The following is a 57,671-nucleotide window of genomic DNA, read 5'->3' as shown; positions in this document are numbered from 1 at the left end:
AGGTACAACTCCATAATGGTTATGTTTGTATTGAATCTTTTGTTGACAATACTAACTAGCTTTAGAGCTAATAACGAATGGCCGCCCAGATCAAAAAAATTCTCGGCAATGCCGATCGCACGGCCCTCCAAACTCAACAACTCTTGCCAGATAGATTCTATCTCTTCCTGAAACTCATTTTTAGGAAGTAGAGCGCTGCTCGCTTCTTTAAATCTCACATCAGGCAGCGGAAGCGCCTGGCGATCAACCTTACCATTTCGATTTAACGGAAATCTCTCAAGTCTCATAAAGATGCCAGGAATCATATAGGCCGGCAAATAAGCTCTCGCATAGTTTCGCAGCTCCGCAGCGGCAATCTCTTTATCGCTCACATAATAGGCAATCATAAGCTGCCCCCCGTTATTCTGCTTGAGCGGATGGACAAGAATCTCTTTGATCCGGTTGTAACGGCGAAATACGGCCTCGATTTCACCCAGCTCTATCCGCGCACCGTTGAGCTTGATTTGTTGATCTGTTCTTCCCCCATAAATAATCGTGCCGTCTTCGAGGAATTTGCCCATGTCTCCTGTGCGGTACAGACGTTCAGCAGCAGGATGTCTGGTGTAAGGATTGGGTACAAAACTGCGGTTGGTCAGCTCTTCATTTCCGATGTATCCTAGGCCCACTCCTATTCCACCAATGCATATTTCTCCGTAAACCCCAACGGGAACCGGCAGAAGATATTTATCCAGAATGTAAATTCGGAGATTGGAAATCGGTTTGCCGATCGGAACACTTGAATGGCCTCGGCTCTCCGCACAGTCCCAGCAGGTTACATCAATGGCCGCCTCAGCGGGCCCGTACAAGTTGAACAAATGCGCAGCGGATTTTGAGAAAAAAGAATCACGTAATGTGGTACTCAGCTCTTCTCCACTGCAAATGACATTTTTAAGTGAAATGCAGCTTTCTATTGGAAAGGAGTCCATAAACTGCTGCAGTAACGCCGGAACAAAATGAATCGTCGTAATATGCCTCTCGACAATCACATTCCCAATATATTCAGGATCATGCGGTTTATCCGGTCGGGCTAATACCAATTCCGCTCCATGCAGTAATGGCCACAGCAGCTCCCATACTGCCACATCAAAAGTGAGCGGTGTCTTCTGCAGCACTTTATCGGTCTCATCCAAACCAAACTGCTGCTGCATCCAAAGAAGCCGGTTGTATAATCCCTCATAGCTGTTCATCGCGCCCTTCGGGGTTCCGGTTGAACCGGAAGTATAGATAACATAGGCTAAATCGCTGGGTTCGACCGGCTCATTGTGCACAATTTCACACCTTAAGTCAGCTGAATAAGAGCTAATCCCGACGAGGACCACCTTATGCATCGGTTTAAACAGAGCCGCATATTGTTCCTGGGTGATGATCAGTGCACACGATGACTCACAAATCATATGGGCCAGACGTTTGGAGGGTAGCTGTGGATCAAGCGGCATAAATGCCCCGCCGCATTTAATTACCGCCAGAATTGAGGTGACTAGCTCAACAGATCTCTCCAAGCCCAACCCAACAAGGCTGCCACGCCCGATCCCCAATTGCATCAGCCTCGAAGCAAGCATATCTGAGGCCAGATCAAGCTCCTCATAACTCATGTTGTCTTCTTCGCTCAAAAATACAGCCCGCAGATGACTATGCTTCGCAGCTTGTTTTTTGATCTGGCTTATGAACCTTCGGCTGTCCAGACAGCCGAAATCCGTACAAGTATCATTCCATTCGTAGATCACTTTATTGATTTCTTCCGCGGTCATAAACATGTGGCTGCTAACCATAGCCTCCGGTCGCTGCAGCAGCTGCTGGAGAATGTTAATGTAGTGGTAATGGAATTGCCTCAATGAGGCCGCGTACCATTTATCATTGTTGTATTCGTAAAATAATTGCACTCCGCTTCCGGTATCATTAAGCCCAATCGTCAGGTCAAAGGCCGAAGAGCTTTTATCTGCCTTTAACGCTTCAACAGTTAGGTTGGATAACTCCAAATCCGTTTTGCCGCTCTGCACATAAGTAAACATCGTTTGAAACAGCGGATTTTCCCCTGGCCTGCGATCTGGATGCATAATACTGACCAGCTTGTCGAAAGAGACTTGTTGATAGGCAATGCCCTCATTAATTGTTTCTTTCTCTTTATTCAATACTTCAAAGAAGCTGTCTTCAGTCTGCACATTGGTGGTGAGTGGCAAAGTATTGGCAAAAAAACCGATAAGATTCCTTACTTCAATGCGGTTACGGTTAGCCATGGTTGAGCCGATAATCAGGTTAGACTGACCGGTATATCTAAACATCAGGACCCGGTAGGCTGCGAGCATAACGTTATAGACCGTGAATTCGGGGTGACGTTTTATAAAATCCAGCATTTCATTATAGGCATCCTGCGGCAACTCTCCCCCATAATTGCACTCCGAATCGGTTGGCCCAGCAGCTTCAGGCATTGCCGCAAGGTTTAAATCAAGCCGTGTATCTGCCGAAGCTAACTTGTTGCTCCAATAATCCATTAGTGTTGGATTGCCGGCATTTGCAATATATTTTTGTTCCCAGACAGCATAAGCAGAATACTGTACCGGCAATTCAGGCAAGCGTGCCACCCTGCCTTCTTCCAAAGCGTTGTAGATCTCCCTGAATTCATTTGTAAAAATATCCAGAGACAACGCATCTGAAATGCTGTGATGGAAACGAAATATCAGTAAATGCTCGGTTGGGCTCATCTGCACCAGTACCGTCTCAAATAAAGAGCCTCCATTTAATTCGAACGGTTTATTAATCTCCATTGCCAACCAATCCAACGCCTGTTTCTCCATCTCTGACTCAAGACAATCCAACCGCTCAATCCTGACCGCTGCGGGCTGTGGAACCGTCTTTTGGTAAGGCTCCCCGTCTTTTTCGTAAAATACAGTGTCTAAAATTCGATGCCTTTCCTTCAATATACCCAGACATTCAGTCAAGTGTTTATAATTCAGACAACCCTTCAAGCGGTATTGTTTCGTCATATTGTAAGCGGAGCTGGCAGGGTTCAATTGATGCAAAAACCATAATCTGCGCTGAGCGCCGCTCAGCGGAATATCGGTTAAATCGGAATCAGCACGGATAGGAGGGAGACTTCTATGCATTCGCTCGGCCTGCAGCAGCGCTTCCCAATTTGATAAACCTCGAGTCATACTTCATCCTCCCGATTCTTGGAATTAAAAATCATGCATCAGGAAATTGCCTTATCATTGAGCAACACTTTAAGACAGTTAATAATCGTCAAGGGAGACTCAAAGGTCTCTGGAGTGAGACAGTTGTCTGGAATCTGAACCCGGAAGACCTCCTCCAAATCGTACAGAAGATATAAAGCCCGGAACGAATTAACTCCCCATTCGGTTAAAGTTCTGTTCAAATCAGCAGCCTGCAGCGTCTCTTTCTGCTCTACTAAGGGTAAGGCTCCATTTTTGCGGATTAGTTCCATCACTGTCGCTTGGATATATTCCTCATCTCTGTTCATAACGGTCAAATCCCCTCGTTTCCCGTATTATTTTTCGATTAAGAAATTGCCGACCGCCAGCGCATCCATAGCGGAGGTATAGAAGGTTTTGATGGCGTCGTATGGAGTCTCACACACCGGTTCTCCTCGTGTGTTAAGCGATGTGTTCATTATCAGCGGAATTCCAGACAACTTATAATGCTCGGCAATAAGCTGATGCCAGACCGGATTCACCTCGCTTCGAACCGTTTGCGGTCTGGTAGATCCATCTACATGCACGATGGCAGGAACAGCCTGCCTTCTCTCTTCTTTGACTGTGTAGGCTTTCAGCATATACGGCGAATACTGCGCCTCCTCCACCAACCAATCCGCATGTTCATCCATAATACTTGGCGCCAGCGGTCTCCAGGATTCTCTGAATTTGATTTTTTGATTGACTTTTACATATGAATCATAACTTGCAGGACTGGCTGTTATGGAACGATTGCCCAATGCCCTTGGCCCCATCTCGGCTGCGCCTTGGAACCAGCCAATGACTTTACCTCTATCAATCAGTTCTGCCGTCTGCCGGCAAATATCGGATGAATAGTTATACTTCAAACCAAGCTTGTTTAATACCTCCGATATATGGTTGTCATCATAGGAAATTCCCCAGTAAGGAGTCTTCAGTCTGCCCTTTACAGGGAGAACGGAACGTTCTTTAGAGGCAATCATGGCAGCTCCGATACAGCCCCCAGCATCATTGGTTGCCGGTAATACGAAGATTTCATCGAAAATTCCGAGGCGTTCCAGCCTTCCATTCGTCGTACAATTGAGAGCAACACCTCCGCCTATCACCAAATTTTTACTGTTGCCTTGCCGGATGGTCTGCTGGCAAAGATGCACAATAGTGTCTTCCAGCGCCTGCTGCGCCGATGCGGCAATATCTTTGTGCTTCTTGCTGTATTCGACCGTATAATTGAGCCCGCCATACAGTGTATTATTGCTATAGATACGCTTTGGAGGATCACCGAATTTACGATACATTTCCTTCATCCATATTCGGGTCAGCTTGTTATACTTATCCTCCAAACCAAGCGAACTATCAGGTTCTCCGATAGGAATCTCGTACCCGTCTTCCGTCAACCGTACAGAAAAGTCATAGACTGACTCTCCATAAGAGGCTAATCCCATCAGCTTTCCTTCTCCCGATGCTCCAAGCTGTAAATAATCACTGACGATGGAATAAAAAAATCCAAGCGATTGTGAAATCCCGTATTCTTGCTTAACCTCAATATGCTCATTCTTCCCATAGGCTACTGTGGTTGAAATATCGTCACCTTGTCCGTCCATGACCAAAATCACCGCATCATCGAACCCGGATAAATAGTAGGCACTTGCCGCATGGCATAAATGGTGGCTGACCGAAATGATAGTGGGCATTTTTTTGCCTGATAATACCGGGTGCTTCTTGAATTTCTCCAATATCCCCAATTCTTCCGCTTTTTGCGGGTCCCATGATAAAGCAATCAGATCGATATCTTCAAAAGCAACGCCCGCTTGTGACAGACAATTGAGGAGCGACAAAACCGGGGGCTCTCCGTAAGCATGTTTTTTTCGGCAAAAACGCTCCTCCTCAGCATAGGCCACCAAAACGCCATCATGAACCAAACATGCCGCTGAATCATGTCCTAGCCCACCGCTTAAACCAAGAATTAACACGTATACTCCCCCTCTAAGTTTTGTTGATATTGATTGAGAAGCTGATTTACAATTCGACCTGTTTTGGAATTCTTGATTTCCGCGATGTTCTCTGGTGTGCTTTCACCCAAGACTTGTCCCCCCTCAAGGCCTCCCTCCGGCCCCATGTCAATAATCCAGTCCGCCATGACTAAGACATCGGTATTATGTTCTATCACAACGACAGAATTACCCGAGTCGACCAACTGCCCAAGCATATCAATCAGCTTAATCACATCATGCGGATGCAGGCCTGTTGTTGGTTCATCAAGCAAGTACAAGGTGTGGTGTCTACTGCTTTTGGAGAGCTCTCTGGCCAACTTTACCCGTTGTGCCTCCCCGCCGGACAAAGTGGTTGCCGGCTGGCCCAGAATTAAATAATCCAGTCCAATACGGCACATCACATCCAGCTTGTTATATACGGATGGTTCATCCGCGAACAGTTCCATCCCTTCTTTTACAGAGCAAGCCAATACATCTGAAATGCTATGGTTTTTATACTTTACATCCAGAATCTCCGGCTTAAATCGTTTGGTCCGGCATACAGGACATGGGGTCTCAACCGACGGTAGGAATTGCAAATTCACTTGCACAAGCCCTGCTCCCTGACAGCGTTCGCATCGGCCGCCGGGGACGTTGCAAGAAAAGTGTTTGGCCTGGAGATTACGCATTTTCGCTTCAGGCAGTGCAGCAAAAATATTCCTTATCGCCGTGTACACATCTGTGTAAGTTGCCGCGTTTGATCTTGCAGTCTGACCGATAGGGGATTGATCAAAGCTAATGACCTTATGCACATTCTCCCAGCCCTTAACATCTGCATAGGCATCAGTCTCGGTGCTTTGGGTAAAATGAAGCTGTGCGGATCGAGCCAGGACGTCGAACATAAGAGTCGATTTCCCCGACCCTGATACCCCGGTCAGCACAACGAGCTTGCCCAACGGGATATTCACACTTACATCCTTAAGGTTATGGCGATTGGCATTTGTAATCTCAATGCATTTCCCGTTCCCTCTGCGGCGCTGTTCAGGAAGAACCACCGTATCTTTACCAGCGAAATACTGCCCGGTCCATGATCTGCTGCACTGAATCAGCTGCTGCACGGAGCCAGCCGCAACCACTTCTCCCCCTTGCTTGCCCGCACCCGGTCCGATATCAATAAGGTAATCGGCCGCCCGCATAACATCCGGGTCATGCTCGATAACTAGAACCGTATTTCCAAGATCACGCAACTGCCGGAGCACCCGGAGCAGACCTTCGGTATCTATCGGGTGAAGGCCAATTGTCGGTTCATCGAGAATATATAAAACTCCTGTTAAGCTAGCTCCGATTAATGAGACGAGCTTAAGCCTCTGCATTTCTCCCAGAGATAAAGAAACGGTGGAGCGGTCCAAGCTTAAGTAGCCGACACCCACTTCAATCAAGCGAGCCAGCTTTTTTTCCATTTCGGAAACGATGTTCATAAGCGGATCCTGACTTCCCCCTAGCTGTTGAGCGGACACTTTACGCAACCAGCCAAGCAAATGGAAGAGCGGCATTGCAGATGCTTCGGTGATACTTTTCCCGGCTAGCGTAACCGCTCGACTGTCTGCGTTCAGCTTCGTACCGTGACAATCCGAACACTCTTGCAGATGAAAGAATTTTTCAATCTTCTCTCGATAGTCCGATTCGTGTCCACGTTCCTTGTATCTGCGTTCCAGGTTGGTCAGAATCCCCTCGAATCTTCCCTCTGCAGCATAAGTTGGAGGGGTCTTCCCAGGAAAATGCCTGATAAATCGCTGGCTGTATACACCGAAATACAGCAGATCCCGTTCGACCGTGCCCAAATCTCTCAAGGGTTTATCAGGATCAAACACAAATCCGTAATAGTTACCGGCTGCAACCAAATTATCGGCCATTAACTGTGCTCCATGAGGATTGCTCCCCTTAAGTGCACACTGCTTCAAGCTGAGGCTGTCATTGAAAATTTCTTGTAAATTCGGTTTTCGTTCAACCCCCAAGCCCATACAAACCGGACATGCGCCTTCAGGTTTATTGAAAGAGAAATGGGACATGGTCAATGCTCTAAGCTCATGGCTGCACTCTGGGCACACGGCTTTGCCCTCATCGGAATAGGACATAGGAAGATCATGAATCTCTGTTTCGATCGACTCATAGTTTTCCTGCCAGATGTCAGCACTACTTGAACCCTTGACTTGGCTTCCGCAATTAGGACAAGCTCTTTCTCCGCTTTTGGTAAACAATATACGAAGCAAGGTGTACAAATCCGTTGTAGTTCCAACGGTTGACCGGGGATTTCGGTTAGTGTGACGCTGGTCAATACAGATGGAAGGCGACAACCCTTCAATAGAATCAACCTTAGGTTTGTGGATAAAATCACTTATCATACCGAGCGAATCCATGTATTGCCTCTGACATTCCTGCTGCAAGGTATTCATGGCAAGCGTTGATTTGCCGGAACCAGACAATCCAGTTAACACCACTAGTTTGTTTCGGGGGATAGACAGAGATATATTTTTCAGATTGTTTTCTCTCGCACCTTGAATTTTAATCCAGTCATTCAATGTGATCGGCTCCTTCATGAGACATCGTCATATGCTGCCGTATGAATGTTATCCATTCGGTCTTCGCTTCAGAAATGTTCATCAGCTCACTGAAGCATGATTCATGGTTAAAAGCTACTAACAGATTTCCTTGCATCTTTGATGCTGGTTTTCGTTTTTTGCCGCTCCATATTTCTCCTTCAAAAAAACAATAGCTATCTTCATCAGTTATACAAACCCCGCCTTGAGACTGGTGGCTTTGATTTAACCAGACATACACCAACACTGTAAGGGAAGCCGGATCGGCGGTACCGTGACGTATTACTTGGTCTGCAGTCATCAGTCGGTCGTGTTCCCGAAATATGGATTTCTTCTTCAATAAATCCACATACTCAAAAAAATGCTGTTTCGTATTATAATCGCTCAGAAACTGACGAATAAGCGGACTATTCATAGATGCCAGAACATAAGCCTGCGGTTTTGTTACTAATAGTGTCTGATAAGCATATTTGGCGTACGTATATACAGAATCCGGCAGATTGCAGCTGTATCTCAGCATCGTTTGACGCAGCAACCGATGAAGTTGCAGCGGGTCAGCGCATTCTTTTAAACTGGGCATTGGGCATTCATCCATATAGCTAATTCCCGTTGTTAGCGGACGTGAGAATTTAAACACAATGCCATCCTTGAACCAGTTATTTAATCGCTCCACCGTCCGGCCTGATAAATTCGAACTTCCGGCAGCAGACCAATACTCCCTCTCATTGAACAGCTTGCTGATTTCGGTCTGATAATAGTAAGTACCTGCATTTAATTTAACAATCCGGTCTGTGAAAAACAGGTATGCCTCTCCAGTGATGGAGACGAGCAAACAATCGTAATTAACTAAACGGAGCTGGACGATATCCGAAGCCGCCAAGCCGCATAATCGGAGCACCGCAAAATAAAATGACATAAGCGGCGTACAATTAGCGGTTAATGGAAAGTGATCTTCAGCCAAGGTCAACAGTTCATCATAACTAAACGTTGGAGCAGTAAATTTGCTTGACCAGCTGCTGTTACGATCAGGCCGCTCAATCTGGAAATTGATATTTTCACTTGCAAAATGATATAAGGACTTCAGCGTCCCTAGAGCGGTTGGCTGAAACAGCAATGCTGCCAGATCAGCTACGCGCAAAGACAGCATATTGGATAGAATGGCCGCACATTCCAATTCAGAGTGCACTTCCCGGGAACGTATATTTCGTGGAATTGCCCGAGCGTATAAATTCGCCGGCAGAGGATCGTTGCTGTTTCTAACAATCTCCAATTCCGCTTCATTGGTCCACCAGAAGAGATCAGTCATGGAATAAGTATCGTAATGAATTAGATCGGCTTCGGCCGAACCAAACGGTAGCCAGCTTTTCTCGATCGTTACAACCTTCCATTCTTTTTTGTCTTCAACATAGCGCATAGTATAAATATGCTCATCCTTTAGCTGGTCAAACTGTTCATAAGTAAAGGTCAAAGTACAAGCAGCAACAATTTCAGCAAGACTTATTCTGACATTTCGTACGTTAAATTCTATGCAAGTCGGAACTGTTTTTTGTAAATACCCATGGAACCATGCCCGCTGTGATTCAGCTTCCATTTCATCTTCGAAATACTGGGTCTCCAGCCAAAGTTCAATATCTCCTGTTGTTAAAGCACGATGAAGACAGTCGAGCAATGTAACGGAAATGGCGGATGTATCCAATGTCTTTTCCACACTCTTCACCTCACCTTGCTGACATTTCGGATTGCAGCATATTCTCCAGATACAGTTCGAATTTTTCAGGCTGGGCCTCCGTTATAAATTCCTGCGCGGCAGCTTTAGAGGCTGCAGAAATGGATTCGTAGAGTGTCCTGTCCGTCAGCAGCCGTTGCAAAGTCTCCACCCATATGGCAGTATCCTGTTCGGGAATAACCGGCATTGTATGTCCTGTTGCTTCATCCTTGTAAGTTTCCGTAATCGGCGTCACCGGAAGATTATAGTCAACCTTGCATTTCGATTGCATGAGGCCGCCTTGGTCGCTTGCAATAACAGGAATACCTCTTAGCATCGCTTCAACTACTGTCTGCCCAAAAGCTTCAGCGCAGATGGAAGGATGAAGCCACACTCGTACCTGTTCAAAAATCAAATTCATCTCGCGCTCCGGTTCAAGCAGTGTCACATTAGGCAGAGCACGTAAAGCGGATTGTTCCTCCTGCTTCAAATCGCCCCATGTAATTACCGCAGCAAAAGGATAGTCCGGAAAAGCTTGAGCCAGCTTCAGAAAAATGGATAAACCCTTTATCTCTGTAGGGTTGCATATCGCGATGTATCCTCTGTTGAAATTATGAAAGGTTGGAAAAATACCATCCCCATAAATTGGGAAACGTAGCGAAACAGCATTGGTATAACCACCCCATTCGGTGATATTATGAGCTACGAAATCACTGTCACCAATAAAGCCGGAGACCTGGGCAAGTTCCTGTCGGAGCAGCGGATTTTCGATCCAGCTATGCGGCCCAAAAGGGAGAGTGATCACATCATGACAAATCACAACCAATTTTGTTGCGCTTCCAGCCACGAGCTTTATTCCCGCAGCAACCATGGTGTGGTAAGCCATATTCACAAGAACCACGTCCGGATTGCCTTTTTTCATCAAATCCCCTGCTGTTCTGTATAACAGCATAACACTCGTGGTGAAATGGCATTCTACACCATTTACTGTCCCCTGAAGACTATGCGCGGAACGAATAATATTGTTTACCCCATGCTCCTGCAGCTGTTCCTCCACCTGTAACAGAGAATCTTCCTGGTCTACCAGATGGACTACTCTACATTGATGTCCCCTGGCAGCCAGGGACTCGAATACTGCACGGTTAGCCTTGACGGCCCCTTGATAATAGGCAAAATAAGCACCTTCAGAAAGAAACAAAAGATTCATCGTCAGCTGCTCACCCTTTCCGACTGTCCCTCAATATATGCCGTCAATTTTCCGGTATCATTTAATAGTTCCAGTGCCAGGTCATCATCTTCAATGACGATTCCAAGCTGTTGTTCAATCTTAACGATAATCTGCAAAGCAATCAGTGAATCCATATGGAACGCTTCAAGTAAATCCGCTTGCGCATCCAGTTCCTCCATTGTAACCTCCTTGCTCAAGACCTCTGAAAAAATAGCGGCCAGCTTACCCAGAATCTCCTTGTTCTGCATGCGTATATCTCCTCTCAGAAAACCTTTGGTTGCCGCTCTGCCGTATCTTGTACCAGCTGCTGCAGCATGTTTAAGCTCTTGGTCCGGGCGGAAGGATCAGGAAACGAAAGGACTTCAACGGCAAATTGATCACAATACCCGCATACCGCACAATCCAGTGACCGGCAATCGACTTCTTTGAAAAAATCAATAAAACCTTGCAGCTTAGAATTGTCAATATAAACATCCAATAAGGTCAGGGCACGGATGCTCTGGCGGCTCTGCTGCGTTTGCCGGGAAAAAAACGCCTTTTCTCGTGTAACCGCACCGGCCGTTCTGCGATGGTTGGTGTGAACGATGTTCAAAATATCAGCCAAGTTCCCCGGATACTGCCTATCATGATAGGCTTTTGCCGCCTGCAGCAGCCAGGCAGTAGATTTTGACCGGTCCGTCAGCTTAAAACGGTGTATGCCTATCTTCTCATATTCCGCCAAATCCTCCGGCCTGATCCAGCGCGCCTTCATGATATTCCCTGGATCATTAAATTTCTCGTAAGTGCATTTGACGGAGCAATAATCCATAAAGCTTTGGTTATCCGTTCCACGGTTGGATGAGCCATGGCTCATTACATTGTCATGATAGACCTGCATTGGACATTCATAGAGACAGGTCTGATTGACAATGACCTGGATTTCACATTCAACGCTGTTCTGTATACGTTCAAGCAGCCTGAAATCTCTGGCTATGTTTTCTCTTACTGTGATCTCTTTGACGCCCATTGAATCAAAGTATTTTGCCCGTTCCACACTTTCGACCACCGCAAAGGAGGACAAGCTCACTTTGATCTCAGGATGTCTTCTCCTGCAAATGTCCACAAGCAGCTGATTGGCTAAGGTGATCCAGTCCACACCTATTTCAGCGGCCCAATCCATTTGATCTACAATTTGTCGGTAGCCTTCATCCTCATATTCCCTGTTGCCGAGACAGGAACTGTTCATCAAATAGTTAAACTCTTTGTTGTACATATGGGCCCGCTTAACCGCTTGTTCAATATCGCTCCGCGTACTTATCGGCATTGCCGCAGCCGATCTTCCGCTTCCACAGCCCTCCTGAGAAGAACCACCGAAGAAGCAGCTGATATATTCGTATCCGCCCAGCTCGTCAATAAGCTGGATATCGCCGTTATATGGAACAGATATCTTCATAAATTACACCTGCCAGCTATTTTTTTGTGCCAGTGCGATCAATGCAGCACAGCAATTCTCAGTTCCGCTTAAAGTCCTCAGCTTGGACTTATAATGCCCGCGAAGCTCAGCCAAATTATCGTTCAACGCTGTCTCAACAATCTTACGGATACGGCTTGGTCTGAATGCTTGAACGGGTAGCTTATAAGTGAGACCAAGATTTTGGAGCTGCGTACAATTATAGTCCCGTTCAAAATGTTGACCGGGAACGGTTATGCTCGGAAGTCCATGAAGCATTGTCGTAAGCATAGTATCTTGTCCGCCATGAAAGATTACCAGAGCTGCTTCCGGCATAATTTCAGCAGCCGGGATAAACCAATGGAATTGAATATTGTCGGTATGGTCAGGAAGCACCTTAAGCTCATAATGAAATCCGCATAAACAGGCAACACGGTAGGGTTGCTTGTCAAAGATCTCTTTGACCAGCTCAATATAAATTAAAGGGGGAATGGCACTAACGCTTAAATAAATAAAAATTAGCGGCTTGCCCTGCCAGTCCGGATGCCACTGCAGATTTGAAGATTGTCTTGCCTCCAAATCCAGAATGTAACCGGCGAAATCGCACTCCTTAAACGCAGCCAGCTCCGGCTCCAGTTCCGGTAGTGTCGGTGCCATTTTAATTGTTGCTCTTGAAAATAATAATTCAGCCAGATTGGAAACAGAATCCAGTGAATAATCCGCCAACACCTCATTAAAAGCGGCGATAGCTTTGGCAGATCCCGGATACTGTAGGTTGGCCGGGAAGGCTGGATGGCTTGGCCAGCTCGCAATCATCAAAGCGGGAATCTGGGCCACGGCAGCTGAAATGGAAGCACTCGGACGAGACTCGGCAAATATGGCGTTGGGTTTAAAAGCCTGTATCGCCTTCAGTTCAGCCTCAACCGCTTGACGAATAAAGCCCGATTCTGCCATCCCTGTCCACTCTACATAATCGGCAGCACTGCGAACATCTCCGGAATTCCCTGAAGGAAGCGGAATCGGATAGTCATAAACCTGAAAGCCGTTGGCTCGGACAAAGTCAGCAAGCTTGCCGCCAATCACAAAGCTGACCGTGCAACCTTGGCTTTGCAGAACCTTGGCAATGCCCAGCGTTTTGCTCACTGATCCTACAGAACCGGAGCTAGGGGGGCTTGGAAGAAGCATAATTCTTGGCGGACTCACAAACTATTCACCTCGCTTCTATTGGACATTTCTTCGATTAAATAAGGAATCGCATGGGCGTAAGTAGGGTATGCCAGCCGTACATCGGCATTCTTTTTTATCTTTTCGTTTCCCATACGTACGGAAAGGGCGCGTAAACCATGTATACTTAGTCTGATACGATCAGTGACAGCCTCAGGAGAAATCCATTGTATTTCAGACAGTTGAGCATATTTCCGAACCTCTTTTATCAATTCCTCCTGTGTTAGAGGAAGATCATCACTCACGTTATAAATCTCTTGAACAGCAAGATTACTCCAGGCCAACTGCATCATTGAAATAACATCATCAATATGCACTTTAGATGAATAACTGCGCCCGTTCCCCAGCATCTGAGTGCAGCGCATTAATTGCCGGATATAATTATGCTCAAGCGGGCCGTACACTTCAGCGATCCTGAGAATTATATAAGAAAATTTCGCATGGGTGCAGTATTGCTGGACCAGCCGCTCCATTTCGAGTGTAATTCTTCCAAATGGATGAACGGGATGGCACAGTGCAGATTCATCGGCCACACAAACGTTGTCGCTTCCATATACAGCCCCATTGCTTGCCACAATGAACTTGCCATACGTTCCGCTGCGCAAAAGTTGGTCCAGCAGATTCCGCGTCCCCTCTACATACAGCTGCCTCATCCGGGACACAGAACCAGAATGTTTGCCGGCAAGATGATAGACGACATCAATATCCTCCCCTATGCCATCCATCGTTTCAGGGTTCAGAACGTCGCCTACCCACAGTTCCATACCCAATTCTGCAAGTGTTTCGCCAACGCCTTTTTCCTTCGGCAATACAAGCCCTCTGACAGCATGTCCCTGTTCCAGTAAACTGCTTGTTAACCTGCTCCCGATAAAACCGCTGCAACCTGTCACAAGAAACCTCATGGCGTCAGGATGTGACTGGCTGCTTGATTCTGATTTCTCAGCTTCTTCCCATAGCGACCCTTGGGAATGTTATCCGTCCACTTGATTACTCTCGGCACCTTATATGCCGCAAGTCTCGCTGAACAGAATCTGATAATATCATCGGCTGATACCTGGGCATCCAGCGGCACGATCTCCGCAATCAGCTTGCTGCCATAGTATTTATCGGAAACACCATATACAAGTGCTTCTTTAATGCCGTTATGGAGCAGCAGGACTTGTTCAATCTCTGCCGGATTTACCAAATGTCCGCCGACATTGATGTTATCAGAAAGCCGCCCCGACAAATACAGATACCCAGCCTCATCCAACCTTCCCAGATCACCCGTACGTACCCAACCCTGTTGAAAGACCTCTGCCTGCAACTCGGGCTGCCCGTAATACCCGCACGATATATGAGCGCCGCTGACCCATATCTCTCCTTCCTCTCCATGAGCAACCTCGTGCCCCTCCGGGTCAAGCAGCCGAATAGAAACTCCCAGATGTGGCTGTCCCACCGAATCTCTGATCAGTTCTTGCTCATTTGAAGGATTATAGGCAATTGCCCCACCTTCGGATGAACAGAACAATGAACGGATAGACTTGCCCGACAGCTTATAAAAGTCCTTAAAAGTCGCTGCGTCCAGATGAGCAGAGCAGCTGATGCACAGTCTCACTTTATCCCAAGCTACACTTGACGATGACACGACTGACTCATTAAGCAAGGCATACATATAGGGAACCGCAAAAAGAATCGTTACCTCTTTGCGATTGATCTGCTCGCAAATTCTAGCAGGCATTGTTCCCTTCGACATGATTAATGTAGCACCGGCACAGAGGGCCGGTAGGACTACAGTGGTTAGCGTCGCGGGCAGCCACGGCGAAATCGGTGTGAACAGCTTGTCGTTTGCAGTAATTTCAAGCCCTCTACAGATGGCCATTACATTATTGTAGATGGCCCGATGGCTAAACTGTACGCATTTAGGCGGTCCAGTCGTTCCTGAGGTATAAAAATTCAAAGCAATATCTTCATCAGACTGCTTATCTGCCTGTAAAAAAAGCGTTGCAGTCCTAAAAATAAACATCGGTACTCTGAGTACGAGCTCAAGCTGACTGCTGCCCTCCGAATCAATTGGATCGCAAATTAAATACTGACAATGGCTTGACGAGTGCATTCTCTCCAGTTCCGGTAAGTTCTTCACAGGTTCAAATGGGATCGGAACGGCTCCCGTATGCCAGCATGCAAGCCACAGCATGATAAAAGCAGATTTGTCTGCAACGGCTAAGGCAACTCTGTGCCCGGGCCGGATCCCCGCGAGATCCAGCTTCTCACTACTGTGCTCCAGTTCCTGCCGTAGCTCTTCATAAGTGATCGTTGATCCTTCATAATCAATGGCCGTAAGCCCTGGATTATTCGAGCAATTGAAATAAATCAAATCCAATATGGAAGAAGTGTTCACTTAGAATCCTCCTCAGCTAGAAGCACTTGCATATTTTTTCACTGCTCGTTTAAAAAACGCACTGGCTAACATTAGCAAAACCGCAGCTAGCAAGCTGCCTCCGAATAAATAGGACAGGCTTACCCTGCCCACTAATGCTTCTGCAGGAATGGAAACGATAAAGGCGACAGGAACGATCCAGGTAAGCGCCAATTGGATTGGTTTCTGATATACATTGACCGGAAATCTACCCATCTGCATGATACTGTCGAATATACTCAACATCGGACTTCCGGCATACCAAAACGCCAAAGAGCTTAATAACAGCAGTATTGAGTACAACAGCAGTAAAGCATTGCAAATGGCCCATACAAACATCAGACAAGTGGATATTCCTATCGCTTCTTGCATTTGAGAAACGCCCAGCACCATCACCGCTACTCCCACCATAACATCAAACAGATTAAGCGGAGACCAGTATCTCGTGCTCACATAAAACTGGGTCTCAATCGGTTTGAGCAGCGTTAAATCAAATCCTCCAGTCCATAGCTCCCCTTCCATCCCGGCTAATGAGCCAAGGCTTGGACCAACAAATAGATTTTTCATTGCCAAAATAAAATAGTACACGCCCGATAATGCCAGCGTATCCGCAAAAGTCCAACTGTTAAGCGAATTTGTGTTGGAAAAGAGGATCGCGATCCCCCCAATCGTCCCGGTTAAATTAATTGCGGTATACAAAATTTTGATTAGAAAGTCACCGCGGAATGACGCTTCCTTTAGAAGCGCTGTAGAGAAAAACAATCTCAGCAAACGCATATATCTCAGCATGTTCCCTACCCTCCCACGGCCATGTATGCACGAATCCCTTTTTTCCACACTAAACGGTTACATAATATGATAACGACCGCCCAAACGAATTGAACAATTATGCCAAAAACAAGCTGTGAATGATCCAACTTTCCAAGGGAAAACTCTATCGGAAAGCTGATCATATATTGAAAAGGCAAATAATCCGAGATATCCTGCATAAATCCCGGAAGCAACGACGAAGGCGCTACCTGTCCGGCCAGCAAAAATACCAGGGTGTCATTAATAGAAAGCAAGGACTTGATTTTATTGGTGAAAAATGCAAACAGGGAAAGTGTATAGGCCAGCATAAATCTGATTATTTGAGCCATGAGAAGAAGATATACGGCCACCAGCAAGTCCAGACCGGATATAGCCAGTCTGAAGTTCAAAAAAATGGCAGCCACACCGGCAACAAATATAACAAAAGGCATACAGACGATTTTGACAGCCAAATCTGATGCAACCACATCGTAAAAAGGCGATATCGGCCTCAATAATACAATCGACATCTTGCCGCCATAGATTTGATCGCCGACCGTCCAGTGTGATGTAGGGTAGGTCAGCTGGTTCACAAGAATTAACAGAATATAATACCTCACAAAATCCTGCTGAGTGAACCCGGTTATGCTTCCATCTCCCGCAGCAACGGTCCAAACAAACATATAGATGATAGGTCCCATCATCCAACCAAGCGTCAATGTCCAGAAAAAACCTTTCTCAGCCATAAACCCGAACATAGTCCTACGTATCAGCGCAAAGCCTCCGCGAAAATTCAAAGGAGCCTCCCCTCTCGATACACTTCATCAATTACCGAATCGATTGGAGCATCATTGATTGTTACATTTCCAATGCAATAGCTATTAAAGATTTCTGAAACAATCTCAGGTACAGCTTCCTTCTGAATCTTAAACAATACGTAGCTTTCCGCAAGCTCCATGACCTGCAAGCTGTCAGTAAACTTCTCCTTTAGCTCTTCAATTGTGCCCGTTACGTCTTCATCCATAAAACTGACTTTGAGAATGCGGTAGGGAGCTATTTTACCGCTCAGTTGCTCCAGAGATCCGTCGTATAACAGCTTGCCTTGATTGATCAGCACAACCCGTTTACAAAGGGAAGAAATATCCTCCATATAGTGACTGGTAAGCAGGATGGTTGTCTCATGTTTTTGGTTATACTCCTTGATAAAACTGCGAAGCCGCAGCTGCATGCTAACATCCAGCCCCAAAGTAGGCTCATCCAAAAACAATACACGTGGCTGATGTAACAACGCTGCTGTTAATTCACACTTGGAGCGTTCTCCCAAAGAGAGATTCCGTGCCTGATTCTTAAGCAGATGCCCTATATCCAGTAGTTCTTTTAGCTCGTTGAGTCTTTGTTTAAAATCAGCATCAGAGACTCCGTATATTTCCTTCATCACAAAGAAAGAGTCCTCGACCGTAATATCCCAGGTTAACGTCGATTTGTTCCCCATTACCATACTGATGTTGCGCAGAAACTTATGTTGGCGTTCCCACGGTTTGAAGCCATAGACGGAAATGTTGCCTGATGTCGGATACAGGATACCGGAGAGCATCTTCAGCGTGGTTGTCTTTCCCGCGCCGTTAGGTCCGATGAACCCGACAATTTCTCCCGGCTCAACCCTGAGGTCGATACCTTTTACCGCCTCAACTTCGTTGTATTCCATTTTGATCAGACTTTTGAACGCATGCTTTAACCCATGTTCTCTTACAGGGACGCGATAGACCTTTCTCAGATTATCAATAATAATGCCCTCGTTCATTGCTGCCCCCTTAACTCTGCGACCACACTTAAGAATACAGCCAAAACATAATCGATCTGCTGATCAGTCAAATTGGGATAAATCGGCAAGCAGATATGACGCCGACAATAATCATCCGCTAGCGGATATTCCCCACTGAACTGTAGGGAAGCAGCGATCGGCTGCCTATGAAGCGGCGTTGCATATACCTCCCCTTGGAGCGAAACGCCTTTCTCCTTGAGTCTGTCCTTCAAATCGGAACTGTCAACGTCTAAAGGCACTATAACAATGTACTTATACCAACTGCATCTGTCCTGCGGCATCACAATCTCGAAATCAGGAAGATTTTTCGTAAAGAAGGAAGTATAACGGTTGGCGATCGCTTCCCGTTGTTCAATGATCGCGTCGAGCCGCTCAAACTGGGTAAGCGCTATCGTTGCTGTGATATCACTCATTCGATAATTATTGCCAAGCGAGGTGTGGTAAGTCTCCCAAGGCTGGGGCTTGCCATGATTGCGGAACATTCTTAGCTTCTCAGCCATTGAATGATCGTTTGTGACAATGATCCCTCCTTCCCCCGAGGTAATGATTTTCGTGGCAAAAAAGGAATAACTTCCGGCAATTCCGAAAGCTCCCGCACCTTTTCCGGCCATCCTGCTGCCATGTGCATGAGCGGCATCTTCAAATAACCAGAGCCCCTGCTCATCGCACCATTGCCTGATTTCTTCAATCTCCGGTGTAACAATTCCGCCAATATGTACGATAATAACCCCTCGGGTACGACTCGTGGCCTGCTTCTTTATTTCAGCCAGCGACACCGAAAATGTACGGGGATCAATATCAACAAGGCGAACATGCCCTCCGGCAAACAGGACACTGGAAGCCGTGGCAATAAACGTATTTGCCGGAACCAGCACTTCCTGCCCCTTTACTTCGAGCACTCTCATTACCGCTTCAATCGCACTTGTACCCGAATTAACCGCAATGGCATGAGTAACTCCTACATACCGGGCAAAACGTTCCTCCAGCTCCTGTACATACCTACCCTGACTCAACGCTCCTCTCGACAGACAATCATCAATTCGCTCCATAATGATACGCCGCTCCTGCTCAGAAAATGCAATATCGAGTGCGGGTACATCCATAACACCTTGTGTCAACTGCATGACGAACCTCCTCTACCAGTCATAGACTACAGTTTTCCCTTCAAAAAAGCCTTCCGCCGCTTGCCTGATAAATTGCTCCATATGTTCCGCATGAATATGTTGGGCAATTAGGCTGGTTACTTCAAGCTCTTGCTTCCCAATTCTGCGAGAGATTTCCTGAATACGGTCATGCGTTATGGATTCCTTAAGTATTCCAGGTCTTGTCAGATCAATAAATTGTATGTGCTGGTCTGGTGGATGGTTTTTTAAAGCCGAATGCCGTTGAACCTGCGAGAGCAGGTCCGAATCAAGTGCAACAATGGCTCTCTCCTCGCAGTCCCACACACCGCTGTTTAACCCGGCCCAAATCTCATCCTTGGCCTCCTTCTTTTCAACACTGAAGCTCAAATCTTCATCCTGCTCCAGCAACCTTAATAAAAGCTTTCCTAGCAGTCCCATTCCCCACAGTTCCACCGTTTTAATGCCTTCATCTGCCAGCTCTTCACACACATTTAGTGCCACACAAAACATAGGAACAAACGCAGCTGTCACAGGGTCTAAGTCGTTGGAAATAAAGATCTGACCATCCACCCCACTGTGCAGAGGGACACATACATCCTTTGTATAATGAGGAGAAAACACAAGAGCTTGGCCTACGCGATGCTCTGCTCCAAGCCCCGCTTTAGTCACTACTCCGACACTGGAGTAAGGATAATGCCCTGGTAAATGGCATGCCCCATGAAAAAGCTGCAAGCAGGATGGGTCCTTTACCGTTCCCGTTAAAGTAAAACGGTTGGTAATGAACAATTCATTAGGACCCGGTTCCGCCTTGCGAGCAGCGGTGAAGTGTACACTAGGCTGAGGTCCCGATTCAGTGAACTTATTGTACATAGCCGAAATAACCGTCTCCTTACTGTTTATATATGGTCAGGTATCCAGGTATAACGTCCGCCCACCATAGGCGAGTGGAAATTCGGCATCCAGCCATGTGCTGTAAACTCGCCAGCCGAGTCGAAACCAACCACAAGCATCGCCTTTCCTTCATATTTGCCGTTGGTAATCCACATCTTTGTCCTTATATCCGGTGTTTGTCCTGTCAGATGCCTCATGCGGGCGACAAATACCAGATACCGCTCCAGACTCATTCCCAATTTTCCGGTTTTCTTGTATGTACGCTGTATTTCCACAGCCGTCCGATCCAGCATATCCGGTTCGGTTGTCCGCGGAACGGTGAACCAGAAATCCTCAATTTCCGGAGTTGCTGCGACCAGTTCACTCTCCAGCGCCCAATTGCGGATATTAAACAAGCAGCCTAATTGCTTGCGACTGACGCCTTGGGGAACACATAAAATGATCTCGTTTCTTCGGTCCGCTTCTTCTAATTCTTCTCTCGTAAACTGCGGCATCCGAAGTGAAAATTTTCGCTGGATGATATATTCGATTCCTAATGTTCTGTACCAATTCTCCATCTCGCTCCGGATGTATTCCGGAGAATGTGTGTCGTGGACATCGCTTTGAAACCTGAACATATCCTCCTTCTGAAGCAAGTGCTCATCGAGCATGACGCCAATCGTATGCAGCGTTTGTTGTCTTAATAGCTCCTTCTCAATCATCGCCCAACCTCCTGTACTGTGTTCAATGCCGACAATATTTCAGGTATGACTGTAAAAAGATCGCCTACGATCCCATATGTGGAGTAATCAAAGATAGGTGCATTGCGATCCGTATTTATTGCAATTATCGTCTCCGAATGATGCATCCCAACCTTATGCTGCACTGCCCCAGACACTCCGCAGGCGATGTACAGTTTGGGCTTGACCATTTTACCTGTCAGTCCGACTTGATGCATACTATCCATCCATCCACATTCTACAAGCGGTCTGGTAACCGCTACTTTCCCCCCAAGCGCATCGGCGAGCGCATAGATTAAACGAAGATTGTCTGCGTTTTGAATGCCTCTCCCGGCAGCAACAATAATTTCTGTAGTCTCGATGTTCTCCTTGCCCGCGGCTTCTTCAATTACTCCCATAAACTGCAGGACTGAGGAAGAGCAAGAATACAGGGAGCTTAGATCAACAATCTTGCCCTGCGCGACGTGTGCGGTCTCAGCAGCGGAATAAAAATTGGTTTTTACAGTTGCCATTTGCGGCCGTCTTGCCGGTATTTTTATCTCAGCGAATTGCTCGCCCATTTGCGTCGGTCTGGTAATAATAAAATCCCCGTGATCCGGTCCCATCTTCAAATCGATGCAATCGGCGCATAGCCCCGTCCGCAGGCGAACTGCGACTCTGGGGAAAATAGACCTCCCCCATGCGGTAGCCATACCTAGTACGACAGACGGTCTTTGATCCCGGAGCACCGCAGAAATCAAATTATAATGAATATCTTCGGCGTAACGCTGTATTCCCGGTTTGTTCACCATCCACACCTCATCTACTCCCCACTGAAGCAGACGCTGGGCTAGGTCTTCTATACGCTCTCCGACCACCAAAGCGTAAATGCGCTGGGCTCTCATAGCCTGCAGCTGTTTTGCTGCGGTAACCAGTTCCGGAAAATATGAAGAGAGAGCGCCTTCAGCATGTTCCACAACAAGGCAAATACCCTCATGCTCAGGGTACGGTTGTCTGGTCTCCTGTGCCCTGTCTTTCATTATAATGGCTTGGTTAGGACAGCAAGACGTGCAGACTGAGCAATAAGTACATGCCGCAACGTCGATACGCAAGCCCTCATCCTCATCCTTGATTGCAGCGGCGGGACAGCGTTTTAAACACAGGAGGCAATATGTGCATTGTTCCTGATCAATCCTAATCATCCATTTCTAACCTCGCTGATTTTGCTGATTATCGGCTCCAATACCCGTAGATATTCATCGCTTTCTAGCAAAATCCCCTTTCTTTCGGAGTGCTGTTCGTACACTGAAACTACTTCAGTAGCCGAGCCTGCCAAACCAACCGTCTGTGGGTCAAGGCCAAGGTCATGACAGGACCATACCAGAATATCCTTGGTTCTGGCATGCAATTTGGCAGCAATTGTTAGCGGTTTCAACTCAGAGACGGCTGTCATTCCACCAATACTCAATACTGCCGGAAGCCGGCAAGACTGTCTGGTTGTTACCCCTTCGTCATGCTGGCGGTGGAACAATACCTCATCGGTCGAAATATCCTCAAACCGTGTTACATTTATCGCGTGGGGGATATCTAGATACTCGCCGATTCCCGGACTTACCTGACCGGTATCACTGTCGGTTGAATGGCTGCCGGTCAGAACCAGATCACATCCACCAAGCTTCTCAACAGCACGAGCCAGTACCAGCGATGTCGCCAATGTATCCGAACCGGCAAAAGAAGCGTCGCTGAGCAGGACTGCCTCATCGATTCCATAACCCATAAACTCCTGCAGAGCCGTTTTACAACCGGGAGGGGCCATGGAAATAAGAGTTACATTAGCATTACAGCTATTCTTCAGCTCCAATGCCACATGGATGGCTTGCCGGTCCGGATAGTTTAGCTCAAAGGTTGCCTTCGGTGGCGGTGAGGCCGAGATCTTACGGCCATCAGCAATGCCACGCACATCGCCTTTGTTCACGTGTGCAATAAACTTTAAACAAACCACTATTCGCAATATATCGCTCCTCCCATCACATTCTGCTGCTTTTTTATCAGAGAAACGTATGTCAAAATGTTTCCAAAAGTACTATTCTTCGCCAGATTACCATTTCCCTTTATTATCATAATATGATTATCATCACATAATTGGAATGAACAATTATTATAGTATAATAATGTCATTTATTTCATTTTCATTTACATATAAGGGGAATATGGAGGTGTAAATTGAGTAAAATTACTTTACCCGTTTCCGATCCACTAATAAATACTTCCAACGCCTATGGGACTTTGTTTTCTATTATTTCTTCGGATAACCGCATATGGCCCTGGGTTTATTCCAACTTCATTCAGCTGAGATATGTAACGGATTGGGAAACTTACTTTTTTGACAATCATGAGCTTCTTGTTGATTATTGCCCATTTCTCAATAAGTTCATATTGCCTAGAACCATCATTTCCAAGTGGTCTTCCTTTACGGATTTTGTAGTAGACTCTATCAACGGCGATTGCTATGTATGGTGCCATCTCGACCGGTACTTTATATCTGCATTTCAGGAGTTCGGCCAAGAGCACCGTTTTCACGAGACATTAATTTACGGCTACGATCTTGATCGCCAAACAGTCTGCATTCGGGACAATATTACGGGCGGTAAATTTATGACCGCTCAATGCACCTTTTCCGAACTGGAATCCGCCTTTGACTATCTGTCCGGGGAAGAAAATTTTATTACGCGTGTAACTTTGCTTAGCAAAATCGATGCAGAATTTGATTTAAACGTCGAACAGATTGTCGACAGCTTGCAGCGATATCTATCCTCCAAGCGCTCATTCGATTTTATTAACCATACCACTACCAGCATCTATGGACAAAGTGTTTACCAACACCTCATTTATCAAATGGAGCATCCTAAAGAAGATGACCCTGAGCTTGACATTAGAGCCTATCATTTGCTGTGGGAGCATAAGAAGCTTATGGTTTTAAGACTTAAATATCTCCAACAAATAAAACTCCTGCTGCAAAGCGACCGATGGATTGAGCGTTGTACTGAGCTTGAAGAACGCTCTCTTCTGAACAGAAATATGGTGCTTCGGTATAATCTGTCCATGGACCCCAAGGTGCTAGACGCACTCAAACATTCTCTGTTGACCATACAAACAGACGAAACCAAATTATTGGGCGAAATAATAAGCGCGCTCGGCTCCAAGGGATGAATTGGAGAATTAGCAGCAGTTGGAGGGACAATTATGCAGACGTTGCAGACGTTAGAAATGGAATATTACTATAATTCTGCAGGGGAGCCTATTGCAGAGGTACAGTCACTGGGAAACTGCTATACCCGTAATATTTTTTTCATGCTAAAGAGGTATGTCAATGATTCTAGCGTATTGTACAAGATGTTTTTAGATGATTTTAATCTGAAATTAGTTACCCATACTGACAGTGACCAGTTTGAATTAAGCTTGAACGAGATCAAAGATCCCGAGGATTATATAACAGTCGCTAATAAACATACTTTTAGCAACAATGCAGAGGCAGCCATCCAGACGATAGAGACACTGTTAGCAAATAACGAAGTCGTATTTGTCAATACGTTAATGAAACGAGTCCCCTTTTATAGAACATTTGAATTAAACCCGGCTCTGGAAACAGATCATATTGTGGATGGGCATATATTTTTGATCCTAGGGCAGACGGCAACTGATTTTTATTTCTTGGACAATTATATAAATTACAACAAAGAGTATTTCAAGCCTTATCCGCATAACAAAAATATCGGTCAAGATGCCAAAACTTCGTTTATGGATGCCTACAATCGGCAGTTTTCCTGTTTCACAGTACATCCTAATCAAGATGAGCTTGCTGAATTGCCAGCCCGAGCCTCGCTCATTTTAAGAACCGCACTATCGAATTATTATAAGCCGCCCTCTTGTACCGAAGGCCGCCTGGAATATATCGGACGATCAGCCATCCAGGAACTGAACAATCTGTTTGCAAGTGGACGTTTCATCCTCAATACAAAGATTTCAAACCGCCCCCATGACCTTTACTCTTTAACCCGGACGACGCTCACCCGTCATTCAGATAGGAAAAAAGTATTGCTGTTGCTGCTGAATTCCTTAGCAAATCCTAATGCTCTCAGCGATGTCATTCATTGTGCTCGGCAAAGCATCGAACAATGGGAACTTTTAAGGAATGTTATGACCAGGCAGTATATCATGAATGAATTTACACTTACTGACCAGATGGAAGAATACATGGCCTATGTCCTTCATGCGGAAGACCTGTTTTATCATTCCATTGAAAAAAACATCGATAATTTATGCCAAATATAGGATATAAGCGTAACGCCTCATCCTAGAAAAAAAGAGACTTGTCAAATAGACAGGTCTCTTTAAAGTATTTACCGCATTGCCACTTATCACGGCTAATAACAACTTCGCTAACGACATGGAAGGAACGGAGGGTCCGGGTAAGGCTTTTGCTCATATCCCCCTCCATCCTCCACCCCTTTAAGTCGCTATTCGGGCTTACACACTAGTCAGAATAATAGGCTCACCTTTAGTCACGATAATCGTATGTTCAAACTGCGCTACCCGACCGTTATCTACAACACTTAGCGTCCAGCCATCCGATTGCTGCTCAACATAGTCCGCTCCAGTCGAGAGGAAAGGCTCTACTGTAATTACTTGTCCTTCCTTCAGTACTGTGGTCACTCTTGGATTATAGAAGGGTAGAATTTCAAAAGGCTTCTCATGCAGTGATTTGCCAATTCCGTGGCTGCACAGATTACGCACCACTCTATACCCGCGTTTCCGAGCTTCTAATTCCATCATTCTGCCGATCTCGTTAACCTTCATCCCTGCCCGCAGATGATTGATTACACTCATCATGGTTTCCTCAGTACTCCGGCATAAACGCAGAATATCATCGTTATAGGGCGGCAGTTGAAAAGAAACGCCAGCATCCCCATAATACCCATTCAGCTCAGCAGAGACATCAATGTTGATCAAATCGCCAGCATTAATCACTCTCGGACCCGGAATACCATGAGCAACCTCTTCGTTCACACTGATGCAGGTGCTGCCCGGGAAATTATAAGTTATCTTCGGGGCTGAGGATGCTCCGAAGCTTTCCAGAATCTCAGCTCCAATAAGATCCAACTCCGCAGTCGTCATCCCAGGGGTTACTTTCTTTTTCATCTCGGCGATGGTGTGGCCCACCACTTTTCCAATAGCTTTTAACCCTTCTAAATCTTGTACCGTATCACTTGTCATCCAACACACATTCCTCTCACTTCATGAATTAATCAATTGTCCAGCCTCTGAAATGCACTCCCTACCCACTGAAAAGTATCTTCCACTTGTTTGCCTGCTGCGTTATCGTAGTAACTTCTCTTGAAGCTATGCTCATCAACTTTATCCAGCTTTATGGAATACCGCTCAGGACTGCTGATAAACAGCTGATTTTCAGGTTTAATAGGCAGTTCTTCTATCACGTTATTTCTTCTGAGTGTAAAAAGCTTATAGAAATAACCGTTACTCGTTCCATATTGTCCGATCGTAAAATCGGGATCACCATCTCCATTATAATCCTCAAACTGAAGCTGGAAAAAATCATTAAAGGTCTGGGCAAATTGATCATTTAACGGATAGCTACTCAGCGTTTTCCCTTGTTCATCAGTCACAACTAGTCTAAATCGGCCACTCCAGTTTCTTCCCGTTAACGGACTGGGTGTAGTCCAATCTTCGCTATATGTCCCCTCTAGCAGTTGCAGATTTAAAAATCCCGCTCTGCCTGTGACCGGAGACAGTTCATTATGTGATAGGGTTACTGGACCTGTTACCTCGACAGAAGTCTCCACAGGGTCTGCCTGTTCAATGTTCTCCGTATCGATTGTTCCATAAATGAGCTTTCTTAACTGGTCAGAGTTTTTCACAGGAATCGTGTAGCCCTGACTGCTGTTCTCCGCTGTAGTAAACATCCCTTCATGTCCAAGTTGATCTCCAAGCGCTATGTAATAGTCTTCCGAATAGCCGTCCCCATAAACAAGCTTCATTTCAAATTCCGGACCCCAATCCAGATCATCAGAAAATTTTTTACTCTTGTTCATAGCCTCCGCAAGCGTCTTGATCAAAACAGAATCCTTTAGCGTTAAGCTCTCTGAGTGCAAAGGACGATCCGCTTGTTTCTGATCACTAGTTGCCACGGGTGTCAACGACACGCCTTCGATCCATCTGGCATTGATGAAGCCCAAATCACTTTTACATCCGCTTAACACTACGACCAATAACAAAGGTGCTATCCATATTAACCGCCTAATGCGAATCGCCTCCAATACATAAGCATATTCCAATTATAACAGTGTCGTTAAATATATAAAAACGACTTTACTAACACGCGATTAAAAAAAGACTACAACCTGCTTATTAAAGCGTGGTTCTAGTCTTAAAATGACAATTGATTAGATTGCTCCCATCGTTTTGAGCCAAGCATCCGCAATAAGTGCATGACCTGCAGGAGTAGGATGTACTCCATCATATGCCCAGTAAGCCGGTTCTGCTTTTACGGAGGCCGCTGCAAAAAGTCCATCTAGCGGAACCAGCGGCGCCCCATATTCACGTGCCAGCTCGCGGACAATATGAATTTTAGGATCAAGATCCTGACGCCAAGTTCTACGATCTTCCGGTACAGGCAAAACAAAAGGCTCTATAAGCACTAATTTAGCATCCAAAGATTTCTGAGTGCGTTTAATCAGGTCCCGATATGAAGCTTCAAACTGCTCGGGAGTGGTTTCTTCACCAGAATCAAAACGGCGCCAAGTGTCGTTAATTCCAATATAAATGGACACCCAAGTCGGCTTCAAATCCAGGCAATCCTTATCCCAACGCCCCTGTAAATCAACAATACGGTTGCCACCAATGCCACGGTTAATAAAAGTAAGATTCTTCTCTGGATATAAATACCCCAGACGAGCGGCGACCATCATTGCATAACCCACTCCAAGCGATGAAGCGTCTTCATGATTACGTCCCCAGTCTGTTATGCTGTCACCTTGAAACAGAATGACATCGTTTTGTTGGAATATCATAAATGAAATCCTCCTCTAACTACCTCTGTTAATATAACCCAATCTATTATATCAAATACAATGAATACAGCCTACTACGAAACATCAATAATGCAAACATTTCACTAAAAAAACAATAACAAAAACCCCGCTCAGATTCGAGCAGGGTTTAGGGTTAAACTATATTAGTAAGCTAGGCTGAACAATCCTTTAATGTGGGACAAGTAACGAATATTACTTGCTTCCTTCATCAGAGTTGCAGGCAAGCCTTTTAACGGAGTAGAACTTGCACCAACGATGGCTACACCGTCTTTACGGCCTAAGCTAGCAAGCGTACCAGAGTTGATTGGGCTAAAGCTTTCAAACGATTTATTTTTCAAGAAGGCATACAGATTGTATCCGATCAATTCACCCATTTGCCAAGCGATTTGAGCAGTTGGAGGGTATGGACGTCCATCTTCTGCAAAGACCACCGCGCTGTCACCAGCAACGAATACATCTTTGTGAGAAGTGGATTGCAAGAACTCATTCACCGTTGCACGACCGCGGTTAACTTCAAGACCGGATTCGCCGATGAGTGGATTTCCTTGTACGCCACCAGTCCATACAAACGTGTTAGCAATAATTTTTTGACCGTCTTTCAAGTCAATCGCATTGCCTTCTACATTCGTAACAGGAAGACCTGTCAAGAATTGAACACCACGTTTTTCCAAGCTTGCTACAGCACGTTCGATCAATGCATCTGGCAATACTGGAAGGATTTTAGGACCTGCTTCAACGAGCATAAGCTTAATTTCTTTAGGATCAACGCCATATTTTTTAGTAAGTGTAGGCAATACATCCGCGATTTCACCAACAAGCTCAACACCTGTTAAGCCGCCGCCACCGATCAGGATGTTTGCATCTGCTTCATTTTTCGATTTCGCATATTCACGAATACGATCCTCAATATGTTGATGAATTTTGTTAGCATCTGCAGCTGATTTCAATACCATACTGTATTGTTCAAGCCCTGGAATGCCAAAATAAGCTGTAGTGCTGCCAAGACCTACAACAAGCGCATCATAAGTAAGTGTCACACCATCAGAAAGAACAATTTGTTTGTTCTCCACAGAAAATGAATTAACCTTCGCGATTTTCAGGTCAATATCTTTACCTGCGAAAAGCTTAGTTAGAGGCATAGCAACAGCACCCTCTGCAACACTACCTGCTGCAAGACGATGCAATTCTGTGATGATTTGGTGGGTAGGATACTGATTAACTACAGTAATTTTAGCTTCATCTTTTTTGAGATACTTGCGTACGGTTAAGGCGCTTAGTAGACCACCATAACCTGCTCCTAGAATGACAATATGTTTAGACATGATGTTTCCTCCGTCCCTTACGAATAAGATATGAAAATGATTATTTCTGCTTACTGCGTTCTCCAGCAACTTGAAGGTATGCATTTACGAAACGGAAAAGCTTTTGTGCTTGTGGATCTTTCAACAACTTCATAAGACCAAAAAGACCAATAACTTCGTTACTTTCATTCGCACGATCTTTTGCTTCGATCACTGTAGCTGCCATATTCTTCGCGGAATGCACTACAGGTTCAGCAAGTTCTTTAATTGCACTTACCGTATCACTTTTCAAGACATCATCCGCTGCGACAGTTTGCACAAAGTCATAGGACTTTGTAAGCACGCCAACAAGCTCAGTTAATTTTGGCAGCTGTTCCACCAAGACTGTTAATGATTCCTGAACTTCTGGTTTCAAGAGCTGCTCTAGAACATCCATTTGTTCCTTGCTAACAGCTACTTTTGGTGATTCTTGTTCAGGTTGTGTTTGAGTGATTGATTCTGACATATCCAAATCTCCTCTGCAATAAGCTTTGCTGCTTAATAGTAATGAAAAACATAAGAACTTTTAACGCCATATTTCTATTATAGCACTTATCAAGTTATAAATGTCACAAAGTTTTTGAATTTCCATAAAATTTTGTGATTTTTATTACATTATAATAAATTATTTAAATTACCAGTGTTAATTAAAACCGTTTGAGTGAATTAATGTACAAATTCATTCAAATTCTTCTCAGTTTTCAATAAAACATCCACAATGTCCATATTCTTCTCTGTTAGAAGTAACCTGAAATAAAGAGAACGCAGGAAGTTCTTTGTATTTATTCGAGTAACGTACTGGCTGTGGCTTCTAGGCCAACTGCCACATTGCGCCAAGTTGAGAATCCAATCGGTTATAGACTGCTGTGGAAGTAAATGATGATCGATGATTGTAACTATAATAGTAGCAATCCGTTCATCTTCTTCCTCCCTGAATATGTATTGATCGTTATAAAGCATCTTTTGAACAACTGTCAGAACCTCTTCCCGCACCTCGGCATCACTCTCCGAGCATAAAACCAGCTCATCCAAGGCGTCTGCGCCATGTGCTGCTGCGTGTGCCCAGCCTTCTTTTTCCATATAACCTCTTAAATCCCGTTCTTCCTTATAATAACGAATTAAACCCTGCTTCACCTTTGTAAATTCAGAGCTATCCAATATAGCCTTTTCCCTATTCCGCTGGAGAATAAGAGCAACAACCAATACAGAAAATGTTCTTGTATACACCGTCTGATCTTCTTTGTTCCCAATGTGATAAAACAGATGCTGCTCGTCAAGGAGTATCCACAGCAGTTCACGAAGCTCCGCATCATTAAACCAATGTTTCTCATTAATCCATTTGTAGAATGTGGAATAAATCAATTCATCACGCAGCACAGGCTCGGGATCTCCTAAATGCTCAAGCATCAACTTCACATAATCCTTTATGTCCTGTCCACTTCTAAGCTCGTAGTCATTCTCTTCGATTCTTTGTAAATCTATCATCAATCGTTCTCTACTATTAATCAATTTATCCACCCTTTCATTCACCGTGTTTTTACATATCCTAATATCCTAATTTATGTCCTATTTTTTGACAACAGGGTATTCAAGATTAACTTCAATAAATTTTATCATTGACGAATTTTATAGGCTGTGTTATTTTGAGTTAGTAACATTTAGTTAGTACATTTACAAATATCAGGTGTTTATATTTTACAACTGAATACATACACAACGGAGGAATACTTATGAGCGCTTTTACAGACTTGATTCAGTCCCGCAGATCCGCTATGAATTTTGTGGAAGGGGTCACCATCCCTCAAAATGAATTAGAGGAAATGTTCTCTTACGCCAGATTGGCACCATCGGCCTATAATCTACAGCATACAAATTACAAAGTGATATCTAACGAGAGCTTAAAAGAAGAAATTCGCGAAGCGGCTTACGGCCAATATAAAATCCATACTGCTTCAGCAGTTATTGTAGTGCTAGGAGATAAGCATGCTTATCAGCAGGCTCCAGAAATCTATGGCGGGCTTAAAGCTTTAGGAGCGATGTCACAAGAGGAATATGATGAGCAAATAGAGATGATTAACAATGCTTACATTGATAAGGATGCTTTTCAAAGAGATGAAGCAATACGTAACGCCTCTCTCTCGGCCATGCACTTTATGCTGATCGCCAAAGATAAAGGCTGGGATACCTGCCCGATGATCGGCTTCGATGCTGATGTTATCCAATCCACCTTGAATCTGCCGGATCATATGGTACCTGTTATGCTGATCACGATCGGCAAAGACAAAAAACATAAAATCAGACCCCGCGGCTACCGTAAGCCAGTCAACGAATTCGTTGAGTTCATCTGATTATAGATACAGCAAAACGTTCCATCCGAGGCAAGTAGCGGGTGGAACGTTTTTTTAATTGGAACTCATCATGAAGATAATGAACCGTGTGCCCGATATAGAAGAGGTGCTCTACTTCGCATATTGTAAAATGGCAATCGCTGCTCGTTCCCGTCGTTCGGAGTCATCACAAATCAAAGCTTCTTTCAAAATATTAAGCGCCTTAGAGAGCGTCTCCTCATCCAATTCCAGCGGACTATTCACTTCTTGTTCATTAGCAGAAACACCTGTAATCCACAGATCCAAGCGAGCACTTGGTTTTGGACCCTTAAATTGTACAACCGGTGCACTTTGGTTAAATAACTCCCGCACGCCTGCGTTTAGTTCAGAAATCGGCAGACTTTTCAACCACGTTACACCACGCCGATGGCATGTACCCTCGTCAACATTATCATTTAACTCGTTGTAAAAATAATCTCCGAGGTCTCCGAGATGTACCCAATCTCCATCGGCCACCAGCACATAATCTCCATCTTGCATCGTATGTACAAATAGCTGAAGGGCTTGCAGATGTTGCATAAGCTCCGGCTCACTATATTGGTAAGTACCGATTAATCGATCACGAAGTTCCTCTATGCTTAGATTCTCCAGATCCCCTATTCCGGGGTAGCCGATACTCACATAATTATCCTCCAAAAATGTGCTGATCCGCTCAATCCCCAGTAGCTTAGATCCCATCCGAAACAGATTCATATGTCATTCCTCCAAATACTTAATAAAATGCTTATAGTAGCCCTTGGATTTGGGAGTAACAAACCGTCCATCATTCGCAGAATCCTTCATTAGTTTATGAAGATTCGGACCTCCAGTATAGGGATCTACTACGCTAGTCTTCAGTCGTGTCGCTTGGATTGCCTTCTGAGGACAAGAATAAACACAACGCATACATAATAAACAATTTTGACTGAAAACAATTCCTTCTACGCCGCTACTAATATTGGATGTTGGACAGTTGCTGACACATTTTAAACATAGTGTGCAAGCGTCCGTTGTACGCAATCCTTTGGCGAAGTATTTTCCCCCTTGGTGTTCCTCACAATAATATACTGTTCTCAGAACCCGCTCCAACACAGGGTGAATCGGCAGATTTCGTGGTGTTCGGTTTACGATTTCCTCTGCAAACAATTCCACCTTACGCTGTGCGGCTTGGTACAACTGCTTATTCAACCTGTCATCATATTTGATATAAAAATTACATGGCATCGCCAAAATGGAATTGTGAAAAGGGATATATCCCTTCCCACGCAAAGAACGAAGAACCGTATTCGAAGCACCGTTATTGATATAGTGTGGAGAGGATGCCGTTTTGAATACAAATGCCGGGGTTCCATTACATTCAGGCAGCTGATCTGCAAAATGTTCAACAAAACCGGAAGCGCCAAAGCCTAGAACCGGATGACCAATACCTATAAGATCATAAGCTTCATATTCTACAGAACGAGTGCCTTTAATAATATCTTCCACTCTAAACAAATCTACGTCTTGCCCTTTACTTCTTAGCCTTTCAGCAAATTGCTTAGCAATAATCTCCGTATTGCCAGTACCTGAGAAATAAAATATGGCCGTCTTTGCATTATGCATTCCATCCCCTCCCAGATCAAATATACCTCATTCCCGTCTGGGAAAGCTGTGATGCTGAAGTGGGTTTGGGCTATTTCGGACTCAGTTGCTCTTATTTCCATAATTTCGCTCGTTTTGCCACACTATCGGACTCAGTTGCAGCTATTCGCTCAAATGTACTCCTTTTCTGAGTAAATCAAGGGCAATAGGTGCTATACAGTCCGAAACCTTCGCAAAATGAACCCATATGCTGAAATAGCTGCAGTACGGTCCGCTACGATCTAGATCGAGCAAAAGGTAACTGGTTTCGAGACGTAGGCGGATAGATTGTGCTATAGGTAACTAATTTCGTGCACGGAGTAGATAGGTTGAGCTATAGGTAGCTAATTCCGCACGGTGTAGATAGGTTGAGCAATAGGCAGCTAATTCCGCGCACGGAGTAGATAAGTTGAGTCATAGACAGTTAGTTTAAGCACTGGTTAGCACGTTTAGGAGCAGATTTGGCAGGTGGCGTTCTTTTCAGCAATTGCTCGGACTCAGTTGCAGCTATTCGCTCAAATGTACTCAAATACTGCAATTAACATATCCTCAATCATGCGTCCTCACAGGAGTAATTAAAAAAAGTGTGGACGAAGATGCGTCTACAGGCAGGATCACCAGCGGCCTTTCTTTTCCCGCGAACCTGATTCTAAGCGTCTCACTATCTATCGCCCGAAGGATGTCCCTGAAATATTTTCCGTTAAAGGCTACTCGAAAATGATCACCCTCTAGATGATCCAAAGGAATCTCTTCTTTTACATCCCCAATTTCTGCAGTCTTGGACACTAAACTTAGCGTGTTAGAAGGAAGTACGCTGAGCATAACACTCTCACCAGCCAATATAGAAATACGTTCAACCACATGTAACAAGCGGTCTGTCTTAACAATCACTTCGGAGAGATACGCTTTTGGGATTAAATTATTGACAGAGGGATAAGTTCCTTCTAGAAGGGCAGACTGAACCCTCAATCCATTAGAAATAAATCTGATCTGCTTGGGGCCTATTTCTAAATCGGTGCTGCTGTCTGCATCATCGCTTAATATTTTTAAAAGATCCTCCAGGCTGCTGCCCGGGATTACAACATCTAAAGGAATTGCACCGTAATCTTCTACGCTTTCAACAATATGCTGGGCGAAGCGGATGCCATCAGTGGCGACTACACGAATATTTCGCTTATCTATTTGAAGCAAAACTCCTGTGAGCACAGGTCTGGTTTCCGATGAAGAGACTGCAAAAACCACTCTTTTAAATATTTGCTTCAGGAGAGTGTTCTTCATGCTTATCTTTTGAATGTTTGGATGATCTATGTATTGGATTCTTGGAAACTCTGCCGCATCCATTCCACATAAACGAAATTGAGTGTTCCCTGATTGAATGTTTAGAATCAATGCCTCTTCGATTTCCAGCCTAATTAGTCCAGGATCAAGCTTACGAATGATCTCATAAAAATAACGCGCGGGAACTACGATCTCACCTGTGTTGTGCACAACCATCGAATCCATCTTCACAGGGAGCTTATATTCAATGGTCATTCTTATATTGCTGGCTGTTAATATCAGACCCTGAGTTTGCGCCTGAATAAGTATTCCTGAAAGAACACGTGAGGAACTATTCGCGGATATGGCTTTTAATGCTGCCTGTAATGCGGTACTAAGAGAATCTTTTGATACATGGATTAGCAAAGACTTCACCTAACTCTCCTTAGATTCCTTTACAAAATGCGCCTCAATAATGTTCCGAAATACTTGAGAGCGAGATGCGTTCTGATCCGCACAAGCCTGCTCTATCTCCTGCCAAACGTCCTCAGATAACGTCAAAGATACCTTTTTAGTTACACCAGTGCTTTTTCTACCCGCACCCTCCCGAAGACCTCCCCTTGTAAAAAGAAACCCCAACTGCCCATCTTTAGTAGCTACACCTACTTTAACTTTATCCTCGTTGTTACTTGCGCTATCGCTAGTGACTTTATCTTTAATTTCGTTAAAATTGCTCCTCTTGTGTACGCCTTCGAATTTATGATCACCCAATCCCTCGCACCTCCGTATTTGAATTTAGTAACTTAAATCAATACATTCGCTAATTTCATAATACCATAATCGCCATTAATCCACCACAAGTCTAACCACAAAAAAAACACCCCAAAGATCGGAGTGTGTGTGGTGGGCTGGGCATGAGTTTGGTATGCGTTGGGTATGAGTTGGGTATTGCAACGTTAACCCATGGATTTTTTATTTTGCTTAAATTTTTTTGTGAATGTATGAGTTAATTGCACTTTATACAACTATAAACAATACATTGTGCTGCCCGAGCGAAATAAGTGTATTCTCTGCAACTAAATTCAACGATATTAACAAATTAGTGTGAAAAGACTTCTTTTAACTGCACCAAATGCAACTAAAAGTGACTAAGCTTCTTATCTCCTGCAAATAAGTGTATAAACTGCAACTATCCCGTTTACCCGCTCCCGGACACACGCACTCACCCTCATCACGCCACTAGCCCAACCTTCATTCCCTCTCACACACCCTCATCATGCCACTAACCCAACCTCTATCCCCTCACATACACACCCTCATCACGCCAGTAGCCCAACCTTCATCCCCTCTCACTGACCCTCATCATTCCGCTAACCAAACCTTCTTCCCCTCCACTCACCCTCATCACGCCACTAGCCCAACCTTCCTCCCCTCTCACTCACCATCTCCTAAGACTCCCTTCCCTACTCAACCCATTACCTTTACCGCAGAACTCCCTACTCATGTAAAAATAGCTCGCCTCATAACTCAACGCGCGGCACATATTAACATCTACTCTTCCGCCCGCCTTACCTAAACTACACTATCTCAGGATGTTCTGATAATTTGGTGGGAAGTCTGACTTTTGGGGGTCTTTTAGATGCTTGAACGATTCAAGCTTCACCTTAGGACCAGGAGAGATCCTAAAAGTCATGGTATCTTCTCCAACTGAAATATGAGGACCTACTGTAGGATATACGTTAAGTGTAATCAAGAAATCAAACCCACGGAAACCATTGAGCCGCTTCACCTCAGTCACATCCACAAAGTAAGGATAAACCATTGGCGATTCTCGCAGAAGCGGTGAATAAATATCTGCAATTTTTTTCTCAATATGGGGTAAAAGAAATAACATCAGAATGTCTTGAAACTTAAGTTCGCGAGAATCTTGATCTGGCAGTTGAAGTCCCGAATCAGACCTGGAGGGCGTTATAGATTGAGGTTGAATTAACCTACTAGCGGAGCAAGGTTGTGGCGTCAGAACAAGCATCACTGCGACAAGAAGGGGAGCAATCCAGCTTTTTTTCATCACAATAGCCTCCTTAGGGAACTTTATATAAATTCCCCAAAGAGACCCTATTTTTATACGTTAAATCTCAATCCTGTCAAAAAGAAAGGGTTCTCCCTTAAGATAATTTTTCAGGATCGCTAGCGCATAGAGCTGTTCTGCTTTTAGACCCTCAGTTTCCCTAGGATCGGTTACGTGATGGCAATAATTTTCGATCATAACCATGACCGTAAAATTCTCTAAAGTCTGAACCCACTCCCCATCGAGCTTGGCGATACTTTCGTACCCCTTAATGACCCCTTCTCTTTGCAATGGATACAGTCCAAGAAGGGTATGTGCCACGTCATAAAGATAATAACCCCAACCACATCTTCCAAAATCAATCGGCCGAGGTTCGCCCTCTTTAAATATGATGTTGCCTTGATGTAAATCTCCATGGATAACGCCATAAGACCTTCTGTTCTTATTTTTATGCTGCTTGCTTAACCAGTTGTATAATTTTTCAGCTGCCGACTGATACAGCACAAACTCATCATCCGTAAGAAAACAATGATAATGCAGCTTTAAACGAAGCATTGCTTTTCGAAAGCTATGCTCATCCCAAACAGGACGATTAAAGCCAGAGGGTAACTCCAGCTCCTGTGCCGCCTTATGTAGCTTGGCTAATAGAACGCCTTCTTTGTAAATTTGTTCTTCGGTAAGTCTTTCATTCGCATGTTCCCCTTCAACCCAACGCATTAAAGAGGCATACACACCTTCTCCATTTCCCTGTTCCACTCTGAACGTTACAGCACCTGTGCGGTCGTGAATACCTTTTGGCAGGGGGACATCAATTTTGCTCTTCAAAAGCTCCAGCCACGCGATTTCGGAGTTGATTTCCTCTTTAGATCTCCCCGAATGAAGGCGCAGTAAAAAAGTTCCCTCTTTATTAGTTTCGATTACAAAGGTACAGGTATCCGATAGCTGGTTAAAACGAATCTGCGTCCAATCCAGGTCAAAGTTCTGAAGCGCCATTAAAGCTGCCTGCTTATAATTTTTTCTCATCGCAAAGGAAGGAACACTTCAGCCTCATCGGGCCAGGAAGGGTTCGCAATTTGATAGATTTCTATATCCAATCCAAGATCATTACTCTGCAAACTGTTATTAAATTCTTGCTTCATTTCCGGCAATTCAAGTACTTGGACTTGGCCTTCAACATTCATAAATAACCATCCCTTCAATGATCTATAAAAATGAAAACTATCTGAAAAAATATTTATCTTGAAAATATTTTCAGAAAACTAAATAATAGAAAAGCAATACTTACATGTCGGATCTATCATCTTAACCAAGGTGGAGCTTCATTACAGGCAGAAGAAAGGTTGAACATCGGCATCATGAATGCAATTCCAAACCTCAACAAGGCACAAACACGCAAAGAACGAGCAGGGAAAGAGCCCTTTCCCATCTCTATACTTTCTCTTACGGTAGGCGCTTTTGCGATTGGTATGACTGAGTTTGTTATTATGGGTATTTTACCAAATGTCGCCAACGATTTACAGGTTAGTATTTCGACTGCTGGCCAACTCATTACAATGTACGCACTTGGAGTGGCCGTTGGCGCACCCATCCTGACCATTCTCACGCAACGCATTCCACAAAAGAAACTGTTATGTCTTCTCATGATTCTTTTTATACTGGGCAACGGAATCTCTGTGTTTGCACCCAACTATACCGTTCTCATGGTAGCTCGTATAATTACAGCTTTAACTCATGGTACTTTTTTTGGGGTTGGCGCAGTCATTGCATCCAATCTTGTACAACCCAATAAGCGGGCCGGAGCCGTATCTATTATGATGGCAGGTTTAACGATAGCCAATATTGTCGGAGTTCCTCTAGGGACATTTATTGGACAAAGTATGGGCTGGCGGGCCTCATTTGCAGCGATTGCTGTCATGGGAGTCGCCGCTCTGATCGGCATCCTCATTTTTATTCCAAAGCTTAAACAAGAGAAACCAGCGAGTGTTATCCAGCAGATTGCTGCGCTGGCTAATCCAAAGCTGCTACTATTCTTATTGATCGGGGCGTTAGGGAACGCCAGCTTGTTCACCGTGTTCACATATATTACTCCACTGCTTGAAGAAGTGACTGGTTTTGCTGAACATAGTGTGACTTGGATTCTAGTCTTATTCGGCTGTGGGGTGACCATCGGGAACATCGTTGGCGGAAAGCTTGCGGATTGGAAGCTGATGCCTTCTATCGTGGGACTTTATTTTGCAGTCAGTATGATTCTAACGATCTTTTCCTTCACGATGCATAGCCCAATAGCTGCGGTAATCACAATATTTTTCTGGGGTATGGTGTCCTTTGCGGTCATGCCGGGTCTGCAAATACGGATTATGAGTCTGGCTCAGGCAGCCCCTGCACTTGCCTCAACGACCAGCCACTCCGCCGGGAATCTCGGTAACGCAACGGGTGCCTTTATTGGCGGTTGGGTCATTTCTCATTTAGCGATCACTTCGCTTCCTTGGGTCGGTGCGGTTCTAGTGGGCCTTGGTCTGGTATTAGGCATAGCTTGTTTTGTAGCAGAACGGAAAGAAACTGTGGCGTAAGCTTTATAGATATTTATACAAAAAACGAGGGCGCTCCCAAAGTCATCATGGCTTGAGGCACCCTCGTTTTATATTTCAGAGGAACAATTCTGCTCTTCTAATCTTCAACATCTGCTTTGCACCTTTTTGAAATTCATAAGGAACCTCTAGTTCCTCTGCAGTAAATCCTTGCCTCACCAAATCATCAATAAGGCGGTCTAAATACTCATACCTTTTACAAGAAAGGTCGACTAGTGGAAAGATTCGAAGCTCGCCTCTCGTCACCCGCATTAGTTCCTTAACAGCCTTTAGATGAAATTCATAGTCCAGCCGATCGCTGTACATAAATAGAAAGTGAGCAGATAATGTCAGATCAAATGCTTCATCCGCAAATGGCAGATCCGGAAGTACCACAGGAACATAACGCTCCGGGGTTTGTCTTCGATCTTTAGTGCTGGCGGTTAAAGCTGCGTTCCTAGCTTCGGTCAGGCCCTCGATTGATTTAAAGTAGTTCCAAACGAAGTTATCCTGTACTTTTTCCATTCCGGACATCGCATGCGCAATATCTTGAACCCCTTTGTCTGCCAGCTCATCTTCAGAGTAATAGTAAGCAATATCGGCAGCCGTTACATCACCACCCAACTGATTCGCTATTGCTGTAAAAGAACAAGCACCCGCAGGACAATCCAGAATTCTCTGGCCGATGAGATCTGATTCCAGCAAATCAAACATACGTAAATATTCCTCATAGGTCCTGCCAATAAAAACAATTCTCTCCAAATCAAGCTTTCCCTTTGCTCCGCTCATCTCAGCTCACCTTTCCTCTTCTAGGCTCATTTACACTTCTACTTCTGTTTTAATATACGAATAAGGTAATCAATTAGAATCCCCAAAATCAAAAACGTTCCAAAATGAATAATATAAGTTGGGAATCTGACGCTGATTAACGCACTATTGGTTCCCCATCTCGGATTATTTACATCAACCATGAAGCTTTCAAAAGGTTCTGTAAAGATCAGTGTATCTATAATAGGGTTCAAACGTACAAGAATAATATTCGCGATCCCCACCCCCAGATAGTCACTCAGACAGATGATGATACTTATAATCGAAAGCCAGAAACTGAATTTCCTCCTAAAAAACATCAAACACCGCCCTTTCTATTTTTTCTATTTCTTAACAATTCGTTTAAAATTCAAAATATCCTTGTCACGGTTAGTTCCTGTTTTAAAAAATGATACAATCTGGAGCTCGCTAGCTTAAGCGGATAATCTGAAAGTTTACACAGGATACCACAGGTCATATCAATAACCTTTCCCTCCAGCTTCCGTACTATAGTTCCTGCTGGGGCTGGATTCAGCACAATCTCAGGCACAAGAGCCACGCCTAAACCACTTCCCACAAAATATTTCAGCGCCGTCATGCTCCCAATCTCCATAGTATTTAGTGGCGGCCCACCTGATTCCTGCAGCACACTTTCTAATTTTTTGCGATAAGGACAATTCGCTGCCGTAATCAATAAGCGATGAGCCTGTATATCCTCTGGGGTGATACTCTCCTTGGATGCTAGCGGATGCTCTTCTGGCAAAAGTAACACAAATTCCTCTGCAAATAAGGGTTCAAAATAAAGCTCCTTGCCGAGCTCAGGCGCCGAGCACACAGCCATATCAATTTCACCACGCAGGAGTAGTTCACTAAGTGCTGCGGTTCCCGCAATATCCACGGAGACTTTCACTTTAGGAAACTGTGCCATAAACTCACTTAAAAGCTGCGGCAAACGATAGCTCGCCGTCGGGTCCGTTACCCCTAATCGCACGTTGCCAGCTTCCCCTATTTTTAAATCAGCCAAACGGCTCTCTAGTCGTTCCATATCTTTAACGATATGTAAGCTCTCTTCATAAAACAATCTGCCTGCTTCTGTTAAGCTGATTTGCTTACCCCGCTCAAGCAATTGACATCCCAGATCAGATTCAAGCCTTTGCATCTGCATCGTAACTGTAGATTGGGCATAGTTCAATTCTTCTGCGGCACGATTAAAGCTTCCGGAAGTTACGATTGTTTGAAAGGTTTTTATTGTTTTTAGATCCATCCTAGTGTCCTCCAGTGTTCAATTCAAATAAATTGAACCAAACTTTCATTATATTCAATTATACGAAATCCACTTTTCTCTATAGAATACTTTATATCAACAACATACGCCAACTTAAGGAGTGCATGAGGATGGATCTCAACAATAAAGTCGCATTAGTAACTGGTGGAGGGACTGGAATGGGCAAAGCTGTAAGCTTGGAACTATCCAAACGCGGGGCTCACGTCGTAGTGAACTATTCTAGATCTGAGGATGAAGCCAATGAAACCGTAAAGACAATTCTGAATCAAGGGGGGCAGGCTATAGCAATACAAGCCAACGTTTCTAAAGATCAAGAAGTGCAGAGTATGGTGGATTCGATTATTCAGCATTTCGGGACAATAGATCTGCTAGTGAATAATGCCAGTATAACTAAACATATTGCTCTCGGAGATCTGGAAAAGGCAACCGAGGAAGTATGGGATGAGCTATATGATGTAAATGTGAAAGGAATGTTTTTCTGCGCCAGAGCGGTTGCACCATATATGAATCATAAAAATTCAGGAGCCATCATCAATCTCGGCAGCATCGCTGGACAGACAGGCTTAGGCTCCTCCCTTCCTTATGCCGTCTCCAAAGCGGCTGTCCACGGTCTTACGAAATCGCTGGCACACGCGCTGGCTCCAAATATTAGAGTTAACTGTGTAGCACCGGGCGCCGTTGCTACTAGATGGTGGGCTGGACGAGAAGAACAGATGTATAAACTAGCCCCTAATCTGCTGCTTCAGCATATTTCAACCCCCGAAGATATCGCCCAGTTCGTCTGCGCTGCGCTAGAACAGGAAGCAATGACTGGACAGATCATTACCATAGATAGCGGACAAACATTGTAACAGCCAAAACAGCTAATGGTATGTCAGAACTACTTTTAAGTATCATTAGCTGGTTCTTACGTACCGTACAGGACGAAGTGAAGCGTTGATAGAATAATTGGGGAATTTCTCCCTAAAATTCTGAGTTTTCTGGTCATCCAACCAATAATTAGGGAAATCCTCCCTAATTATTAGCTAATTTACTGAAAAATAACGAATTCGCCTGATTTTTAGGGAGGAATTCCCTGATTTCGTTGATTTAAAGCAAATACCGGCTATTTTCAGGGAGGTTTTCCCTAATTACTCTCTAGCCCACACCGCACGAACCATAAATGCATCTGACATACCACATAACGTATACCCACGCCTCCTCATAGCACATACCACATACCACATGATTCATAGAACGTAGCCATCCGACATATCACATATCGCATGATTCATAGAACGTAGCACATAGCGTATCCCACATGCCTCATAGAACGCGTAGTACATAGCCTATAGCGTATATCACATAGAACATACCACCTATAGCCTGAGGGTTAAAGTAAGAAGCTGCCCCAAAGTAGAATTTTCTACTTTTAGGACAGCCTTTTCAGCATAACTATTGGTGAAGATTCTTAATTAGGTTCACTACCCCAGATCAGATTACCCGAGATGTAGGCTGGCGCTTTTGTCCAATCTACAAAATTGGTATCAACCGCATTAAAGGAGTAATCTCCGGTTTGAGTGTAATTTGACCAATCCTCTTTAGCTACTCGCACTTGGATATCGATGCTCGCACCCGCAGCAAGTGAACCTGCTGCACTCGAGAATCCAAGCTCCAGATAATAATCCGCATCAGCTTTAGCCGTTGGCAGCTTCACAAACGTGCCCGTTACATTCGCGCTTCCAGCCTGTGACCAATCGCAAAAGAAGCTTTGTGCCTTCTCTCCGTCAATTGTGTAATAATATCTTAATTTCACATCAGAAAGTGCAACAGCACTTGTACTTGTGTTCACCAGCTTGAACTTTGGATTTAGCGTATTTCCGGAAGCAGTCACTGTACCGTTATACATCTGCACTTTCAGTGCTACTGTAGGAGCTACTGACGTATCTGAGATAGTGACAACCAAGGATTGTGCGGCTCCGGCACTAAACTCAAAGGTCAGCGTTGTCGTTCCTACGGCTTGAGTTGCCAGATACTCCTTCTTGAGAGTGACTGTTGATCCACTTACCGTATAATCCGTTCCAGCTACGAGGGTTGCCGTTCCATTTTTGATCGCACTCAGCGTATTTCCGTTCAACGTCATAGTTACGGCGACGTCTGTCTGATTCGCTGTCTTCTTATCAAATCCGGCGCTTGTTGGCGTTATCGTGGAGTTGGATACTGGTGTTGTAGTATCCGTTACCGCTACCGCCAAGGATTGTGCGGCTCCTGCACTAAACTCAAAGGTCAGCGTTGTCGTTCCTACGCCTTGAGTTGCCAGATACTCCTTCTTGAGAGTGACTGTTGATCCACTTACCGTATAATCCGTTCCGGCTACGAGGGTTGCCGTTCCGTTCTTGATCGTGCTCAGTGTATTTCCGTTCAACGTCATAGTTACTGCAACGTCTGCTTGATTTGCTGTTTTCTTATCAAAACCTGCGCTGCTTGGGGTGATGGTCGAGTTGGATACTGGTGTTGTAGTATCCGTTACCGCTACCGCCAAAGATTGTGTAGCTCCAGCGCTAAAGCTAAACGTCAGCGTAGTCGTTCCTACCGCTTGTGTCGCTAAATACGCTTTTTTAATCGTCACTGTTGATCCACTTACCGTATAATCCGTTCCGGCCACGAGGGTTGCCGTTCCGTTCTTGATCGTGCTCAGTGTATTTCCGTTCAACGTCATAGTTACTGCAACGTCTGCTTGATTCGCTGTTTTCTTATCAAAGCTTGCAGTTATTGGCGTAATGGTCGAGCCTGTAGCTGGTGGATTTACAGGATCAGCATACAAGGTGCCTCGGCCATTCGTACCGAGATATACACGTCCATAGATTCTTGGATCCCCAGTAATCGCCATATTGATCTTAGCGTATTGGTGAGCATCGTCATTAATACGTACCCAAGTTGCGCCAACATCATCGGAACGGAAAACGCCCCTTACACCATCAATCTTCGCTACGGTGTACAATGCCATATAAGTTTGGCCCGGAGCAGCCTTACCATAACCAATAAGATCAGCTTCTTCTACATTCGTTAACTTCGTGAAGCTCGCACCTGAATTAGTGGAGTGCCATAGACCATATTTATTCTCAACCGTATTCCCTCCGGCGAACCAAATGTCGCCTTCAATACCTGGAACTGCCTTCATACTGATTTGGGCTTCATTCGGCTGTAATCCAGCCACATTATTGGTCGGGAAGCCCGAAGCTGCGGTGGCAGTAAATGTAGCTCCACCATCCACACTTACATAGAAAGTTCCTGCATAGAATCCATAATATTTGTTAGGATTCACGCGATCAGACGCTATCTTCGCCCCTGACGGTAATCCTGCACTTGCTGTCCAAGAATTGCCTGAGGTTTTGGAGTAATAGACCCCAATATCTGAGGTGCTCCACAGAATGGAATTACCACTTGCAGAGACTGCCACTTGTCCATGGCCCACCGTTGTTTTGGTTCCATTTGAAGGCTCGGAGTTTGGCATATACCAGTTCACTCCACCATCGTTAGAGATACCAATGGACTTCATGCTTGGCGTTTTTTCTTTATCTGCACTGCCTACCCGCACCATATAGGACGGACTCAATTCAGCGTAGTCAATACTCATCGTTGTTGCCCATGAAGGACTGGTCTGGAATTTGGTTGGTGCTACCGACAAATCCTCATGACGGAAACCAGAAACGTCACCAAGTGCAGTGATCAAATGGGAAGTTCCCGTTGGCGGGCTAATTAGCCCCAGCACTGCAGTTTCCTCCACACCTTTTGCCATGACAGAGATATTTACCTTGCCACCGGTATCCCATGAGGTCAAATTGTTCGAGCCATAAATTGTTGCTCCAGTGCCGTACATCATTCGATTCGAGTTAAATGGATCAATTTCCAAATCACCCATCATCCAGCCTAACTTCGGTGAAGGATCCAGGGATGTAGAAGTGGTTCCATGATCGAGCCATGGAGCGGCGGTGATATCCATACTGAACTTATAAGTCCGTTCTGGATAATTGCCCCAATCCCAAATGCGACTCCAAGTAGCGCCACCGTTGGTACTGCGGAAAATGACTTCATCAGGCCACCAGGCGTTTAAGCTGGATACCATCAATGTGTTAGGGTGCTGAGCATCCAGCGCCAATCCACCAAAGCCGTACCAATTATCTGTACCAGTCGTAGGACTGATATTGGTCCAAGCCCCACTAGTTTTGTTGTATTTCCATACTTCACCCTTACTACCATCATACGGTCCTACACCATTACTATAAGTAATATAGAGATCGCCTGTGGATGACAGCTCGCCGTGATGTGGCAAGAAACCCGTAGGTTGTCCAGCCAGAGCTGTCCAGGTTACTCCACCATCTGTACTCCGATATACGCTGCTAGCCGTGTCGGCTACACCAACATAGATCGTTTGAGTTGCGTTGCCAAGTGTACCTGTACTCTTATCGAAAGTGATCCAAGACAATCCGACAAGATCATTCCCATAATCAAGTGTCGGATTCTGAATATAAGTTCCAACGTTTGGAAAAGAGGTTACCTTTGACCAAGTTACACCTGAGTCAATACTTTTCCAGAGGCCATTACCACTTCTAGCTCCAAAGTAGAGAATGTTGTTCTTATTGGGGTCGATGACTAGGCGTTCACCAGCGGAACGGCCCGGCATATTGCCACCTACTTTAAAAGGCAGTGGAGTAGTTTGCCAGGTGTTCCCCCGGTCATTAGAGCGCATAATCTGGCCATTATTATCCCAATGATTAGTATACGTACCCGTTGCCATGTAGACTTTATTAGGATCAATTGGGTCTGTAGCCAGAGCATCTACGCCATTCTTGTTCCAATCTACCCAGCCTACCGAGTCACTAATTGAGACCCAACTGGATGTAGCTTGATTCCAGCGATAGGCACCGCCAATATCTGTTCTGGCATAAATCAGATCCGGTTCAGTTTGATTAAAAATAATTCCGGGTACAAAGCCCCCGCCAGCTCCCGTTACAACGCTTTTCCAGGTGTAAGGTTCACTTGAGGCTGCATGGGTAGTAGCTGGGAATGCAGAGAATAAAGAGCCTACCATCGCGCCAAGCAGGACCAAAAGTCCTGTTTTCCGGATACGGTTACGAATCACGTTTTACGCCTCCTACGATATAATTGGTTTGTTTATGCCTTCTTCTTACTCTATATCCCTGCTCCTCCCTCCCCCTTAATCCATACCTTTAGAACTTAGAATCCATTTTCTGATAACGCTTTCATTATAATGGTAAGGTTTTTCATTATCGAGAGAAAATGGTTATATTTTGCAGAAGATTGTCTCTAAAAATCGTACCATTTTCACACTTCAGGATACAATTTCACTAAATTTTGATCAAAAATAATTCTGTTGATAAAGAAAACCTCCGGAATAAATCCCAGAGGCTTTCTAATATAACTATTCTTCACTAGTATCTGCAGGCATAACAATCTCTTTTATACCATTAAAATTGCTGATAATTGTTTGCAAAGTGAGCACTGATTCTGAATCTAAGTTTTCTGATTTTAATGAAGTGAATATTTCCGCTTCCACTTTTTGCGGCAAATGTGTAGTTTTATCCAGCGTATATCTTAGTTTAATTTTGTCTGTTAAATTCTGTTTCATCAATTTGAGTGTTTCCTTACTCGCATCATTAGACGATATCTCCATCGAAAGTATGTATTCTTGTTCCTCTTCAGTAACAACGATCTCCTGAGAATCTATCTGGTACGTGTCTATATAATCGTACGGATCAATAAATCTTTGTACCATTTGTTTTTCTTTCACTGGAATATAATCGTCTTGCTTGATAAATAAATCATCCATTACCTTTGTATGATATTCAGTATCCGATATGTACTCTTCTCGTTCCTTCCCTTCCGCAGTCTCCGATTTTAGATATACGGTATAAGGATTTCTAACATAGTCGACATGAAATGAGACAGCGCTCGACCAATGTTTATCTTCACTTTTTTCCGATTTGCTTGATGTTTCTTCTTGTTTCTCCATTTCTATAGTGTAGCTCTCCTGCTTAGCCAGTTCACTCCGAGACATGCTGAGCAGCTCCTCTGCACGCTTATCTCCCTCTCCTTCAGCACCCGATTTAATGTTCGTTGCACAACCTGTCAAACCTAACATACAAATGATACCGATAAAAACCGCTTTTCTGATAAACATATTACTTCCCCTTCACTTCAAATGAAATCCAAATATAACTAAATCTATTTTATCATTATAAAGCTAACAGCTTATATGACGGAAAAGGTAGACATGTGAAAAAGCGTCTTAAGGTGCACAGTTGCGCCGGGTTTGGTGGTTTGATGCAAATCAAAAAAATACCTCCCCCGCCTTTACAGCAGAGAAGGTATTTTAGTAATATTACCAATTCCCTTAGCTCAATGTGTCAACACAAACTCATCCAGCAGCTTTCCATCCACGTCATAGGCCTGATAGGTTAATGTATCCCCGATAACGTTAATGCCGGCAAACATTTGCTTATTGTTCTGAAAATGCACCGCATGATAGAACTGATCTTCTTTTTTCTCGTTAAATTTCCCTCCAGAAGCGTTAGTCACAACATAGACTGTCCCTCGTTTAGCACCTTTGGAAATCTCACCTTCTAGAACTATTTTTCCGCCACGTAACGGGTAGGATCTGGAATATTCATGATTATGACCCTGCAGCACTAAGTCAACCTGATACGTATCAAAAATATCCGTCCAATCTTCAACTTTCTTATAGGAGTTCCCCCCGTAAGCCGGACGGTGCATCGCAACGATTTTCCATTTCTTGTCTGTGTTCTTCAGATCTTCCTTCAGCCATTCCGTTTGCTTTTTTAGATTGCTCTCTGTATTCAGTACCGTTACATGCACAGGTCCATAATCGAAGGAATACGAGGTACCTGCAATTGAACCTTTTGCCCCATTATCCGGCAGGTTGAAGTGTGAAGTATAATACGTTGCATCCTCATCCACCTCATCATGATTGCCTGTTACCGGCATTAACGGAATCCCTGAAATCCAGCCCTGCACATTGCCAAAAAAATCATCCCAGCCTGCCGAATCCTCCGGACCCTCCGTCAAATCCCCGTTATGCACAATAAATTTGGCTTCAGGAAATGTCTGAAAAGCCTTGTTCAGTGTATTCCCCCACAGCTTAAAATCCTCTGCCGTTTCCCCTTGAGAATCCGTTACGTTGATAAAAGACACACTGTCCAGTCCATCTTCTTCCGTTGTAAATTCCGCTGCCGGACTCCATTCCCCTTCAACGCCACTACCCACTCTATAAGTATATAACGTCCCGGGTTCAAGACCCGTAGCTTCCACTTTATGAACACCTTTGGTGCCATTGTCTGTTTTGATGGAACTACTTTTCGCTTCTACCCTTTGTACATCCGTATTTGCAAAAGAGGACACCTGTCCCTTTACAATCTCCAGAATGCCTGCTGCACTAGAGTCACTTGTATACCAAGTAAACGCGCGGCTTGTGCTCGCGGCTCCCTTAAAGGTAGTCACGAGATCATACGGTGCTGGTGAATTTGCATCACTTCCGCTTTTCGATCGTTCCAACCCATAAGCCACTAAAATAACCACAATCACAAGCACTCCTAGGATTATGGCAAATTTATAGTCTCTCATCACGGTACCTCCTTATGAAAATTTCTCTCTAGCCTTCTAAATAAGATAGCCCCCTACAAAGTCAGAAGTCAAATCTGCACACGATTCTTTATACAGACTTTTGTTAACGCAGTGTAAAACATTCAGCAAACATTCAGTCTATTTTAAGTTAAGCATAAGGTCTGTCTCCTAGAATTAGTCAAGCAGGAAGGTTAGCCAGAGATAGAGAGAGAAACGAGGTGTGAAAATGAATAAGAAGCTTCAATTCCGGCATGAACTTAAATTTTTCATTAACTATCATCAATACCTTATATTACGCCAGCGATTGCAAAGCTTGATTGATAAAGATCAACACGCTAATGAGAGTGGAGAATACCACATTCGGAGTTTGTATTTTGACGATATCAACAACACGGCACTTGCAGACAAGCTCGGCGGTCTCAGAGAGCGGGCCAAATACCGGATTCGCATTTACAACATCCAAGACAACATCATTCACTTTGAGAAAAAAATTAAAATGGACGATTATATCGCCAAAATCAAAGAACCGCTAACACGGCAAATGTACGACGAGATTATGGCGGGCAACTACGAAGTGCTGAACGTCCCGGACAGTCCGTTGTTCATGGAGTTATACGATCAGATGCGCCATAACCTGCTGCGACCCAAGGTCATCGTGGATTATGTTCGCGAGCCTTATGTTTGCCACAACGGCAATGTGCGAATAACGTTCGATAAAGAATTACGTACGGGCCTGCATTCTACGGATATTTTCGATAAGGATTTGCATCCGATTCGGGCGATTGATGAGAACTTCATAATTTTTGAAGTGAAATTTGATGAGTACATTCCGGAGTACATTAAAATCGCGTTGCAGCTTGAGGGACTGAATAGGCAGTCCGCTTCGAAATACGTGATCTGCCGCAAATTCTTAAAAACTAACACTTGGGAGGATTATTGATTATGAATGCATCACTAGCACCGCTAGCAGCTACAACAACGACTACAGATACTACAAATAATTTTTCGGACATTATTAAAAACTCGGTGATCGACAATTTTGTATCTGATATTAGTATCTCCAAGATGCTGATTACCTTGGGCGTAGCTTTTCTGATCGGATACTTCATTTACCTGCTCTACAAACGTGTCTTTAGCGGTGTTTTATATTCCAAAAGCTTTAACGTCTCACTTATGGGCATGACCATGATTACAGCTACTGTCATTATTGCGATTAACTCTAACCTTGTGCTGTCCCTCGGTATGGTCGGCGCATTGTCCATCGTTCGTTTCAGAACACCAATCAAAGATCCAACTGATCTGATCTTCTTGTTCTGGGCAGCTGTAGCAGGGATTGTAACTGGAGCAGGATTTTTCACCTTGGCTATTATCGGTTCGATCATTATCGGTCTCATTTTGTTCCTGTTCATCAAACACTCTTCTATCGAAACGCCATACTTACTGGTCATTAACTGCGACAGTGATGAAAGTGAACGTGAAGTACACAGCCATATCACCAAATCCGTAAAACGTTACAATGTGAAGCAAAAAACAGTCTCCGCAAACAATATTGAATTGACGCTGGAGCTTCGTCTGGATGATAAAGTAGGCGGCTTTGTCAACACAGTCTCTGACCTAAAAGGTGTCAAAAATGCACTCTTGATCAGCTATAGCGGTGACTATGTATCTTAATTACAACGAGATGAAAGGCGGTGCCCCAGATGAAAACCAGAGGTAAGTCAATCCTGCTGAGTTTTTGCTGCCTGCTGCTGGTCATCGCCGTAGCCGGGTGTCAGAACGCAAGTCCGTCTGCAACAAATAATCCAACGTCTGATGCTCAAGACAAGGTCATTTCGAGCGATGAGAAAAAGCTAGACGAGCAGGTCTTTCCAAAAGATAAGGTCGTGGATGTCAAAATCACCTTGGACCCGGACGATTTTCAGGACATGCTGGATAATGCCAGTGCTGAAGAATATAAAATGGCTTCCGTCGAGTACAACGGTATGAAATACGATAATGTAGCTGTACGGACCAAAGGAAATCTCAGTCTCAGAAGCGTAGTACAGATGACAGACTCTGACCGCTACAGCTTCAAAATTTCTTTTGATGAGTATGTTAACCAGAATTTATTCGGCATTACTAAAATCAATCTTAATAATAATTACAGCGATGCTTCTTATATGCGTGAATTTCTAACCTATGAGCTCGCTGAAAGTGTCGGCCTCCCGACGCCGAAATATTCCTTCGTCAATGTGTATGTAAACGATGAACTGAAGGGTTTCTATCTTGCAGTAGAACAGATCGGTGATGCTTATCTGGAACGCAATTTCGGCAACACTTATGGTGCACTTTATAAAGGTGTAATGACCGGTCAGGGCAGTGATTTGACTTGGCTGGGCGATGATCCAGCCCTCTATACTGGACTAGAAATGAAATCCGATAAGTCCAACGATGATATTCTTGTCGACATGCTGAATGAGCTAAATAACGGCACCGATTATGAAAAATACATCGACGTAGAGGAATCGCTGAAGTATATCGCTCTAAATGCGGTCACGGGTAATATGGACAGTTATTTAGGTGGGAATAAGCAGAATTATTACTTATATGAAGACGATGGAGTCTTCTCGATTCTGCCGTGGGATTATAATATGGCTTTTGGCGGCATGGGAAGCGCAGATGTGTTAATTGACGAGCCTACCCAAGGTGCGTTGGCAGAACGCCCGCTGATTGCGAAACTGCTCGCTAATGAGGAATACAAAACGAAATATCACGAAATTGTTAGTGAGATGATTACTGGCTATCTAGCGGACGATACGTTCCAGGCTCGGATTGATGAGCTGAACACGATGATTTCCAGCTATGTCAAAGCGGATCCATCCGCCTTCTACACTTTCGAACAGTATGAAAATGGGATAAAGGCTGTTGAGACCTTCATGTCGAACATGGCCAAAAGTATCCAGCAGCAGCTCGACGGCACCATTTCTTCATCCGGTGACGGATCAGGAAGTGGTGGCGGCATGGGTGGTGGCATGGGCGGCGGTGGCTTTGGTGGCGGCGCTAAAAATGGTGCAGCTCAAGGCGCTGCGGGTGCTGGGCAGGCCACAGGTGCGGATGGCGCTACTGGTAATACTGGCGCAAACGCAGCTGCACCAAATACCGGAGGGCAGGCGGCTACGGGTGGACAGACTGCTCAGGGTGGTGCAGGTGGTGAGCCTGGTGCCATGGGCGGACCGGCTATCCCTAATGCCGGCGATGGTCCTGGCAGTAACTCACAAGCAGCTGCGGGTGGGCAGACTACACAAACAGGGCAAACTGCTCAAGACGGACAAACCAACACCAACGGGCAAGCTGCTCAAGGTGGACAAACCAACACTAATGGGCAAGCTGCTCAAGGTGGATTTGACGGCGGCGCGGGTGGTGAGCCTGGTGCTATGGGCGGACCCGCTTTCCCTGAAGGCGGCGGAAATGGCCCTGGCGGTGGCGGCATGGGCGGCGGTGGATTTGGTGGCGGTATGCCTGGTGGTATGGGCGGTGGCGACTTTGGTGGTGCTGGTACTATGCAGCAAAAAGGCAGCACGAGTGAAGCCATCACAACTGGCGTCGCCATCCTTCTCCTAATACTAACCGCTGCTTTCGTAACCTACTACAAACGCAAACGGCTGTAGAGCAGTAAAAAGTATCCTCATCAACAAATAATTCATGCAAGAAGCCTCCGTCGTTTATTGACGGAGGCTTCTTGCATGAACACTATATTCTTGTATCACAACTAGTTCCCGCTTACTCTTTCCGCCCGCGCAATATACTTATGGTTGCTATTAAAAAGGCTAGTAAAGAGATCCCTAATGCGATATAGACCATTGGGTTGACACTGGTTGAGTTGTTCTCGCTTTCCATGATGGCATTATGTTCTTCCATACTCATGCCATTGTCACTGGAACCGTGAGAATGTTCATTCCCACCGGAGGCTTGCACAATCGAAGTAATAGAATGCGGACTTTCTGTTCCTGCCTCACCAGACCACTGCACCAAGCTGCCATCGGCATAATGCTGATAAGCATCCCAAGCAATGTCACCTGCAGTATCAGGGTTCTTCGCTGTGAAATAGAAACGTTGGAATTGTCCTGCTTTAATTCCTTCTCCATTAGCTATCCAGCTAACTTTGTTCCCCTCAATGGTAACATCCCAGCCCGGTGTAGCCTCATATTGCTTGAACTCGGCACCTGCCGGGATACGTAGATCAACTTGTACAGTCGCTACATCTTTTTCTGAAGGGACTTTAAGTGTGTAAGTCTCCCATGCTCCGGTACTGGATTGTGCTGGTGCCACGGTTACGTGTGCGCTTGCCACGGCTGCGAACAACAGAAGTGTTGCAGCGGCTGGTGCGAATAGTGTCATTATTTTGCGAGATAATCTGTTCATAGTTAGAGTGCCTCTTTCCTTAAGTAATTTTATCATTTTTTCTTTCATCTCTATCCTCATATTTACCGCGGAAAATCACGTTTACGTGAAGCAAGCCCCTGCTCCAGAGCATAACGCGTCAGCTGCGTACGATTTTGGAGTTGAAGCTTTTGAAGGATGTTTTTCAGATGGTTTTTTACGGTATGCTCCGAAATCGACAGGCTTATGGCAATCTCTTTATTCGTCGATCCGGAAGACACACAGCTTAAAATCTCCTTCTCCCTTGCCGTCAATGACTCTCCTTCGTCTGTTACTGAAGGAACGGTAAATTCTTTCAGGATTTGAAAAGCCAGCTCCCGGCTTAGCGGTGCTTCTTCATTCACAATGGCTTGCAAATATTCAATCCAGGTGGAAGGTGCCAGATTCTTCAATAAGTACCCTTGTGCGCCTTGCTTCAGCGCTTCGAGGAGGTGGGAAATTTCGTCCGATACCGTAACGATAACGATTTTGACATAGGGATATTCCTGCTTGATCCGGCGAGTAGTCTCCAGCCCGTCCATCTCCGGCATCTGAATGTCGATAAGAATGAGATCAGGCATCCACTGGGCCGTGAACGCGATCGCCTCAGGACCACTCTCCACTACACCAATGACCTCAAAACTATCATCCATGGACAAAATCTCACACATCGCCTCACGCGCATGCGCATGATCATCCACAACCAAAACCCGGTACCGGCTCATAAACTTCCCCCTCCTTTCGTAATTTCCACATTTGTCCCCGTATTGCCGGAGATCACCTGAAGCTTCCAACCCATTCCTTCGACACGTTCCTTCATGATCTGAAGGCCGTAACTTCCGTTTACCTCAAAAGGGTCATGCTGAAATCCTTCGCCATTGTCGACAATCGCCACGCTCCAGTTTTTCTCAGTGCCTGCACCCGTGATAGAAACCTTCGCCGCTCTTGTATGCTTACGCACATTAATAATAGCCTCTCGGATACAAGATAGCAGCTCTGCTTTTTCCGAAGGAGAGAGGGCTTCATCCTGTAGACTCCAATCCAAGGAAACTTCAATCATAATCTCGTTAGCCATTTGAGCAAGCTGATCTTTAACCGACTGTTCCAATGAAAAAGAGTGCTGCTCAGACACTGGTACCTTCAGATTGGCGATCGCCTGCCGAACATAACGGTTCACCTCGTGGACGGTCTTTTTGATCTGATCCACATTTTCTTCGCTGACTTCCCCATTCCTGCGGCTTGCTTCCAGACGATCTATTTTGACAGATAAAAGAAATAAAGATTGCGCCATCCCATCATGCAGTTCCTTAGCTAGCCCTTCCCGGGCTTTCATTGCCTCTTTGAGCGCACGTTCCTGCTCCAGCTCCCGCTGATTCCGCTCCATAAGCGAAAACATAGGGACGAGCAATACAAGAGTGAACAAAAATACGAGGACAGGTGTCAAATAATTCCCCAGATCCATCGAAATATAAGGCATTAGAAACTGATGGCGCACGACCTCCCAGATCCCTACCATTAGCGTTGGCAGTAACAGGATCATGTACTTGATTCGGTTATACGTTGCTGTCCCCTCCCGTACATCTTATGATTAACAATATCACCGTCACAATTCTGCTACATGACTCGATCGGGCTATTTAAAGTTCTTATTGTTACAAATTTAAGTATTTTAAAAAATTAATGCTACCCTTCATAATATTATAAGCAATATATAGTGAAAATTTATACTTTCTTATATTGTAGCAAAAAAAAGATACATCCTTCGATGTATCTGCATCCCAGTTATAGTGGTGATGTGTAGCGTCCGTATTGAATGTCCATTTCTTTAAAAACATCTCCCTCTTTTTTCAGGAAAAATGTATTTACGCCTTCCGCTCCCCACCACTCCATACCGAGTAATGGGCCTTCAGCGGTTTCCGCCGCAAAAAGAATAGAGAACATCTCTGGTATGACTTCCCCACCATCATCCACTCTCCAGACGGAAAATTCATCGCCTTGAATGACAGCCGGATAATCCATAAAGGTAAGCCCGACCTTGTCTTCCAGCACGAGACTGAATAACATATCCTGATCCTGCCTAATGAATTGAACGAGATACAGTTGCCGTTCACCAGACAGGTCAGCAAGTTTCCAAATATGCTCTACTTCACGATTTTTTGCAGAAACAATATTCTGCCGCACATTTTCTGCAACATTTAGCGAGGCTTGCTTAACCTCCGTAGGCTTAACAGAGATTAGCGCATTCGTATTAAACTCTGCCTGATCCGTCAGGTAATAGGTCTCATCAGGAGTCGCATTCCCCTCTTCAACCGTATAAAGATACCCTGGCAGATTCACAAAATTGTGAGCCATCTCCCGGCCATTACTGTTCTCCGTACCCTCCTGCCATTTATTCAATTTCACTTTTAGCACTTGCCCATGATCACCGATCGCCTCATTCAATTGTTGCATTTGCGCATCCAGCCCTTTTTCCTGCCCGGTGACTAAGATGCTCTTGCCAGACTCATCTGCAAAACCAAAATTCGCCTTCAGCTTTCCAGCTTCCAGATAAGCTTCTGGCTGCTGCATGCTTGCCGTTGGTGTTGGCTCTGCACTTGGAGAAGGGGTTGGCTTGTTAGTGCCTGAGCAGCCCGCCAGCAGTAGAACAATAAGAAAACTCACACTGAGCTTATTCATTCCCATTCCTCCAGACGAAACTAAAATATTCCCATACTAAGATACCGTTCCCCTGTGTCAGGTGCAATGCAAAGCACGCGTTTGCCAGCCCCAAGACGACGCGCTTCCTGCAACGCCGCCCATACAGTGGCACCACCGGATGGACCCAGCAGAATTCCTTCTTTTGCAGCCAGCCTTCTTACCGTCTCCAAGGCAGCTTCATCCGCGACCTGAACGATGTCATCGTAGACCTGTGTATTCAAAATTGCGGGCACAAAGCCCGGACTCGTTCCTACCAGCTTATGTGGTCCTGGCTTTCCTCCAGATAATACGGGCGAGCCTTGCGGCTCAACCACAAGAATCCGGATATCAGGTAGATGCTCACGCAAAACCTCACCGGTTCCAGTTATCGTGCCCCCAGTTCCTGATGAAGCAACAAACACATCCAGCTTACCTTCCATTTGCTCCAAGATTTCCAGAGCGGTCGTTGTCCGGTGAATATCAGGGTTGGCTTTGTTCTCGAATTGCTGTGGAATAAAACTGTTCTCCACTTCTTTTCCCAGCTCAATCGCTTTTGCTATAGCTCCCGGCATCCGTTCTGCTGCCGGCGTCAGCACAACATCCGCACCATAAGCCTTTAGAATATTAATTCGTTCCTTGGTCATATTATCAGGCATGACAAGAATCGCTTTATACCCTTTTGCCGCGGCATTCATCGCTAATCCTATCCCTGTATTTCCACTAGTCGGCTCAATGATCGTCCCGCCCGGCTTCAACAAACCTGCTAGCTCGGCTTGCAGGATTAGATTATAAGCTGCCCGGTCTTTTACACTGCCACTTGGATTAAAAAGCTCCAGCTTCACATATAGTTCTGCATCTTGGGGGCTAGTCAGCCGATTTAATCTTACAACCGGTGTATTCCCAATCAGCTCTGTTATATTGTTAACCACTAAGGATGTCATTTTAGAGCCTCCTTCATTTCTGTACCTTCCATTATTGTAACGTGAGCAGCACCTCCTGTCGATTCAGAACCCTTGGTTTCTGCAACCTGAAAACAACCGCCCCCCACGAAAGCGGGAGACGGCTGTTCAGTATTGGCAGCTTTATTTTTACGGATTAACGTTAATCGTAAAAGTAGACGTATTATTTTTAATATTCGTTACCGTGTTGGTAATTTTCAGATTGTTAAAGGTGGCTGACCCTCTGGCAGGACCTTGCCCAGCCTCAGCCGCTTCATTTACCCAGATGCCCACTCCGGATTTGCTGTCAAAAGCATCTCCACTCTTTTGCGCACCGGAAATTGTGACATTCGTGAAGATGGTATCTGTCACTGGGAACTGCGGCGCGGAGCCGACATAGTTGGTCTGGAACATGATACCATGATAGGTTGGATCAATGATATCCACATCACTGACACGAATGCCTTGGAATACCTTAGAGGCTGAGAATACCCAGATTGC

At 44.9% G+C, this 57,671-nt stretch carries 52 protein-coding genes (2 of these 52 running past the window's edge); 8 read left to right on the top strand and 44 right to left on the bottom strand.

What is annotated here, in order from left to right:
* From NSQ66_RS11660 to NSQ66_RS11570, 19 genes are all read right to left on the bottom strand, one after another.
* Positions 1–3,188: the 5' portion of a non-ribosomal peptide synthetase gene (locus NSQ66_RS11660; RefSeq protein WP_076141735.1), read on the bottom strand. The gene continues 154 nt to the left of window position 1, outside the view; the window shows 3,188 of its 3,342 coding nt (coding positions 1–3,188); its start codon is at positions 3,186–3,188; its stop codon lies off the left edge, out of view.
* 38 nt (positions 3,189–3,226) lie between these two features.
* Entirely contained in the window at positions 3,227–3,514 is a 288-nt protein-coding gene (locus NSQ66_RS11655; RefSeq protein WP_076141736.1) for a hypothetical protein, read from the bottom strand.
* Between the two features lie 27 nt (positions 3,515–3,541).
* A complete protein-coding gene (locus tag NSQ66_RS11650) occupies positions 3,542–5,194 on the bottom strand; it encodes a carbamoyltransferase C-terminal domain-containing protein (protein ID WP_036685931.1) in 1,653 nt (550 codons plus the stop codon).
* A complete protein-coding gene (uvrA, locus tag NSQ66_RS11645; protein ID WP_339279693.1) occupies positions 5,188–7,791 on the bottom strand; it encodes an excinuclease ABC subunit UvrA in 2,604 nt (867 codons plus the stop codon). The genes NSQ66_RS11650 and uvrA overlap by 7 nt, the downstream gene beginning before the upstream one ends.
* On the bottom strand, positions 7,766–9,508 hold the full coding sequence (locus tag NSQ66_RS11640) for a hypothetical protein (RefSeq protein ID WP_076141738.1): 1,743 nt from the start codon (positions 9,506–9,508) through the stop codon (positions 7,766–7,768). The genes uvrA and NSQ66_RS11640 overlap by 26 nt, the downstream gene beginning before the upstream one ends.
* 1 nt (position 9,509) lies before the next feature.
* A complete protein-coding gene (locus NSQ66_RS11635) occupies positions 9,510–10,703 on the bottom strand; it encodes a glycosyltransferase (protein WP_076141739.1) in 1,194 nt (397 codons plus the stop codon).
* Between the two features lie 2 nt (positions 10,704–10,705).
* A complete protein-coding gene (locus NSQ66_RS11630) occupies positions 10,706–10,972 on the bottom strand; it encodes an acyl carrier protein (protein WP_036685924.1) in 267 nt (88 codons plus the stop codon).
* Positions 10,973–10,986: 14 nt separating this feature from the next.
* On the bottom strand, positions 10,987–12,156 hold the full coding sequence (locus NSQ66_RS11625; RefSeq protein WP_038570123.1) for a peptidase U32 family protein: 1,170 nt from the start codon (positions 12,154–12,156) through the stop codon (positions 10,987–10,989).
* A gap of 3 nt (positions 12,157–12,159) precedes the next feature.
* Complete coding sequence (locus NSQ66_RS11620) at positions 12,160–13,356, bottom strand: nucleotide disphospho-sugar-binding domain-containing protein (protein WP_076141740.1); 1,197 nt, start codon at positions 13,354–13,356, stop codon at positions 12,160–12,162.
* Positions 13,353–14,279, bottom strand: a complete 927-nt coding sequence (locus NSQ66_RS11615; protein ID WP_076100699.1) for an NAD(P)-dependent oxidoreductase — start codon at positions 14,277–14,279, stop codon at positions 13,353–13,355. The genes NSQ66_RS11620 and NSQ66_RS11615 overlap by 4 nt, the downstream gene beginning before the upstream one ends.
* The gene (locus tag NSQ66_RS11610) at positions 14,276–15,757 is read right to left on the bottom strand and encodes a class I adenylate-forming enzyme family protein (RefSeq protein ID WP_076141741.1); all 1,482 of its coding nucleotides are present in this window, start codon (positions 15,755–15,757) and stop codon (positions 14,276–14,278) included. Before NSQ66_RS11610 ends, NSQ66_RS11615 begins: the two co-directional genes overlap by 4 nt.
* Before the next feature lie 12 nt (positions 15,758–15,769).
* Positions 15,770–16,564, bottom strand: a complete 795-nt coding sequence (locus NSQ66_RS11605; RefSeq protein WP_036685913.1) for an ABC-2 family transporter protein — start codon at positions 16,562–16,564, stop codon at positions 15,770–15,772.
* A gap of 5 nt (positions 16,565–16,569) precedes the next feature.
* Positions 16,570–17,361: an ABC-2 family transporter protein gene (locus tag NSQ66_RS11600; protein ID WP_036685911.1), complete on the bottom strand. Its 792-nt coding sequence runs from the start codon at positions 17,359–17,361 to the stop codon at positions 16,570–16,572.
* On the bottom strand, positions 17,358–18,365 hold the full coding sequence (locus NSQ66_RS11595) for an ATP-binding cassette domain-containing protein (protein WP_036685909.1): 1,008 nt from the start codon (positions 18,363–18,365) through the stop codon (positions 17,358–17,360). Before NSQ66_RS11595 ends, NSQ66_RS11600 begins: the two co-directional genes overlap by 4 nt.
* Positions 18,362–19,510: a DegT/DnrJ/EryC1/StrS family aminotransferase gene (locus NSQ66_RS11590; protein ID WP_052096964.1), complete on the bottom strand. Its 1,149-nt coding sequence runs from the start codon at positions 19,508–19,510 to the stop codon at positions 18,362–18,364. Before NSQ66_RS11590 ends, NSQ66_RS11595 begins: the two co-directional genes overlap by 4 nt.
* Before the next feature lie 12 nt (positions 19,511–19,522).
* Positions 19,523–20,380 (bottom strand): hypothetical protein, encoded by an 858-nt coding sequence (locus NSQ66_RS11585; protein ID WP_036685907.1) that lies wholly within the window; start codon positions 20,378–20,380, stop codon positions 19,523–19,525.
* A 26-nt stretch (positions 20,381–20,406) separates the two neighbouring features.
* A complete protein-coding gene (locus NSQ66_RS11580; RefSeq protein WP_076141742.1) occupies positions 20,407–21,102 on the bottom strand; it encodes a hypothetical protein in 696 nt (231 codons plus the stop codon).
* Positions 21,099–22,139 (bottom strand): electron transfer flavoprotein subunit alpha/FixB family protein, encoded by a 1,041-nt coding sequence (locus NSQ66_RS11575; protein ID WP_244886467.1) that lies wholly within the window; start codon positions 22,137–22,139, stop codon positions 21,099–21,101. Before NSQ66_RS11575 ends, NSQ66_RS11580 begins: the two co-directional genes overlap by 4 nt.
* 158 nt (positions 22,140–22,297) lie before the next feature.
* Positions 22,298–23,101, bottom strand: a complete 804-nt coding sequence (locus tag NSQ66_RS11570) for an electron transfer flavoprotein subunit beta/FixA family protein (protein ID WP_249267739.1) — start codon at positions 23,099–23,101, stop codon at positions 22,298–22,300.
* Between the two features lie 221 nt (positions 23,102–23,322).
* Here NSQ66_RS11570 and NSQ66_RS11565 point away from each other — a divergent pair, with 221 nt between their 5' ends.
* Positions 23,323–24,309, top strand: coding sequence for a hypothetical protein (locus NSQ66_RS11565; protein WP_076100704.1), 987 nt, complete (start codon positions 23,323–23,325; stop codon positions 24,307–24,309).
* Positions 24,310–24,342: 33 nt separating this feature from the next.
* Entirely contained in the window at positions 24,343–25,431 is a 1,089-nt protein-coding gene (locus NSQ66_RS11560; protein ID WP_036685899.1) for a hypothetical protein, read from the top strand.
* A gap of 195 nt (positions 25,432–25,626) precedes the next feature.
* On the opposite strand, the gene map is transcribed toward NSQ66_RS11560, so the two are convergent.
* The 6 genes from map to NSQ66_RS11530 form a co-directional block, all read right to left on the bottom strand.
* Positions 25,627–26,373, bottom strand: a complete 747-nt coding sequence (gene map, locus NSQ66_RS11555; protein ID WP_076100706.1) for a type I methionyl aminopeptidase — start codon at positions 26,371–26,373, stop codon at positions 25,627–25,629.
* Positions 26,374–26,405: 32 nt separating this feature from the next.
* Positions 26,406–27,386, bottom strand: a complete 981-nt coding sequence (locus tag NSQ66_RS11550) for a hypothetical protein (RefSeq protein WP_339279692.1) — start codon at positions 27,384–27,386, stop codon at positions 26,406–26,408.
* 174 nt (positions 27,387–27,560) lie between these two features.
* Complete coding sequence (locus NSQ66_RS11545) at positions 27,561–28,187, bottom strand: SGNH/GDSL hydrolase family protein (protein WP_076100709.1); 627 nt, start codon at positions 28,185–28,187, stop codon at positions 27,561–27,563.
* A gap of 164 nt (positions 28,188–28,351) precedes the next feature.
* Positions 28,352–29,530, bottom strand: coding sequence for an NAD(P)/FAD-dependent oxidoreductase (locus tag NSQ66_RS11540; protein WP_036685891.1), 1,179 nt, complete (start codon positions 29,528–29,530; stop codon positions 28,352–28,354).
* A gap of 40 nt (positions 29,531–29,570) precedes the next feature.
* Positions 29,571–30,014, bottom strand: a complete 444-nt coding sequence (locus NSQ66_RS11535; RefSeq protein ID WP_036685888.1) for a DUF1641 domain-containing protein — start codon at positions 30,012–30,014, stop codon at positions 29,571–29,573.
* A gap of 200 nt (positions 30,015–30,214) precedes the next feature.
* On the bottom strand, positions 30,215–31,033 hold the full coding sequence (locus NSQ66_RS11530) for a DUF2785 domain-containing protein (RefSeq protein ID WP_256720277.1): 819 nt from the start codon (positions 31,031–31,033) through the stop codon (positions 30,215–30,217).
* Between the two features lie 245 nt (positions 31,034–31,278).
* Between NSQ66_RS11530 and NSQ66_RS11525 the strand changes: the two genes are divergently transcribed.
* On the top strand, positions 31,279–31,896 hold the full coding sequence (locus tag NSQ66_RS11525) for a nitroreductase family protein (RefSeq protein WP_036685885.1): 618 nt from the start codon (positions 31,279–31,281) through the stop codon (positions 31,894–31,896).
* Between the two features lie 111 nt (positions 31,897–32,007).
* Here NSQ66_RS11525 and NSQ66_RS11520 read toward each other — a convergent pair whose 3' ends face one another.
* The 7 genes from NSQ66_RS11520 to NSQ66_RS11490 form a co-directional block, all read right to left on the bottom strand.
* A complete protein-coding gene (locus NSQ66_RS11520) occupies positions 32,008–32,628 on the bottom strand; it encodes a hypothetical protein (RefSeq protein ID WP_051491419.1) in 621 nt (206 codons plus the stop codon).
* Between the two features lie 3 nt (positions 32,629–32,631).
* Positions 32,632–33,516, bottom strand: a complete 885-nt coding sequence (locus NSQ66_RS11515) for an EFR1 family ferrodoxin (RefSeq protein WP_036685883.1) — start codon at positions 33,514–33,516, stop codon at positions 32,632–32,634.
* A 567-nt stretch (positions 33,517–34,083) separates the two neighbouring features.
* The gene (gene dnaN / locus NSQ66_RS11510) at positions 34,084–35,226 is read right to left on the bottom strand and encodes a DNA polymerase III subunit beta (RefSeq protein WP_076100711.1); all 1,143 of its coding nucleotides are present in this window, start codon (positions 35,224–35,226) and stop codon (positions 34,084–34,086) included.
* Positions 35,227–35,562, bottom strand: a complete 336-nt coding sequence (locus NSQ66_RS11505; RefSeq protein ID WP_249267736.1) for a hypothetical protein — start codon at positions 35,560–35,562, stop codon at positions 35,227–35,229.
* An 811-nt stretch (positions 35,563–36,373) separates the two neighbouring features.
* Positions 36,374–36,859, bottom strand: coding sequence for a DUF3888 domain-containing protein (locus NSQ66_RS11500; RefSeq protein WP_141118535.1), 486 nt, complete (start codon positions 36,857–36,859; stop codon positions 36,374–36,376).
* A 60-nt stretch (positions 36,860–36,919) separates the two neighbouring features.
* A complete protein-coding gene (locus NSQ66_RS11495; RefSeq protein ID WP_076100712.1) occupies positions 36,920–37,882 on the bottom strand; it encodes a phosphotransferase in 963 nt (320 codons plus the stop codon).
* On the bottom strand, positions 37,879–38,040 hold the full coding sequence (locus tag NSQ66_RS11490) for a hypothetical protein (RefSeq protein WP_155288118.1): 162 nt from the start codon (positions 38,038–38,040) through the stop codon (positions 37,879–37,881). The genes NSQ66_RS11495 and NSQ66_RS11490 overlap by 4 nt, the downstream gene beginning before the upstream one ends.
* A gap of 174 nt (positions 38,041–38,214) precedes the next feature.
* Between NSQ66_RS11490 and NSQ66_RS11485 the strand changes: the two genes are divergently transcribed.
* Positions 38,215–39,429 (top strand): MFS transporter, encoded by a 1,215-nt coding sequence (locus NSQ66_RS11485; RefSeq protein WP_038574369.1) that lies wholly within the window; start codon positions 38,215–38,217, stop codon positions 39,427–39,429.
* 75 nt (positions 39,430–39,504) lie between these two features.
* Here the strand turns inward: NSQ66_RS11485 and NSQ66_RS11480 are convergent, their stop codons facing one another.
* From NSQ66_RS11480 to NSQ66_RS11470, 3 genes are read right to left on the bottom strand one after another with little or no spacing between them, the layout of a single operon-like run.
* Positions 39,505–40,215 (bottom strand): SAM-dependent methyltransferase, encoded by a 711-nt coding sequence (locus NSQ66_RS11480; RefSeq protein WP_076100714.1) that lies wholly within the window; start codon positions 40,213–40,215, stop codon positions 39,505–39,507.
* A gap of 38 nt (positions 40,216–40,253) precedes the next feature.
* Entirely contained in the window at positions 40,254–40,553 is a 300-nt protein-coding gene (locus NSQ66_RS11475) for a hypothetical protein (RefSeq protein WP_076100716.1), read from the bottom strand.
* Between the two features lie 50 nt (positions 40,554–40,603).
* Positions 40,604–41,497, bottom strand: coding sequence for a LysR family transcriptional regulator (locus NSQ66_RS11470; RefSeq protein WP_076100718.1), 894 nt, complete (start codon positions 41,495–41,497; stop codon positions 40,604–40,606).
* A gap of 131 nt (positions 41,498–41,628) precedes the next feature.
* Here NSQ66_RS11470 and NSQ66_RS11465 point away from each other — a divergent pair, with 131 nt between their 5' ends.
* Complete coding sequence (locus NSQ66_RS11465) at positions 41,629–42,369, top strand: SDR family NAD(P)-dependent oxidoreductase (RefSeq protein WP_076100720.1); 741 nt, start codon at positions 41,629–41,631, stop codon at positions 42,367–42,369.
* Between the two features lie 599 nt (positions 42,370–42,968).
* On the opposite strand, the gene NSQ66_RS11460 is transcribed toward NSQ66_RS11465, so the two are convergent.
* The 3 genes from NSQ66_RS11460 to NSQ66_RS11450 form a co-directional block, all read right to left on the bottom strand.
* On the bottom strand, positions 42,969–46,589 hold the full coding sequence (locus NSQ66_RS11460) for a X2-like carbohydrate binding domain-containing protein (RefSeq protein ID WP_339193140.1): 3,621 nt from the start codon (positions 46,587–46,589) through the stop codon (positions 42,969–42,971).
* 351 nt (positions 46,590–46,940) lie between these two features.
* Positions 46,941–47,699 carry a DUF6612 family protein gene (locus NSQ66_RS11455; protein WP_076142361.1) on the bottom strand — a complete coding sequence of 253 codons (759 nt, stop codon included), beginning with the start codon at positions 47,697–47,699 and terminating at the stop codon, positions 46,941–46,943.
* Positions 47,700–47,917: 218 nt separating this feature from the next.
* Entirely contained in the window at positions 47,918–49,159 is a 1,242-nt protein-coding gene (locus NSQ66_RS11450) for a metallophosphoesterase family protein (RefSeq protein WP_076142362.1), read from the bottom strand.
* Between the two features lie 226 nt (positions 49,160–49,385).
* Here NSQ66_RS11450 and NSQ66_RS11445 point away from each other — a divergent pair, with 226 nt between their 5' ends.
* The 3 genes from NSQ66_RS11445 to NSQ66_RS11435 are packed head-to-tail and all read left to right on the top strand — an operon-like array spanning position 49,386 to position 52,806.
* The gene (locus tag NSQ66_RS11445; protein ID WP_036683495.1) at positions 49,386–50,099 is read left to right on the top strand and encodes a polyphosphate polymerase domain-containing protein; all 714 of its coding nucleotides are present in this window, start codon (positions 49,386–49,388) and stop codon (positions 50,097–50,099) included.
* A 2-nt stretch (positions 50,100–50,101) separates the two neighbouring features.
* Positions 50,102–50,830, top strand: coding sequence for a DUF4956 domain-containing protein (locus NSQ66_RS11440; RefSeq protein ID WP_036683492.1), 729 nt, complete (start codon positions 50,102–50,104; stop codon positions 50,828–50,830).
* A 29-nt stretch (positions 50,831–50,859) separates the two neighbouring features.
* The gene (locus NSQ66_RS11435; protein WP_076100726.1) at positions 50,860–52,806 is read left to right on the top strand and encodes a CotH kinase family protein; all 1,947 of its coding nucleotides are present in this window, start codon (positions 50,860–50,862) and stop codon (positions 52,804–52,806) included.
* A gap of 112 nt (positions 52,807–52,918) precedes the next feature.
* On the opposite strand, the gene NSQ66_RS11430 is transcribed toward NSQ66_RS11435, so the two are convergent.
* The 6 genes from NSQ66_RS11430 to NSQ66_RS11405 all read right to left on the bottom strand — a co-directional run.
* The gene (locus NSQ66_RS11430) at positions 52,919–53,560 is read right to left on the bottom strand and encodes a DUF1775 domain-containing protein (RefSeq protein ID WP_051491292.1); all 642 of its coding nucleotides are present in this window, start codon (positions 53,558–53,560) and stop codon (positions 52,919–52,921) included.
* A 62-nt stretch (positions 53,561–53,622) separates the two neighbouring features.
* Positions 53,623–54,282, bottom strand: coding sequence for a response regulator transcription factor (locus NSQ66_RS11425; protein WP_038570057.1), 660 nt, complete (start codon positions 54,280–54,282; stop codon positions 53,623–53,625).
* A complete protein-coding gene (locus tag NSQ66_RS11420) occupies positions 54,279–55,097 on the bottom strand; it encodes a histidine kinase (RefSeq protein WP_036683484.1) in 819 nt (272 codons plus the stop codon). Before NSQ66_RS11420 ends, NSQ66_RS11425 begins: the two co-directional genes overlap by 4 nt.
* Positions 55,098–55,338: 241 nt before the next feature.
* On the bottom strand, positions 55,339–56,232 hold the full coding sequence (locus tag NSQ66_RS11415; RefSeq protein WP_076100728.1) for a hypothetical protein: 894 nt from the start codon (positions 56,230–56,232) through the stop codon (positions 55,339–55,341).
* 20 nt (positions 56,233–56,252) lie between these two features.
* Positions 56,253–57,173 carry a cysteine synthase A gene (cysK, locus tag NSQ66_RS11410; protein WP_038570052.1) on the bottom strand — a complete coding sequence of 307 codons (921 nt, stop codon included), beginning with the start codon at positions 57,171–57,173 and terminating at the stop codon, positions 56,253–56,255.
* 147 nt (positions 57,174–57,320) lie between these two features.
* Positions 57,321–57,671 carry the end of a discoidin domain-containing protein gene (locus tag NSQ66_RS11405; RefSeq protein ID WP_339279691.1) on the bottom strand. 3,552 nt of this gene lie beyond the right edge of the window, so 351 of the gene's 3,903 nt are visible here — the last part of the coding sequence; its start codon lies off the right edge, out of view — the gene reads right to left on this strand; the stop codon is at positions 57,321–57,323.

The organism is Paenibacillus sp. FSL H3-0329, assembly GCF_037963285.1.
Lineage (GTDB): Bacteria > Bacillota > Bacilli > Paenibacillales > Paenibacillaceae > Paenibacillus_AQ > Paenibacillus_AQ odorifer.
Note: the sequence above shows the minus strand (reverse complement) of the source record. Positions and strands in the feature narration are given on the sequence as shown.

Excerpts from the sequence above, each read along its gene's own strand:
- NSQ66_RS11485 (WP_038574369.1), top strand. The coding sequence starts at position 38,215 with ATGAATGCAATTCCAAACCTCAACAAGGCACAAACACGCAAAGAACGA.
- NSQ66_RS11535 (WP_036685888.1), bottom strand. The coding sequence starts at position 30,014 with ATGTCAGAATCAATCACTCAAACACAACCTGAACAAGAATCACCAAAA.
- NSQ66_RS11465 (WP_076100720.1), top strand. The coding sequence starts at position 41,629 with ATGGATCTCAACAATAAAGTCGCATTAGTAACTGGTGGAGGGACTGGA.
- NSQ66_RS11430 (WP_051491292.1), bottom strand. The coding sequence starts at position 53,560 with ATGAACAGATTATCTCGCAAAATAATGACACTATTCGCACCAGCCGCT.
- NSQ66_RS11635 (WP_076141739.1), bottom strand. The coding sequence starts at position 10,703 with ATGAATCTTTTGTTTCTTTCTGAAGGTGCTTATTTTGCCTATTATCAA.
- NSQ66_RS11415 (WP_076100728.1), bottom strand. The coding sequence starts at position 56,232 with ATGAATAAGCTCAGTGTGAGTTTTCTTATTGTTCTACTGCTGGCGGGC.
- NSQ66_RS11515 (WP_036685883.1), bottom strand. The coding sequence starts at position 33,516 with ATGCATAATGCAAAGACGGCCATATTTTATTTCTCAGGTACTGGCAAT.
- NSQ66_RS11420 (WP_036683484.1), bottom strand. The coding sequence starts at position 55,097 with ATGATCCTGTTACTGCCAACGCTAATGGTAGGGATCTGGGAGGTCGTG.
- NSQ66_RS11425 (WP_038570057.1), bottom strand. The coding sequence starts at position 54,282 with ATGAGCCGGTACCGGGTTTTGGTTGTGGATGATCATGCGCATGCGCGT.
- NSQ66_RS11580 (WP_076141742.1), bottom strand. The coding sequence starts at position 21,102 with ATGATTGAGAAGGAGCTATTAAGACAACAAACGCTGCATACGATTGGC.
- NSQ66_RS11625 (WP_038570123.1), bottom strand. The coding sequence starts at position 12,156 with ATGAAGATATCTGTTCCATATAACGGCGATATCCAGCTTATTGACGAG.
- NSQ66_RS11540 (WP_036685891.1), bottom strand. The coding sequence starts at position 29,530 with ATGTCTAAACATATTGTCATTCTAGGAGCAGGTTATGGTGGTCTACTA.
- NSQ66_RS11520 (WP_051491419.1), bottom strand. The coding sequence starts at position 32,628 with ATGAATCTGTTTCGGATGGGATCTAAGCTACTGGGGATTGAGCGGATC.
- NSQ66_RS11475 (WP_076100716.1), bottom strand. The coding sequence starts at position 40,553 with ATGTTTTTTAGGAGGAAATTCAGTTTCTGGCTTTCGATTATAAGTATC.
- NSQ66_RS11495 (WP_076100712.1), bottom strand. The coding sequence starts at position 37,882 with ATGAGAAAAAATTATAAGCAGGCAGCTTTAATGGCGCTTCAGAACTTT.
- cysK (WP_038570052.1), bottom strand. The coding sequence starts at position 57,173 with ATGACATCCTTAGTGGTTAACAATATAACAGAGCTGATTGGGAATACA.
- NSQ66_RS11435 (WP_076100726.1), top strand. The coding sequence starts at position 50,860 with ATGAAAACCAGAGGTAAGTCAATCCTGCTGAGTTTTTGCTGCCTGCTG.
- NSQ66_RS11575 (WP_244886467.1), bottom strand. The coding sequence starts at position 22,139 with ATGAAAGACAGGGCACAGGAGACCAGACAACCGTACCCTGAGCATGAG.
- NSQ66_RS11605 (WP_036685913.1), bottom strand. The coding sequence starts at position 16,564 with ATGCTGAGATATATGCGTTTGCTGAGATTGTTTTTCTCTACAGCGCTT.
- NSQ66_RS11460 (WP_339193140.1), bottom strand. The coding sequence starts at position 46,589 with ATGGTAGGCTCTTTATTCTCTGCATTCCCAGCTACTACCCATGCAGCC.
- NSQ66_RS11585 (WP_036685907.1), bottom strand. The coding sequence starts at position 20,380 with ATGTACAATAAGTTCACTGAATCGGGACCTCAGCCTAGTGTACACTTC.
- map (WP_076100706.1), bottom strand. The coding sequence starts at position 26,373 with ATGACAAGTGATACGGTACAAGATTTAGAAGGGTTAAAAGCTATTGGA.
- NSQ66_RS11655 (WP_076141736.1), bottom strand. The coding sequence starts at position 3,514 with ATGAACAGAGATGAGGAATATATCCAAGCGACAGTGATGGAACTAATC.
- NSQ66_RS11500 (WP_141118535.1), bottom strand. The coding sequence starts at position 36,859 with ATGAAAAAAAGCTGGATTGCTCCCCTTCTTGTCGCAGTGATGCTTGTT.
- NSQ66_RS11560 (WP_036685899.1), top strand. The coding sequence starts at position 24,343 with ATGCAGACGTTGCAGACGTTAGAAATGGAATATTACTATAATTCTGCA.
- NSQ66_RS11530 (WP_256720277.1), bottom strand. The coding sequence starts at position 31,033 with ATGATAGATTTACAAAGAATCGAAGAGAATGACTACGAGCTTAGAAGT.
- NSQ66_RS11470 (WP_076100718.1), bottom strand. The coding sequence starts at position 41,497 with ATGGATCTAAAAACAATAAAAACCTTTCAAACAATCGTAACTTCCGGA.
- NSQ66_RS11525 (WP_036685885.1), top strand. The coding sequence starts at position 31,279 with ATGAGCGCTTTTACAGACTTGATTCAGTCCCGCAGATCCGCTATGAAT.
- NSQ66_RS11630 (WP_036685924.1), bottom strand. The coding sequence starts at position 10,972 with ATGCAGAACAAGGAGATTCTGGGTAAGCTGGCCGCTATTTTTTCAGAG.
- NSQ66_RS11545 (WP_076100709.1), bottom strand. The coding sequence starts at position 28,187 with ATGATATTCCAACAAAACGATGTCATTCTGTTTCAAGGTGACAGCATA.
- NSQ66_RS11450 (WP_076142362.1), bottom strand. The coding sequence starts at position 49,159 with ATGAGAGACTATAAATTTGCCATAATCCTAGGAGTGCTTGTGATTGTG.
- uvrA (WP_339279693.1), bottom strand. The coding sequence starts at position 7,791 with ATGAAGGAGCCGATCACATTGAATGACTGGATTAAAATTCAAGGTGCG.
- NSQ66_RS11440 (WP_036683492.1), top strand. The coding sequence starts at position 50,102 with ATGAATGCATCACTAGCACCGCTAGCAGCTACAACAACGACTACAGAT.
- NSQ66_RS11490 (WP_155288118.1), bottom strand. The coding sequence starts at position 38,040 with ATGAATGTTGAAGGCCAAGTCCAAGTACTTGAATTGCCGGAAATGAAG.
- NSQ66_RS11445 (WP_036683495.1), top strand. The coding sequence starts at position 49,386 with ATGAATAAGAAGCTTCAATTCCGGCATGAACTTAAATTTTTCATTAAC.
- NSQ66_RS11615 (WP_076100699.1), bottom strand. The coding sequence starts at position 14,279 with ATGAGGTTTCTTGTGACAGGTTGCAGCGGTTTTATCGGGAGCAGGTTA.
- NSQ66_RS11595 (WP_036685909.1), bottom strand. The coding sequence starts at position 18,365 with ATGAACGAGGGCATTATTATTGATAATCTGAGAAAGGTCTATCGCGTC.
- NSQ66_RS11455 (WP_076142361.1), bottom strand. The coding sequence starts at position 47,699 with ATGTTTATCAGAAAAGCGGTTTTTATCGGTATCATTTGTATGTTAGGT.
- NSQ66_RS11480 (WP_076100714.1), bottom strand. The coding sequence starts at position 40,215 with ATGAGCGGAGCAAAGGGAAAGCTTGATTTGGAGAGAATTGTTTTTATT.
- NSQ66_RS11590 (WP_052096964.1), bottom strand. The coding sequence starts at position 19,510 with ATGCAGTTGACACAAGGTGTTATGGATGTACCCGCACTCGATATTGCA.